Genomic DNA, 57671 nt, shown 5'->3' on the forward strand with positions numbered 1-57671 from the left:
AAGCAGGGCAAAGCTTATATGAAAATATAGCGCCCGATGCACTGAATTGGGAAAAACAATTACTGAGCACTTTAACCAACGAAGAATACGGAGTATTAGTGAGTATTTTTGAAAAGTTAAATAATAAATTAAAAGCATAAAAAAGCCCACAAAGTGGGCTTTTAAAAAATGTATTTGTTTACAATTCTAAATTAGAAAGTGTAACGAACACCTACACGCATTTGCCATAAAGACGCATCAGATTGTACTGATGTATTTGCGTTGTTTTTGTTAAAGTCTGAGTATACGTAGCGGCCTTCTTCATCAATTGATGTTGAAATCATGCTAGCGCCTACGAAAGGACCTTTCTTAAGTACGCCCCAATCATCGTTTAACAGATTTGTAAGGTTATCAATTACGAAGAATGCTTCACCTTTGTGACCTTCCATAAAACCTGGAAGCTCTTGTGTCACTTTAAAGTTAAACTTAACAAACCAATCAGAGTTCTCTGCGTTACGGCTAGTCGTTTGACCACGTTTTAAACCATTTGATGCAATAAATTCATTGAATTCATTGATATCAGCAGCACTCATGTCGTAAACAACGTTAGGATCGTTTTCTAGTGGAACATACAATAGCTGGCGGTTGCCATTCCAGTTTGAGTCACCGAATTTGCTATCACTGCCATCAAATGTGTAGCTGTAAGGTAAGCCTTTATATGCTTCACCGAATAGGTTAAAGCGAGTAGCAAATCCATCAACAAACTCATGACTATAACCAAGAGTCATAGTAAAACGATGTGGGATTTCGTAATCAGATGAAGCAACACCTGGGTTACCTGGATCTGTTAGCGCAATATTACCGTAGTTAGAACCTGCTGTAGAGCTAGTCATTGGGTTAACATCATCAGAATCTGTGTATGCATAACCAAAGTTTACGCTCACACCATTATCAAACATCTTGCTAACCGCTAATGAGATAACCGATGAATCACCGCTATCACCAGTTACATTTGTAAGAAGGTATTCCTCCTTGCGACCTTCAATTGACTCGTAGATAGGGCGACCGTCAAAAGTATTTTCGCCGCTATCTTGAAGAGCGATGTCACGCGTTAATGCAGCGTCTCTTTTCTTAGAGTATAAGTAATCAAGTGAAATAACATACTCGTTTTCAGTTGTGTATGTTGCACCAAGTGAATACTTCCATTCTGAAGGAATTTCGAAGTCTGGGTCAACAGCGTTTGTTGCTGAATCACCTGAGCCGATTACAGTATTACCAACCTCATCAAATAATTGCTGAGGAACTTCAAAACCTGGTTTACCAGCATTTACATTAGCTGTATTGAATAAATCAATTTTATTATCGTCATCGCGAAGTAATGTACCAATGTTTGTTATACCATCATTCGAATATGAATTTGATAACCAAACGTTAGGATTACCGCCTGAGAACAAGCCAACGCCTGCACGTACTTCAAGTGCGTCTGTAGCGTACCATTGGAAGCCTACACGAGGTTGAATTAAATCAATACCATCAAATGTACTTTGGTTGCTGTAGCCATAGCGATCAGTAAAGTTTTGATTTAAGTTAGGTGCATCATCACTGGTGTATTTATCATAACGTAGACCAAACGTGATGTTTGCATCTAAATCAGTGAACGAGTACTCGTCTTGCACGTAAAATGTATGTTGAGCGTATGAAAAGCTCGCAGCAGCATCATTTGGATCATTCGTACCTGCCGCATTATTGTAGTAGATACGGTCGGCAAGACCTGCCTCAAAATTATTTATTGAGTCAAAACGATATTCACCTTCAGTATGCTGAACGAATAAGTTAAATACATCTAACTCTTCGAACTCATAACCAGCAGTAATTGTATGTTGATCAAGGTAGTAAGTACCTGCAACTTTAAATGTAGTTGTATCGTAATCTAAGTCATTTGATTGACGTGAATCATCTGGACCAATATAAACTGTACCACCATCGTCGGTACGAATTTGCATTTCACCAAAGCTGCTTGCTGCATCTAGTGATTGTACTGTTGCATCAAGCTCAGATTTACCAATTCGAACTTCAGTAGAGAAGTCATCTGACCAATCAGAGTAAACAGATGCAATGATTGAAGTGAATTCTGCACTTTGGTCATAAAAGTGGTTAGATAGTGATACACGGCTAGAGCCAGTATCAGACTGTGAAACAGTATTACCATCGTTGTAGTTGTAGATTAAGTTTGCGCGGTGATCTTCGTTGATGTTCCAATCTAGTTTAACTAGTATTTTTTCATCTTCAACAGGCATACTTGAAGGCATACCACCGGCATCATAACCGTAAACAGATTGAGAAATGCTCTGAATTCGAGAAATATCATCAGCAGTTACACTACCGCTGCTTAAACCATCGTAGTTAAACTGTTGAACGCCTTCAAGTTTTTCATATGAAGTGAATAAAAATAGTTTATCTTCAATTAGTGGAAGACCTACGTTGAAGCCGTAACGTTTTTCAGTATAGTTACCGTTATCAACGTCATCACCTTCAATTTTATCACCCTTGAAAGAGTCGCTAGTGTAATCATAGAAAACAGCGCCATGAACATCATTGCCACCAGATTTGGTTACTGCGTTGATGTTACACGATGTAAAACCACCGTATTGAACGTCAAACGGTGCAAGTTCAGCTGAAACTTGTTCAATTGAATCAAAAGAGAAAGGGGCGCGAATAGTTGGGTAACCATTTGAGCTTAAGCCGAAGTTATCGTTCATACGAACGCCGTCTAGCGTTAAGCTGTTGTAGCGAGGGTTACCACCACCACAGTTAATTGAACCACGGCTATCATCGATTGTGATACGTGGGTCAATACGGATAATGTCTTTTAAATCACGGTTAATAGCTGGTGTATTTTCAAGATCAGTTAGCGTAAATGTAGACGCCGGACCAGTACCACCAGACATAGAGCTAATTGGCGCGCCAGAAACTACAATTTGTTCCATGCTTGATTGTGACTCAAGAGAAACGTTTACTGGGTAGTCGTTACCAATATTAAGAATAATGTTATTGAATTCTTGGTCTGCATATACATCAGAATCAACAATTACTTTATAAGGACCGCCAACACGTAGGCCTTTGGCTGTGAAATAACCAGCGTCATTTACTTCAGTTGTTTTTACTGATCCAGAAGGCACGTGTAAAATTGTTACTTTAGTGCCGGCTGCTGGGTTGCCATTAGGCCCCATTACTTGACCTTTAATTGCAGAGGTCGTTTCGTTAGCCATTGCAGCGCCACTTACACCAACACATGCTGCAATAGCAAGTGAAAGAGCTGTTTTGCGTAATTGAGTTTTCATTTAATTTTCCCGTGTAGTTAATAATTAAATTTTTATATTTTTATTTTAAATTTTGAAAAATAAACAGTCGAAGTTCATTTATTCAAAATCCGTTACTAGTGTACCTCATTTATTCGTTACAAATAAAATACAACTGCAATATATTTTTAATAAATAGTACTATTTTTGTCTATTTGAGTGTTTTTTTGAGCAATAACTCTATATCGGGGTATATATTACGCGGGCTTTATGACAAACATGTGAAATTATAGGGAGGAATATGAAAAAACCCATTACAAATTGCAATGGGTTTATTGTGATTTACAAATAACTTAACACGTTATTTGTATTGTTTTTAAGGCTTAAAATTTGTAGCTGATACCAACTTTAGCCTGCCAAGCTGATGACGATGAACTGATTTGCGAGTAATTACGCACATCCGCACCGCCAAAACTGTTGTCTATTTTATATCTGCCTTGATCATCAAGACCACCAAAGTCATAAATAGTTTGGTTAGAGTAACCTAAGCGCTTTTCTATACCCCAGTCACTGTTTAAAAGGTTTGCGAAGTTATCAATCATAAAGTAAACCTCACCACTGTGACCTTGTGCAAAGCCAGGTATTTCTTGCTTGATGCTTACATCCATGGTTGTTACCCAAGGCTGAGTTGCTGTGTTTTTACCTAAAATACCACCACGTTGAGATATACCAGCACGCTCTAATAACGGTTCTAACTCAGCCCAAGTCATTTTAGAATCAGCCCAATTTACATTCGGATCATCAGCACCTGTAGGAATATAAGGTAAGTAGGCACCATTAGAGAATAAAGAGCTTGTATCTCCTAAATCACCTTTTTTATACATATTCATAGTATAACTAAATGGGCGACCTGAACGACGCTCAAAATACACGTTAAATTTAGTAGCATATCCTTCAAAAATTTCAGTGTTATATGCTAAGTTAATTTTAAAGCTGTGCTCAACTTCGTAAAAGCCACGTGCTGCAATATCTTCATTACGATTTACTGTAATATTGTGCTTATAGTTACCTTCTGCCTGAGAGGCTGAACCTGCTGATGATTCTGTAACATCTTGGTGAGCATAGCTTGCCGATACAAACAGGCCATTGTCCCATTGTTTAGCAATACCCGTTGAAATAATAATTGAACGACCATCATCCGATGAATTAGTCATTTCTATGTCAACATTATCGCCACTGTAAATACTTTGATTGATAACACGTTCGCCGTCCGCTGCTAAGCCTACTGGGTTAATAGACGAATTATGCCATACCGCTTCATTCTCTTTTTTATGATAAGCAATCTCTGCTTGCCATTTAAAGCCATCACCTAATAGTTCAGAATCAAACTCATATTCAAAACCTATTTGAGTACGAATGCTTGAAGGCAATTTAAAGTCAGGGTCGATATACGCAACGCTACCAGCACCTTGCTCTAATGTATTTTTTATTTCATCAGGAACCTGAGTAATATCAGCTGTGTTATTTGCATAGTAATCATTAATTACATCGTTTTGTGCTGATACTAAAGTAATGCCATCACTTTGGAATGAATTGTTATACCAAACATTTGGAATGCCGCCTTGGAAACGACCAATACCACCATTAATAGTAAGCGCTTCTGTTACGTAGTACTTAAAGCCAACACGAGGAAGTATAATATCTAGGCCATCAAGATTTTCTTGGTTAGTAAAGCCATACGTATTAGCAAAGTTTTCATTTAGAGTTGGTTTATCATCAGATGATAAGCGCTCATAACGAATACCTGCTGTAACTTCTAAATCGTCACCTACATAAAAAGTATCTTCTATGTAAAGCGCTAGCTGGTTACGTCTTACATCATATGCTGTATCAGCTGAATCATTAGTGTAAGCATTTTGATAAGAGAAATCATAAGAACCAATTTCACGGTTTTCAAAATTTTCTAAGCTATCAAATTTCCACGTTCCAAGAGAGTTTTGAGCAAACAAGTTATATAAACGAAGTGACTCGTACTGAGCTCCAAAGTTTATTTCATGCTCATCCATTAAATACGTAGCGTCTAACGTAAAAGTTAGGTTTTGTGTTTCTGAACGGTTTGCATGGCGGTATTGATCTGTACCAAAGTTGTAAGAAGGACCATTTCGACCGTCTTCCTCAACAGTAATGCTTCCTAAGTTAGAGCGAGTTGCGCTATCAGAGGTAACATCTTTATACGACACACCAATTTCTGTTGAAAAGTTTTCAGTCCAATCAGAGTAAAGCTTAGATGAAAAGTTATTAAACTTAGTTACGTATGCATAAGTACTTGAAACTAAGGCTATATTATCACCGCCTGTGCTAGAGTTACGCTCATCTTGGTCGTCTTGCCATTGATAAGTGAAATCTAAACGATGGTCATCACTTGCGTTCCAGCTTAATTTAACAAGCAAGTTTTTGTTTGTATCTTCTGGCGCACCGGCTAATGAATCAGTTAAGCCGTATTCATTATTTAAAATAGAAATAAAACGATTATAGTTAGCTTCAGAAGTATTAAATTCATTTGAAGCACCAGAGCCGTCAAAGCCGTAATCTAGATCTAATTCACTTGACCATTCTGCATAGTTAACAAAGTAAAACAGTTCATCAGCAATAATCGCTCCACCAACGTTAAAACCAAATCTTTCTTCAGTTTTAATCGGCTCTACTTTATTTGTAGAGTAAGTTTTATGACCTAGCTCATCAAGATCGTCTTCTTGTACAATATTATCAACATCGCCAGCTATCTCAGGAGTAGATATTTCGTAAAAGCCAGAAAACTTGAACTCATTTGTACCAGATTTTGTTACTGCATTAATAGTACCGCCACCAAAGTTACCTTTAGAAGCCGAAAATGGCGATACATCAACAGAGACTTGTTCAATAGCATCAAGTGCTACAGGAGGCTGAGAAGTAGGGTAGCCACCAAAGTTCAAGCCAAAGTCATCATTTTGACCAATACCGTCAACTGTTAAACCGTTGGTACGAGGGTTACTACCTGCAAACGTTAGTTCACCATTACCATTAATACTGGCAAGTGGGTTTAAGCGCGCAATATCTTTAATGTCGCGATTAAAGCTTGGCATGTTCTCAATAGTATCAGAACCAAAAGAGCTGCTTGAGCCACCTGATTGTTGAACAATCTTATAACCAGACACTTCAATCTTTTCGATGTTTAGCGGAGCTAGCTGTGAGCTTAAACGGTAAGTTTCACCAAGGTTTAAGTAGATATTTTCAACCGTTGTGTCGTTAAACGTATCAGAATCGATGATCACCATGTAAGGACCACCTACACGTAAACCATTAGCGATAAACGTACCACTTTCGTTTGTAGTGAGCTCGCTAATAGTTCCCGTTGGTTGGTGAACTACTTTGATTTTAACGTTTGCAGCACTGCCACCTGAAGGCGTTGTGATTTTACCACGCATTGCAGATGAAGTATCAGCAGCCATTGCGCTTGTAGAAACACCTAGAGCTAAAATTACCGCTCCAGTTAATTTCGAAAGGCGAAGCTTAGTCATAATGTTGATTTCCCGTGTGTAGGTTATATAAATTTAATACAGTTTATTTGTCAGTCGTCATTTTCAGCGCCGTTTCTAACTCTTTTGCAGAAGGGTCAAATAAGGCATTTAGTAATCCAGCTAGTCGAATACCTGCTTGTTGTAAGCGCGTTTTTATAATCGGAGTGTTGTTATATATGTAGCTATAACCAATTTCATCGTTGGTATATTTATAAATTTTTGTTGCTAAATTATGAGATTCTTCAACCCAAGTTTTAGGTGAGCTTTGTAAATACTCAGCAATTAGTTCTTTATTGTTTGTATCAATAAATTGTGCAAATTCGGTGTAAGACAAGTTCTGGTTTTCGATTAACTTAGTATCCCAAAGGCTGTGAAGGTTTGTTTCTTCGTTAAAAAATGAAACCTTGATACGGTTACCACCTCTGTCTTCACCTCGACCCGCATGAAATGGTTGGTGACTGTCGCCCACCAAATGTACTAAAAAACGTAAACTGAACTGTTTAGCATCCAAGGTGCTATTTTTATCAGTGAGCGTTTGCATTGAATAGTGAATGCCTTCTAGGATATTACTTACAGATTCTTTGTTTTTAGTGTGATCGTGATTGAAGCTGAAAGATTTTCCTGGGGCTGCGTTAATGTAATGCCAACGAGATGATTTCTTTTGCCAAAAGTCGCCAGGAGCAGAGCGCATTTCATCAGGCCACGTTGATATTTGCGCAAGTGACTCACCATCAAGGTAGGGTTGTATTGCCGTTTTTGTTGTTTCGCTTATATGAGATTCTGCAATCTTCCCTACAATACGATGGCCATTTTGACCCCAAGCGTATGAGTTAGTGCTTGTGAATATTGCACTAATCAAAAGCACAGAAGATATCGAGTATTTTATATTGTTATGCATTAGAACTTCCTAAATGAATATTTCATGGGGTTGCTATAAGCTAATGCGGTCAATTGTCCTCACTTTTAATGTTGATAGGAAGGACTTATTAAAATTCATACTTTCTTATTCACTTGTGATTAAAATCAATAACTTATAATTAACAGGTAAAATTACTTGTTGTAATAAGTAAGTAAAGTTGTTCAAATACAATATATGATTTATTTTTGAGTGGCACTGCGTTGAATTTGAAAAATATCGTGTTACATAAAACGTTAATTGTTACATTTTTGTTTGTTTTATTGGTCGTTACGTGGGTTTGTGGACAAGTTAGTGTGTATAACGATGATTTGCATTTCCCAGTTATGATCGAAACCTCAACAGAGTGTCAAACAACAGCAACAAGTAATAAAAGCCAATTGATTGTTTTTACGCAATCAAAAAAAATAGCCAAGTTATTAACACAAAATTTGTGTTCTGATAACGTAGTGTCTAAGCAGTATGGCTCTGTAAAAGGATATTGGGGGTATAGAACGGCTGACAGCTTTGAGTTTGTTGGTAAAGGTATTGCTGATTTAATTTTGGCTAAAAATAATATTATGGCAGCCTTTAAAGCAGAGTCGACCTATAACTACCAGCCTGTTGTTGGCTTTTCTGACTACACGGCTTTTTTTATATCTTCTAAAGAAAAGCCTCGAATCACAAAACAATACTTTTTAGATAAGCGCATAGGTTTGCTTGATTATCCGACCAGCCGCTCAGGGCATATTTTACCAAAGCAGACGTTTAAAGAGTTGGATATAAATTTAGCTAATTTGAAAATCACTTATGCTAGCTCTCATAACGAATTACGTGATTTACTCGCCGACGGAAAAGTAGATATTATTGCCTCGTTTTGGAAAGAGAGCGACGAAAAACGTTTTTCTAAAAACTATATTACGCCATTGAGTAATAACATTTCAGGAACAAGATGGTACTTAAAAATGCAGCAAAACAATACTGATTTATTGTGTGCAGTGCAAGCAAATTTACTTGATATGTCTAAAGATCAAAGTTTGCATTACTATCAAAACGTACAGCCATTTTGGAGTTGCGGTACTAGTTCAGTAAACTTAAAAGAGGAAGTTAGTGATGAGTAAATATAAACAACTGCTTGTTTTATTTTGCTTGTTTTTAACTTTATCGTCTGTTTTTTATATTTCTGTAACTCAAAAAAACCAGCAAGTAACTAAACAAAAAATAACGCAGATAGAAAGGCAAATAGCACTAGATTTACCATTACTTGATTTACCAAATGAGCTGCTTAAGCATTCAGGTAATAAAGATGCAGTTAACAGCTATATCAAAATCTTAAATAGCTACATTAATATGAGTGGGCTTAAAGTTGTTGCTATTGCACCAAAAAGCGAAATGGCAACACCTATAAACTCAAGCCAAATAATACGTAATTTGAGCACAAATAACGGACTCGTATTAGTTGTTTTTAGTGTTAAACACATTCACTTTCCGCTGAGTCATTTTATTTATTATTTTATATTTTTGGTATTAAGTGTGTTGATTAGTTTTTGGGTAAAGTTTGCGTTTATTAAACAAAGCAATAAGCAGTTTAATAATGCAAAGCATCAATCAATTGTAGAGCCTACGCCGCTGATACTTATTGTTGATCTTAACGATAAAACATTATCTAGTAGTTGTAACCCAGAACAAAAAATATGTTTAGCCAATAAGCCATTGTGCTTTTATTTAGCACTTATAGAGTATTGTACAAATAACGATGATGTAGCACTTAGTCATAATAAAGATGTACCTGAGGAACTGCTAGAGCTTGCTAACAAGTATTTTTATAGGTTAGTCCAACTTGGTCACACAGTTAGAAAAAGACCAAACTTTAATAATAGTCTTGAAAAAACGTTGAGTGAAATACGTGCGGCACTAGATGAAGTACTTAACGAATGCCCTGAAGAGAAAGAATTATATTATCCACCAAAAGCGTATGGTGAGGGCTCTCGCTCTCGTTTGCATAGTTATGGGCTGGCAAATATTAGAAAAGGCAATATCGAAATAAGAGGAAAGTAGCTTGGCTACTTTCCTCTTATTATCTTTATTTACTTAGGAGCAAACTCAGCCGTTTTAAGAGGGCTGTTTTTTGATATAAAGTCTTGAAGGGCTTGGGCATCTGTTTCATCTGTACTAACAAACCCCTTTTTATTTGTAAGCGCAGGGTAGCCATCACCGCCTGATGCGTTATAGCTATTTAGACTCATTCTATACGTATTATGTTTATTAAAAGGCTGGCCATTAATAACCAGATTAACTAGCTGTCCATCTTTACGCTCAAACGATAGTTTATGGTATTGCAAATAAGCACCTGCATCCGGTGGGAAGCTCGTTACTGTATTTAAATAATCCCATAAATCACTGCCTTGCCAATCCATATAAGTAATGCGATTTTTAAAAGGATGTACTTTTAAAATATCTTTATAGCTTACTTCACCAGCATCAATTGAGCTGCGAATGCCACCACCACTTATCAGTCCAAAGTCTGCACCCACTACATCCATTTGCGCTTGAATAATTACGCGTGCAAGATTTGTTTGTTGATAGCGGACTTTGTTTCTGTCACCTTCTAAACGAGCATCTACTTCACCAATGGTACCTTCAATTTGTTTAGCGCCTTTAGCTTGGTATACCGCTAAATAAGATTCAAGTTTTGAGTCTGGTTTAATGTACTCGTTCGCTAATACTTCTTTAGTTGAGCCATCAGCTTGTACTTTATCTACATACAAATTAACTGGCATCAATTTGTAGTCTAGTAACGTTAATTTTCCATTTTCAAGTTTAAACTCAGCTTTACCCACATACTTACCCCATTCATGGGCTTGCATAATGTAAGTACCGTTTTGTTGGTCTGGTTTACAGGCAAGACCTGGTTTAAAGTTATCGTCATTTACATTTGTATCGCTCATACATACAGGTTCTTGAGAGTGGCCACCAATGATCATATCTAGCGTGTTTGCAGGAAGTGAGCGAGCAAGTGTTACATCACCGGGTGCGTTAATACCAAAGCTAGCATCAACATAATGACCCATATGAGTCAGGGCGATTGTAATGTCAGGATTGTACTTAGCTTTTATTTCTTTAGCTAGTTTTGCGGTAACGTCAACAGGGTCTTTAAACTCTAAGTGCCCAATATACTGAGGATTACCAATTTTAGCTGTGTCGGTTGTTGTTAATCCAATAACGGCAATAGTTAAGCCATTTTTTTTGAATATTTTATAGCTATCAAACGCGTGCTCGCCTGTCTCTTTTTCAAATATATTGGCTGATAAAAAAGGAAAGTTCACCCATTTTTGCTGTTGCTTTAAAACATCAATAGGGTTGTCGAATTCGTGATTACCCAATGCCATTGCATCGTAACCAATCAGCGACATTCCTTTAAAGTCAGGTTCTGCTTTTTGTAAGTCTGACTCAGGAATACCCGTATTAATATCACCACCAGAGAGTAGTAAAACGGCATGACCTTGTTTGTTCGCTTCAGCTCGAAGCGAATCAATAAGCGTTTTACGTGCAGCCATGCCGTATTCGCCTTTTTCATTGTGCCAAAAACGTCCATGGTTATCATTTGTATGTAGAACAGTTAAGTATTGAGTTGAGGGACTACTAGTTGATGATGAAGTGCAACCAAGTACACTAAGAATAATTGAGAATAAAATAATAATACGCATAAAATACCTATGGATTAAGGTCTACTTAATTTATTGAGCGGGTAGTTTAAACTAGTTTAATCCTAAAAAAACGTACTTATTTACATTTTATTTAGAAGGTGCAGTTAATTGATTTGTGGCAGCACGTTCACGACGCCTTAATTCGGTATTCGCATATTCCCGCTTGCTGTGATTAGTACCTATCATCCATGTTAAAAAGCTCGCCGGTAGTTTTGTGTATGGTTCACCTTTGTGTAAACCAAAGTCGCAAATCGTTTGTTTAGTGTGTGGCATTGTTAGATCCTGTTGTTTGTGTTTTTTTAAAGTAACAAAAAGTAGTCACGCTTTTTAGATGATTTATTTGTAAATAATTAAATTTATATAGCTAAAAAGCATATAAATAATGATGTATGTAATTAATTTGTTATCAACACGGTCTAATTTGTATCAACTCGCACTTTAGAATCGATTTTAATCGCCTATGGTATTAATGTGTTAACGTATTAACTACTTATCTAAAAAAATATAACAACAGGAATGTAACATGAAAAAACTTTTACTTGGCTCAGTACTCGCTGCAGCAAGTTTTACTAGCACCGCTACTATTGTCGAAATGAACACGAGCCAAGGTGTGATAGAAATTAATCTTTTTGATCAACAAACACCTAAAACAGTCGAAAATTTTTTAAGTTATGTTCAAGATGATTCATATAACGAAACAGTGATTCACCGCTCTGTCAGTAATTTCGTTATTCAAGGTGGTGGATTTACATTTTCTGATTCATTAGATGCGATTACGACAAAGCCTACTGTAATAAATGAGCCGGTTTTTTCTAATGTTAAGGGTACAATTGCTATGGCTAAATTATCAGGTGATGCTAATAGCGCGACAAGCCAGTGGTTTTTCAATATCACCGATAACAGTGCTGCACTTGATACGCAAAATGGTGGTTTTACTGTGTTCGGACAAATTACTGCAGCGAGTCAATCTACTTTAGATAAAATTGCAGCTTTGGTGCACTGTGGTGAAACTCCAGTTGTTGATATTACTGCTGAACAATGTTCAAGCAATGACGTAACGATTAGCAGTGCTAATTTAGTGACTATTCAAAGCGTAACTGTAATGGATGATGACCCGAATTCTTCAGCAGGGCTTACAGTCACTGCAAATACGTTAATTGACGCTGACACATCAACAGATTCAGGTAGTAGCTCTGGCGGCGGGTTAATTTGGCTTTTAGGTGCTTTTTTACTTGCGTTACCTCGTTTAAAACATGCTAAATAATTAAAATTAACGGTAATGTGGATGGCGTAAACCAGTCGTCCACATTACTATTATTAAACTTTGCTATTTAAAATAATACTCGCCAAACCATCGCAAGCCAAATTGAAAACACACAAATACAACCCAGTAAAAACACGTTAAAACGTGCGCGTACGTTATTTTTACCTAAATGAATAACACTATGCACAATTCGTGTTGCTACAAATAAACAGGCCAATATAGCCACAAGTGTACTGGCGCTATTTAGTTGTAGTGCAAGTAAACATCCCGCGTAAAAAAGTACAGGTATTTCAAACTGATTCGAAAAGTTCCTATCTGCAACCCTAATAGTGTCGCCAGCCTTATCTAACTGCATTGTTTTAAAATCCCTTAAATCTAGTTGTTTATTTTTAGCTGCTGCAAAGCGCCTTTTACCCATAATGAGCATAACAACCAGTGAAAGTGTAACTTGTGTGAACATGGCAAGTATGATGATTTTTTCCATTATTTTTCCTTATTATTATTTAGAGTTTGTGTATCTTTTGATATTGAATGATTTTTAATCTTGTAAGGTTTGCAGATTCCCAATCTAATATTCGATTATGAAGTCATTTTTCACAATGTGTTACACAAAATAGCGTTATTTTGTAGAAAGTTATTAATTGAAAATGTTAGTTTAGCTTAACTATATTGCTTTGAATTGGCGCACGCTATTTTGCGCAATACTTTTTAATGGAAAACAAAAATGAAAAAGATTATTGGTTTTAGTGCTATCGCACTTGCAGTTTTAAGTGGTTGTTCAAATACGGCTTCGGTTTCAGTGGCGCCTCAGGCCTCTTTACTATCAGATACGTTAGTCGTAAGTCCTAACGATAACCGCGAATATAAAACACTTAAGCTGGCAAACGACATTGAAGTTATTTTAGTGTCAGATCCAGGTGCTGAAAAATCAGCAGCGGCACTAAGCGTTGGTGTTGGTTTACTGCACGACCCGATGTCGCAGCAAGGTATGGCGCATTATTTAGAGCACATGCTGTTTTTAGGCACAGATCGTTACCCAGATACAAAAGGGTATTCTGATTTTATGACCAAAAATGGTGGCGCGCACAACGCGTATACGTGGCTCGATATTACCAATTACATGTTTAAAATTAATAACGACGCGTTTGATGAAGGGCTAGATCGTTTTGCCGATTTTTTCAAAGCGCCAAAGCTATACCCAGAATACACAGACAAAGAAAAAAATGCAGTGAACGCAGAGTGGTCAATGCGCCGCGAAATGGACTTTTTTGGACAATTTAAACTCGCGCGTAAAATGATGGGCGATCACCCAGCTAATCGCTTTTTAATTGGTAACCTAGAAACCCTTGGCGATAAAGAAAACAGTTCACTTCATAAAGAAACGGTTGATTTTTATAATAAATACTACTCTTCAAATATTATGAAAGTTGCGCTTATTTCTAATTTACCTATTGCTGAAATGGAGCTAAAAGCGCAAAAATACTTTGCTGACATAAAAAATAAAAATATCGAAAAACCAACAGTGACTGCAAAACTTGATTTTGATAACGCTGGCGGAAAACGCGTGTTTTATGCACCAAATGAAGATGTAAAACAGCTGCAACTTGATTTCACCATTGCTAATAATAATAGTGAATTTGCACTTAAACCAAACCGATTTGTAGCGTATTTACTAAGTAATGAAATGCCGGGCAGCCCAGCGCAACTTCTTCGTGATAAAGGGTGGGTATCTCAGCTTTCAGCTTCAGCTGCACCAAATCAATATGGCAACTACGGTTCGTTAAATGTAAATGTAGAGCTTACAGATGAAGGCATGAAAAATCGTGACGAAATAGTTGCAACTATCATGCAGTACATCGACCTAATTAAAAAAGAAGGCGTTGATAGCAAGTACTTCAACGAAATTCGTACTTCCCTTAATAACCAATTTAAGTTTTTAGAAAAAGGTGATGAATTTAATTATGTAAGCTCACTTACACAAAGTATGCAAGATTATCCGTTAAATCACGCTATTAATGCACCTTATTATTATGCAAAGTTTGACGCTGACGCTGTAAACAATGTACTTGAGCAGTTAAATGCCGATACCCTTCGTATTTGGTATGTATCGCAGCAAGAAGAGACTGACTCACAACTACACTTTTACGACGGTAAATACCGCATCAGTGACATTAGCGATGATGAAATTGCCAGCTGGAAAAAACCAAGCGAATTTAAGTTAGCACTACCAACAGTAAACAATTTATTGCCTGAAAATTTTGCAATAAAAACGCAAGCATTTAAAGAGCAAAAACACCCAGAACTTGCTTACGATAAAAATGGTGTAAAAGTATGGCGCCAAGCAAGTCAAAAATTTGCAGAGCAGCCAAAAGGGCTTGTCGAAGTTTATATAAATACTCAACCAGGTTTGAACGATATCAAAGCAGAAGTCCTTTATTCTGTTTGGGCTGATTTATATAATATTCAACAAAGTCAGTTAAGTACCGAAGCAGCAATCGCCGGTATGAGCGTAAGCTTAGCACCGAGTAATGGCCTTGTTTTATCTATGAGTGGTTTTACAGATAAGCAAGATGTATTGCTTAAACAAGCTTTAACCGGATTAAAAGCCGATGAAACAGCACAAGCATTTAGCCAAGCTGTAGATCGTTTTAAACGTAATTTACTAAACCAACAAAAGCAGTTTCCGTATGCACAAGCATTTGGCGAGTATTCAAAACTAACGCGTACAGGTGGCTTTGATACAGATGCGCTTATAAAAGCCGCTGACTCACTGAGTGTTGCCGACTTAGCACAATTAAAAACAGCTACGTTTGCACAAAACGATTTACGCGTATTTAGTTACGGTAACTACGATCAGCAAGATATTGACGCGATTGCACAAGAGTTAAGTGCAACATTACCAAGTAATCATAAGCGCAGTGAATTTGCACGAAGCAAAGCGTGGTTGCCACAACCGGGCGAAACGCTGGTACTGCAAAAAGATATTGATGTAGCCGATGTAGCGGTGGTTGATATGACCGTTCATCCTGTTGCGGGTTACAAACAAAAAGCAGAAGCAGCTGTATTACAAAGCCACTTTAGAACAGTTGCGTTTGATAAAATGCGTACTGAGGAGCAACTTGCATACGCAGTAGGTGCGTTAGCTCGCCCAATTGAAGATTACTCAGCAATTGGTTTGTATATCCAAACACCGGTTAAAGGACCAAAAGAAATACAAGCTCGTTTTGATAAGTTTAAAAAAGAATACGCAGTTGAACTCGATAACATGAGCGAAGAGACTTTTGAGCAGCTGAAAAACTCTACCCTTGTATCACTTAAAGAGCAGCCTAAAAACTTAAGTGACGAAATGAGCCCACTTATAAACGATTGGTACCGTGAAAACTTTACCTTTGATTCTAAGCAAAAGCTGATTGATGAAGTTGAAAAAGTAACGCTTGCAGATATAAAAGACTACTACAAGCAAACAATGCTTAACCCTAATGCTGCACGTTTAAATGTGCAATTACGCGGGACTAAGTTTATAGAAAGTGACTTTGCCGATTTACCAAATCAAACTAAAATCACAACGCTTGATGCCTATTACAATGGCATCAAGTTACAAAAGTAATACGCTCTGTTATATGTAAAGTGAAACCGGTGCAAATGTACTGGTTTTACTTTTATACACTAACTCTTCACTTCTAAAATCGTTATTTTTAATATTTATATTTTAATGGTTTAGCTAAAAGTTTATTATTTTTACTAGGGCGTGTTGACCTGTGTGGATTGAAATTTTTTCAATCTAGAGGCGATTAAATCGCGGCGCATGTTTGGTATTTATGCTTCGTTATCGCCTATTTATGGGGAATAAACACCATACGCTCTGCCTTGCTTAAAAACCAAACATATTGCTGGAAATTAAGCCACCAAAGATCACATGCCCTAATGCAAATTCTAATTTTTCCGTAAATAATACCAACCTGTGTAAATATTTTAACAATTTATCGAATTAAATCACTCTACAGTGTTGTTAAAAATTTTTATTTAGAACAACTAGATACAAAAATTTTTGCCTAGTTCTAGCGAAATTTTCTTATCGTTAAATAGACCCCATATATGATCAGATTGGTATAACCTGAACTCCGGTTAAAATATTTACTAACGTATTGAATTAAAGTGATATTTAAATTTATTTTCTCTAGCCAGCCTATTGCAAGTAAATTCAACGCAGTTAGCGTTGAAAATAGCTGAGCGAGATAGATTTATTATCCAGAGTTCAGGTTAAATAATAAGGAAAAGTTCGGTTTATCCATTTACTCATCAACAGTAACTTCTGCTAGCATGCGTCATCGGAACCTACCTTGAATATTCGTAAAATCCATAAGAAACTTGTTTTAACCTCCACAAGTTAACATTTGTTAACGAATAGTAATTTTGTATCTTATTTTTTAATTTAAATATTGGCTTGCAATTAGTACCTTAAGAAGGTAAATTGCCGTCCCCTTCAAACTATAAGCCTGCTTTTATTTTTTAATGTAGTTATAAAGTGCTGGTATTTTTTTGTGGGTAAGTAATTTAAATAAATTAATGAGAAAAAATAATGATTGGAAAATTTAAAATATTACCGCTTGCTGCGATAATGTTAACGGGTTCAATGCATGCAGATGCAGTTGTTATTAAAAACGCAGGCTTTGAAAGTGGCCTAACATATTGGACGATAATTGATGACGCACGTGCATCAATTATAAGTAATTCTGGTACGCAATCTCTGCAATTAATGGGCTCACCAGCGCGCGTACACCAATGGATTGACGTTGAAAAAAATACAGATTACATTCTTACAGGCTATGTAAATGGTTCTGGTAAGTTTGGTGTTAATAATGGTTATGATGTAGTAAAAAAAGTAGTGTTTGATGTGAGCAAATGGCGTAAAGCTGTTGTTCCATTTAATTCTAAGTCACGTTCTAGAATTCAAGTTTACACTAAATTTAATGACGAATTCCAGCATGGTTACTTTGATGATATACAAATAGTTAGAGCTGATTCTATACCTACAAACCCAACTGAACCAACTGAACCAACTCCTGTTCCAGAACAGTGTGGCGTGACTAAGTTAGAAGTTATCGAAGCTAGCGATGATGGTTCGTATAACAACAACTACTCACCAGAAAAAGCGATCGATGGATTTTTAACTAACTCTTCACGTTGGTCTTCAAAGGGCGACGGTAAGTGGATCCAGTTTGATTTAGGTGGCGAAACTACGATTGACAGTATTAAAACAGCGTGGTTATCAGGCGACAAGCGTACTGCTTACTTTGATATTGAAACGTCACTAGACGGTGAAAACTGGACTCCTGTAGTAACAGATGCTAAATCTCAAGGTGATGACTCGCTTAATAAAGATGATTTAGGCGATGTTTACGCTCGCTTTGTACGAGTTGTGGGTTACGGTAATAGCTCATCTGAAGACTCACAATGGAATAGCTTACTAGATGTAGAAGTATATGGTTGTGATGAACTTAAAGAAAGTCCAATTGAAACGCCTACTGAACCAACAGAACCAACAGAACCAACAGAGCCACCAGCTTCCTGCCCAATTACACGCTTAAGCGCTTCAGCTACTGATGATGGTTCATCAAGCGGTAATTATAAGCCAAGTCTTGCTGTAGATAATTCTTTGAAAGACTCTTCTCGTTGGTCTTCTAAAGGTAACGGTAAATGGTTACAGTTAGATTTAGGTGGCGAGACAACAATTGATTCAATTCAAACTGCTTGGTACTCAGCGGATAAGCGCACAGCTTATTTTGACATTGCTGCGTCATTAGATGGTGTTAACTGGGATTCAATTCTTACGGGTGGAGAGTCCAAAGGAAATGAACAGCTAAATGAGAATAATTTAGGCGACGTATATACTCGCTTTATTCGAGTTATAGGCCAAGGAAATAGCTCTTCTGAAGATTCTCAATGGAATAGCTTACTAGAAGCACAACTTTACGGTTGTGGTGAATTAGTAGATAGCCCAATTGAATTGCCAACAGAGCCTACGGAACCAACAGAGCCAACAGAGCCAACAGAGCCAACAGAGCCTACGGAACCAACAGATCCTGGTGAGTCAATTCCAGATTTAGTTATTCCTGAAAACATCACTAATGGTTCACTTTTTGATCTAGAGGGGAGTGACCCAAGAATTAACGACTCTACTTTAGTATTTCTTGCACTTGAAGAGCAAGTGACTACGCCTAACGGTAACGGTTGGCGTCATGAGTACAAAATCAAAGAAAGCAAACGTATTGCGATGACGGATACGTACGAAGAGTTCCAAGCAACTATTAAAGTTGACCTTTCTAAAGGTGGTAAAACAATCGTTGCGCAGCATCACGCAGGTGATACTGGTACGATTATGAAACTTTACGTTTCTGATACTGATGAGCCTGGTTTCTCTGATAGTAAAGCTGAAAACGGTATATTCGATGTGTACGTTCGAATTCTTAATAAGAGCGGTAAAGAAGAGAAAAAAGCCCTAGGTACTATTAAGACCGGTGATTCATTTACTTTCCACGTATTAAATGATTACGGTGTGGTAAAAGTATCTGCTTTTGGTAAGGACTTAGAAACTGAAGTTGAAGATGATTCAAAGTCATACTTCAAATTTGGTAACTACTTACAATCACAATACCCTGAAGGCACAGATAATTGTGGAAAACATGGTGATTCTTCAAGCTTTAAAAAGTGTTTTGAGAAAATTGGGATTACAACGTCTAAAATTACAATGACAGACGTAACATACGTTCGTAAAACAAAATAATTTTTACGAATAACGAATCTAAACCCGTATAGCGTTTGCTATACGGGTTTTTTTATATTTAAATTTATTAACTTAGCCATTTATTTATTTGTTAATTGCCTTGGCAGTGAGCCTCAGCCTTTAAAACTTATTAACCTAGCCGTTTATGTATTTGTTACTTATCTTTGTAGTGGTACAGTGATTTTGGCCACCCATTAAGAAAGAAATGTTATGCTAATAAGCATACAAATTTGGGTGAAAAAATGACGAAATTAAAACGCGCAACATATTCAGCGGCAATTAAATTAGAAACGGCTCAGCTTGTAGTAGACCAAGGTTATACGCAAGAAGACGCAGCAAAAGCGATGGGGGTGGGTAAATCAACCGTAAGTAAATGGGTTACTCAATTAAAGCTAGAACGCAATGGTCAGACACCCACAGCTTCACCAATGACGCCCGAACAAATTGAAATCCGCGAACTTAAAAAGCAAATCCAACGCATTGAATTAGAAAAGGATATATTAAAAAAGGCTACCGCTCTCTTGATGTCCGACTCCCTGAACAATTCTCGTTAATCGAGAAGTTAAATCAACGAGAGCGTTATCCAATTAGTCTGCTGTGTAGCGTATTCAATGTGCATCGCAGCAGCTATAAGTACTGGGCCATACGGGATACAACGCCGACACCTGAGCAAGTAAGGTTAGAGGCTGAAGTAAAAGCAATACATGCGATGAGTGGTGGTTCAGCAGGGGCACGGACAATCGCAGCGATAGCAACGAACAATGATTTTGAATTGAGCCGTTATCGTGCAGCTAAGCTAATGGTTAAATTAAAGCTCGAAAGCTGCCAAGTACCTCAACATTCATATAAACGTGGTGGTAATGAACACCTTGAAATCCCAAACCTGCTTGATAGACAGTTTGATGTTGTTGAGCCGGATACCGTGTGGTGCGGTGATGTGACGTATATTTGGACAGGCAATCGCTGGGCTTATTTAGCCGTGGTTATTGATTTATTTGCACGCAAAGTGGTTGGCTGGGCAATGTCGTTGTCACCAGATACTAATTTAACGCTAAAAGCGCTTGAACTCGCATATGAAAGCAGAGGGAAACCGACAGGACTCATGTTCCATTCAGACCAAGGTAGCCATTATACAAGTTTAAAATATCGCCAACGTTTATGGCGCTATAAAATAGCACAAAGTATGAGTAGACGTGGAAATTGTTGGGATAATGCGCCAATGGAGCGATTTTTTAGAAGCTTTAAGACGGAATGGATGCCAAAGATTGGATATGGAAACTTTATAGACGCTAAATATAGCGTAAGTGATTACATAAATGGATATTACAACAATGTTAGGCCGCATCATTATAATGCCGGTTTAGCGCCAAATGAATCTGAGGTTAGATATCAAGATTCTAAAACTGTGGCCAAAATTAGTTGACCACTACACTTCGCAGTGATCCTCAAGTTTTTTATATTGGTACGTGTAATCATGAAGGCATATCTAATCTACTTTATTTGGCTATCTGCTTAAAATGATATTATTTATTCATACGCTATTGTTTTAGTGAATAAAAAATTTATAGACAGCAGTGTTCAACCCTTTAAATTTGAGGCCGTGTTTTATGTATCAAAGTGATTTGTTTAATCTTATAAATAAATGATGCAACGGGGGAGGGTTTACAGAGATTTAGTTAAATAGAAGTGAATGATTACGCAGTGGATGATTGAATAGCGAAACATTCACATCAGTAATTTATACTGATGTGAATGTCGTTCTTATTGCGATGTCTTATAGTGAGTTTAAAAACGCCAACAAGGCTGAGCGTCTTGTATTACTCAGAGATTCATAAGCAATACGTGATTGCTCTGCTTCTCCACCGTGCCACATGATCGCCTCATTAATAGTACGTGCACGGCCATCATGAAGGTAGTTTGCGTCAGGTGTGCACACGTCGTCACCTTGATAACCTGTTGGATTAGTTACTCCTGCGGTTACACATGCGGATAAACCAAGGCCCCAAAGTGGTGCTGTGCGCCACTCTGCACCGGTTGCATTTCCGCCACCTAAGTTATCAGCTAGACCTTCACCCATATCATGGAGTAATAAGTCAGTAAATGGGCGAATAGTTTGACTGCGAAGCTCTGTGTGTACAGCAAATTCACTGGTTTTCATTGTGCTTCTATGACAGCTTTCACAACCCGTTTCGTTGAAGATCGTTTCACCTAATATTACACTTGAATCATCAAGATCGCGCTGTGCACGAACACCTAATAAAGAAACATATTTAACTAAATCATTTAGGTGTTCATCAGCAAGCTCACTGCCTGTATTATTTCCACAGGTTGTTTGCTCTGGCCCACAATCAGGAGTTGGCAATACCGATGTCATTACACCCATATCTGTATTTAATGCGCCAGCAACTTGATGCATAATACTTGTTGCATTACCTTTATAACCAAATCGTCCTAAACGCGTTTCGCCTGTTATAGGGTCAGTGGATAAACGAGCTTTGCCAGAGATGCCATCTCCATTAAGATCTGCTTCATCTTCACGTTCTAATATTGTCTCTTCACTTATTGCTTCGAGTAAGCCTAAACCGACTAGTTGTGGTGCTAAGCGAGCAGAAAAACGTGCAGGTCGACCTTTTGAGAACTCATAATTAGGTGAGCGCAAGCCATTATTTTCAGTCCATGAAGCAATTTTAACTGTACCTTCACCTAAAGCTGAATTAATACCAATATTGTTAGATTGTAAAATATATCCACGAAGAGGATCTGGTTGGCCATTTTCGTCTGCAATTGCAAACACCCATTTATCTAATGGTTCGCCTACATCAGCAACAGAGGCACGGCCATTTCGTTGATGGCAACCAGCACAAGATGCATTTACGTAGTTCGGCCCCGCTTTACCTGCGAGTTCAGCGAAAATACCATTTTCAACGCTTTCATCATGGCCACCTGTTTTAAAATTAGTGTGATGAACACGACGACCTTTAACAAATGTTTGACCATTAATATTCGATAAATTAGTTGCCATTTGCATAAAGTGATTGTCAGACTCCGCAGTATAATTGTATGGTAAAGTAGTACCGCCACCTAAACGGCCATGTTCTGCAATAGGGTATGAATCTTCGCGTTCTGATGTTGAATCTTCAAATTCACCCACTGTTTTCCATGGTACAAGACCTTCACCTATAATGTACAAATAGGTTGTGCCGTAATAATTTTCACGCCCCTCTGGTACACCGTCTAGAAACTGACTTACTTCAAATTCCATCCGTTGACCCACAGCCAATGGGATATTATCAGATGCTGACCAGTTTAAAGGGCGGTAACGATCAATAACTAAATGGTAACGGTATTGATCGCCATCATTACTTATTTTATTAAAGTTATGATCGTAACTGCCGTTATCTAATTCAACAACATTACCCCCTAAATTACCATGGTATTCAGCAACTGTATTTAAACCGCGATACCAAGCTCTAAGTTCTTTTGCGCCTAATTTCCATTCAGTAATAAAAGTAATTTCAATAGTTGAGCCTCCTTTAGCTACGTAGTCAGCAAGCTCAAACTGTGCTGTTCGATGCGTCCAATAGTGTGATAAATAATGATCGTAGGCTTGAAATTGGTCCTCTTTTGCATGACGATCGCGCCCACGATCGGCAAAGCGAGTCACTAATGCATCGCCTCTGTCGAATGATATGGCTTGCTCAAGTACCGTATTGGCATTAAATAAAGGAACAATACTCGTTAAATCTGTATTAAGAGGATTGTCAGCGCCGTTGTTGCTGCCATTGTCGCCGTTGTTGCTGCCATTGTCGCCGTTGTTGCTGCCATTGTCGCCGTTGTTGCTGCCATTGTCGCCGTTGTTGCTGCCATTGTCGCCGTTGCTACTGCTATCGTCGCCGTTATCGTCGCCACCGTTGTTAGTGAACGCAGTGCTACTAAATACTAAGTTAAACCAAGGTGACGTTTTTACTCTGTAATCACTGTCTAAATATGTAAAAGAGTAAATAATCTGATCGCCATCATTTAGCCCAGTAAGGCTTCTTGTGTTATTATTACCATTGTTGGCCATTCTGAAATTACGCTGTGTACCTTCATTGACAAAATAATGTACATCAGCCCAATCAGGTAAATTAACAACAAAATCTAGTGAACTTTGCGAGGTGATTTCAATATCTAAGATATTGGTTTGTATGATTTTACAACCAGCTTCATCGACAACCGAACCTGGTAGAGTATCGGTGCATTGATCTTGAGCATCAAGTACTCCATCATTATCACTATCAATAACTGTATCGATTATCTCTGGTTCTATAAGCGTCAACTCTAGCCAATTAAAGTTAAAACTTCCGCTTTGTGCTGTAATAGTTAATGTATGTTGCGATGCTTCTAGTTCTACTGTATTTAAAAACAATGTTTCATATTCATGCCAACCTTCAGTAGCAGTAACACCGGTTGCAATAGCTTCACCATCAATAGATAACGTAAAGCTACCCGTTATTGCAGAAGCAACGCGGGCATTGATATCGTATGTACCTGCACCTAAATTTAGTGTGTAATCAAGAAATTCTTCTGGTTCTATCCATCCAACATTGTAGCCAGCGCCTTGATCTGTTGTTGTTCGTATGTCAACAGCATCATCACGGTATTCACCACCAATATTTATCGGCGTCTTATCATAGTAGTTAGTGTAATCCTCAGCTTCAATGCGCACACTTTGTGCAGTTATTATGTGGCAGCCGTTATTATCAACATTGTTACCAGGCTGGGTATTAGGGCAAATATCATTAGTATCTAATACACCGTCATTATCAGCGTCATCTTGGTTAGAAGTTGTATTACCACCTAACCACACTATGTCATCTATCGCCATTTCAAAGGGGGCTTTGGGTAAATCATTATCAAGACTTGTAATATAAAAAAGGCCTTTTAATGATTGCAGTGCAATTAATTCACCACGCAATTCATTAACAGGAATATTCACTGTAGACCATTGACCATCTCGAATTAACCCATAATGTTCTTCATTAGCTGGAAATTCGATCCAATTTATATTTGTATATGTATCTTCAATACCGATTTTAAACGATACGTCTGCTGGTATTTTAATTTTAAAACTTAATACACCATCCTCTGAAAAGTTACTTAGATTTCTTACTTGGCGTGCTTGAACCCCTGCACCAAACCATTCATTTTCAGAGACATAATCCCACGAAATAACATTACCACCTTCAAATGGCGGTTCATCACCTGCAGTAATAGACTGCGTATTCCACACAAAAATGTCTGCATTTGTGCCTATTTCAAGTTGGTTGTTAGTTTCTGTTGTGTCTGTGTATATGCCAAAGCTGCCATTTTCTGGAACTGTTTGATCACCAATAAATACTTCCCCTTGGCCATCTAATTCATACACTCGAACGTAATCTACGTACATTTTTGCCGGTTTTATAGCGGTGACTTGGTTGTTGGTTATGGCATCGGTAAAATTACCACCGACAGCTAAGTTCAATAGTAAATAAAAGGGAGCTTGAAACTCACTCGACTCATCAGTGATAGTAAAAGGTGCATCGAACATATCAATTTCAACGCCGTTATCTTCAACAGTGAAGCGTATTTGCGAGTCGGTCCAGTAAGTGCGATATGTTACAAAGCGGTTTGTTAATGGCTCATTTGATACGTGCGCATTATCGTTTTGCCAAGCAATGCTTGCAGCACATGTTGGATTACCATCACTACAGGCATCGTCGGTGTAAAAAATTAAGTTAGAGCCAACGTAGCTATTAATATCAGCCCCAGGAAAGCCTGCATCCACGCGTGCTTGTGCTTTGTGGCCCATTTCCATCATGTCTATTTCGCCTTTGGCAGGCCAAGATTGGTTTGTAGTGCCAAGTAACCATGCTGCTGGCCATAATCCAATACCTACATCGGGTACCATCATGCGCACTTCGATCATGCCATATTTTACAGCAATTTTATTGCTAGTTTGTACTTTACCAGAAGTAAAGGCATAACCATTACTTGCTTCATCTCGAGCTTCTAAAATGAGAGCCTTATTTCCCGCTTCATTGGGTATGTTATCAATGTATGCATTACTTTTAGCATACCATTGGAGCTCTTGATTCCCCCAACCACAGAGACCTTGGTCACACCCGTCTCCAACATCAACTGTCCATATTTCATCATCTAATGTGTTGAAATTCTCCTCCCAGATTAGATTTCCAATGGCAGCATTTGCGTGTATTGTTGGGCACAGCAAAAGGATTGCTAATCCTGTGAGTAGTATTTTCTTTTTCATATGGTAGTTCCTGATATCTCTACTATTAAACAAATCATTAGTAAAAGTAGACGCAATAAATTTAAAAAAGCGCTGTCTTTTTGCTACAAAAATAGATAACTAACTCATTAAATTAAATGTGTTCGAAATTTAATTGTGAACAAAGTATTTTGCTTTTTGGTTTACCTGCTACTATTTAATGATTTTTTATTGGTACTATTGTATTGGTTTAAGTGGGTTTGTACGTGCTTATGGGTTGTTTTTGGTGTTGGTGAGGATGATATAAAATAGGTACAATTTTGTCATTATAAATTTAATACAAAAGAGCCTTACGATATATTTAATAAAAAAGTAAAAAAGGTGTTGCTAGAGCACCATCACGATCAGGCTAACGAAGTAAACTACGCACCAGAAGAAAAATTGAAGATATATTTTGAGGTTGATTAAAAATTCGATTGGCCAATTTTTTTAGCAATATCTAAATTGATGTTTAGCCATATTTTTTCAAGCGTTGATACCAAACCGTCATAGCCGTCATCATCAATAGGCACTATGTTTGAAAAATTATGAATACTTACAAGACGTCGTCCGGTTTCTGGATGTGTATAGTACAAGCGCCAGAGCCCCGAAATATCGGCGTTACCTTGCATATCGCCATTAAAGTGGTGAATCTCGTATTCAAGTTCATAAAATGTTTGTTGATCAAGTTCAGTAATGACTGGTAAGCCTTTTATTACCATCCAGTTAGGCATAGCATTAAAGAGTGTTTGCTGGGCTGTGGCAGTAAGCATTACATCCGGCGATTCGCCCCACAGGTTGTAATTTGCAGCATGAATTTGGTTGCTATCTATTTTCATAGCAATGCCCAAATTATTTAAAGCGCCTCTGAGTACAACAGTTTGTATTCTTAGTTGCGCATCTGTATCCGCAATGTTGCGAGACGAAGCGCCTATTGGCTGTTCAAACTGGTAATACTGTGTCGCAGTTTGTATTGATGAACTACAACCTGACAATAGTAATAATAAACTTGCAGTTAAAAATAACGATCTCATTATTGCTTCCTTGGTTTTGGATCTGCGGGTAATGATTTATCAAAAATTAGCATATTAGGTTGCTCGTTCAAACCACGAGTAAGCGGTTGTAACCCTTCACTTAAACGTTTAAATTCTTTTAATGTTTGCTGTATTTGATGATGAAGTTCAGAACCGGCTTGGTAACTGGCCATTGTTTTGTCGAATTGACGCATGGTTACTTCAAATTGCACCATACTTTTTGTCATTTTCTCAAAATTACGGTTAAAGTCACCCGGTAAATTTTGTGTGTCTTTTTGGCTCAGTAGCTCTCGCATTTCATTAGCAAGCGCTCGATAGTCAGTAAATGTCGCTTGCATTTGCGCTAAGCTATCTTCAATTTTTAAGTCATTAACTTTATTGAGTACATCAGATACTTGATCTGCCAATACGGTTATACCGCTGGAAATACTTGGAAAAACATCATATTGAACAAGTTTGCCTAAATGCGCTGCGGGTGCGTCGGGATATATATCAAAATCAACATACACCGCACCCGTTAATAAATTGCCGGGCTTTAATGAAGCGCGCATCCCACTTTCAATCCAGCCTTTTAAACTACCTTGCCAATATTCTTTAGCTGAAGCACTGTCATGATACAAACGTCCGTATTCTACTTTTATAAGTACCGGAACAGCCGTATTGTGGTTTCTAAAGTGAGCGGGCTTACCGTTAACAATTACATTAGCAGGGGCTTCTACAACAGTCCCTACACGCATACCTCTATATTCTACAGGCGCTCCTGTGCGCAACCCTCTAACGGATTGTTCAAATTCAATTAGGTAGTAATCAAAGTCGTAAAAGCGCTCTTCTAACGCTTCTTTATAGCTTTGGCTTAATGAAAAGCTATGCCCATCTTGTGCTATTTCACCCGGGGCCTGTTGCTCGGGTAACCCAACAGAAACACCGCCTTTTAAAAGTTTGCTTAAAGAGCCAGTATTTATATTAATACCGTCTGCAGAGAGGTCAATTTCAATACCCGCGTTCACCCAAAAAATAGAATTCATAGTGATGAGGTTTTGATAAGGTTCTTTAATAAAAACGCCATACTTCATTGCTTGGTTTTCCCAATCAAAAGTAGCGGTTTCTATTTGCCCTATTTTATAATTTTTGAAGAATATACCGGTGCTTACATCAAGTACTTCAGCGTTATAACTAAGGAGTTTAAAGCGACCGCCTTTAACGTCTTTACCGATAAGTGCGGGTTCATCTTGGAGCGTAAACCTTTCTTTTAGCTCTTTACTTTCTCCTGGAGAAAACTCTAAATAAACACCTGATAAAAGAGTACTCATACCACTAATGCCTGTTTCATCAATGCGAGGTTTAACGACCCAAATTTTTGCATCATCGGTTAATAAGTTATTGTAATTTTTATCTATTTGTGCACGAGCAATAACACTGTCTTGTGTGTCAGATAAACGAATATGATCGATTTGACCTATTTTTACACTGCGTACTTTTATTTCCGTTTTACCTGCAATGATACCTTCGGCTTGTGGCATTTCGATAAAAATAGTAGGGCCTTTATTTGCTTGATACTGATATAGCATCCACATGCCCACTAAAAGCGCAATTGCCGGAATGATCCAGATGGCGGAAATCTTCGGTTCTTTTGTTATTTCAGCAGTTTCGGTCATGCTTTATTCTCTGATATCTTATTTTTAGGTGAATCCCACAACAGTCGTGGGTCAAAGGCATGGGCAGCCATCATTTGGCATAATACCATAACTGTAAAAAATACAATGCCAAGACCTGGAGTTACCGACATTAAATTACCAAGCTGTACCAAGGCAACTAAAATAGCAACGACAAATACATCTATCATTGACCATTTTCCAATAAACTCAGTCAGTTGATAAATTCGAGTATAACTTTTTGTATGCCGATTTGCAGGCTTTGTAACCATAATACATAAAAAGCTCAGCACAAACGCTTTAGCAAGCGGTACAACCACACTGGCTAAAAATATAATGGCAGCAATGGGATAGGAACCACTCTTCCAAAGTGTAATTACACCACCAATTAATGTAGAGGGGGATTCATCACCTAAACTAGTGGTATGCATTATTGGTAAAACATTAGCAGGAATATAGCAAATAACAGAGGTTATTAACCATGCAGTTGCTTTTTGTACACTATAAGGGTTTCTGATGTGTGTTTTAGTGTGGCAACGCTGGCATATATCACCGGTGCATAGTTGGTGGCATACATGGCAGGCTTTAATATTTTCATCAATTGCGCGTTTTGCGTTATCAGCGCCTTCGAGTAATTTTACAGGCTTAATTTGAGCCCATAAACGCGGGCGATTTAAGTGAACAAGTGCTGCTATATATAAAATAACAAACCCTACATAAGCCCAAAAACTTGCCCCAAAGCTAATATCAGCCAGCGACATAATTTTAACCATACTGACCAGCACACCGATTAAAAATATTTCTGACATAATCCAAGGCTCTAACGCAAGGGTGAATTTCAATAACCGCCTTGCTATGCCTTCGGGCAATGTTTTTAATACCCCTAAGTGCAGAGGGATCAAAATAAGGAGTAAACCCATAGGCAGGGCAATAATACTAAGATCAATAAATAAGCCAAGTAGCTCACTATCATAATTAAACAAAATTCGAGCCGCGTCGGGCAGTGTAATAGTTTGAGTTATACCGCTACTACTAAATGAAATAAAAGGGTAAAACATACTGCTGAGCAGCATTAATAGTGCGCTAAAGCTTAGTGCAACTATGCGACTGTCGTGATTAACATCGGCTTCGCAAAGTTTATGGTGACAATGTGGGCATATCGCCATTTGTTTTGCGATTATGCGAGGTATGTCTATGATCAGATCGCAGCAGGGGCAGATAGTTTGCAATTTAATACCAGGCAAGAAGAATGTTTGTCCAATTTTGCAATATTTAATGCATTAATACAACGCGAACAGTGAATAAGCCTTTAAAAGCCAAACACTTTAATATTGTTTGGCTTTAGGGCTTTTAGTCAAATAACGCCACCGTTTGGCGTGTAAGGGCTATTAACTCCCCTGATTGTGACCAAATACAGCCATCTTCTAAACCATAACCATTTTTTGAATGATGAGTGATTGCTTCAAAGCCAAGCCATTCGCCAGGTGTTAAGTTTGGTTCTTGCACAAACTCTAAGTACCAAGACATGCTACTAGCTGGAGCGGGTTGTTTAAACATTTGTAATAACGTAGGTGGCCATGCATCTGTTAATGCAATAACGTGCGCTTCTGTTATTTGCTCTGGGGTGTGCTTAAAGCGCATCCAGCCCCCTAAGTGAGAAGTTTCTGCGCTGCTAAATGGCATAGCGCCTTGTTGTGGGCATAAATCAACATGCTGAAAAAACTCAGGCATCTGGTCTTTAACAAAAGGGAGTGTATAGCGCTCGTCTACCGGTTTTAACCCTAAAGATTTCGAAACGGGCACATTAACACCCGACTCTCTACTTTTAGCAAAACATGCTTGTACGATAACGCACACTTGTTCATTTTGAATGGCTTTGGCAAGTACCTGTGTACTGCTTTTACCTTGTCGTAATATTTCTACTGATAAAGAAAAGGGAGTATCGGCAAGCAATGGTCCTACAAAATTAGTGCTAAGAGAAAGTAGACGACGATCACTTGCAACCTTACCTCTGATTGCTTGATACAACAGTGCGGCTGATAGCCCACCAAAAGCAGTTCTGCCTTGGCACCAGTTTTCTGGAAATTGCATTGTGCTAGTTAATTGTTCGGTATTGTCTGAACTTCCAATTTTTGAAGCTTGGAGAAGTAATTGTTCAAAATGCATGAAGATGTCCTTTTAAAGTGCGATTTAATAAATTTATAACACAACCAAACTAGTCAGACCAGTAATTAAAAGCGCCTCTGGCGGTGTAAAAATCATCATTCCTTACAATTATTAGGGTTATTTTGTAAATAAATCATAAAAAATGAATTTTTTTTCATTTTTACAGTTGAAATAAGTTTGGCGCATCCCTATTTACTAAGTCATCGAACGTATTAACGAATATTGAAGTTGGAGAAGTTTCATGGGTAAAATTATTGGAATCGATTTAGGTACTACAAACTCTTGTGTTGCAGTACTTGATGGTGGCAAAGCACGTGTTATTGAAAACGCGGAAGGCGATCGCACAACCCCGTCTATTATTGCTTACACGCAAGACGGCGAAACATTAGTAGGTCAATCTGCTAAGCGTCAAGCGGTTACTAACCCGACAAACACATTATTTGCAATCAAGCGTTTAATTGGTCGTCGTTTTGAAGACGAAGAAGTACAACGCGATATCGGCATCATGCCGTTTAAAATCATTAAAGCAGATAACGGCGATGCATGGGTAGAAGCGGGCGGCGAAAAACGCGCTGCACCACAAATTTCTGCTGAAGTACTGAAAAAAATGAAGAAAACGGCTGAAGACTTTTTAGGTGAAGAAGTAACTGAAGCTGTAATCACAGTACCTGCATACTTTAACGATTCACAACGTCAAGCAACGAAAGATGCTGGTCGTATTGCGGGTCTTGAAGTTAAACGTATTATCAATGAGCCAACTGCTGCGGCACTGGCTTACGGTATGGATAAAAACCGTGGCGAAAACATCGTTGCAGTATATGACTTAGGTGGCGGTACTTTCGATTTATCAATCATTGAAATTGATGAAGTTGAAGGCGAGCACACTTTTGAAGTACTTGCTACAAACGGCGACACTCACTTAGGTGGTGAAGATTTCGATAACCGTGTAATCAACTACCTAGTAGCTGAATTCAAGAAAGATCAAGGCTTAGACTTAAAAGCTGATCCTCTTGCAATGCAACGTGTTAAAGAAGCTGCTGAAAAAGCAAAAATTGAACTTTCATCTGCACAATCTACTGAAGTAAATCTTCCGTATGTAACTGCTGATGCATCTGGTCCTAAGCACATGAACGTGAAACTAACACGTGCTAAGCTTGAATCACTAGTTGAAGATTTAGTAACTAAGTCTCTAGAGCCACTTAAACGTGCACTTGCTGATGCTGATTTATCAGTAAGCGACATCAACGATATTATTCTTGTTGGTGGCCAAACACGTATGCCTTTAGTACAAAAAACAGTTGCTGATTTCTTCGGTAAAGAACCACGTAAAGACGTAAACCCTGATGAAGCAGTTGCAGTAGGCGCAGCGATTCAAGGTGGTGTACTTGCTGGTGACGTTAAAGATGTACTATTACTAGACGTTTCTCCATTATCTCTAGGTATTGAGACAATGGGTTCAGTAATGACTGCATTAATTGAGAAAAACACGACGATTCCTACTAAGAAATCGCAAACATTCTCAACCGCTGAAGATAACCAATCTGCTGTAACAATTCACGTGTTACAAGGTGAGCGTAAACGTTCAAGCGACAATAAATCTCTAGGTCAATTTAACCTAGAAGGTATTCGCCCAGCACAACGTGGTACACCGCAAATCGAAGTAACATTCGATGTTGATGCCGATGGTATCTTACATGTATCTGCGAAAGATAAAGATACAGGTAAAGAGCAAAAAATCACAATTCAAGCATCTTCAGGCTTAAGCGATGAAGAAGTTGAAAAAATGGTTCGTGATGCAGAAGCACATGCTGAGGACGATAAAAAGTTTGAAGAACTTGTAGCTGCTCGTAACCAAGCTGATGCTTTAGTTCATGGTACTCGCAAGCAAATTGAAGAAGCTGGCGATGCATTACCAAATGAAGACAAAGAAGCGATTGAAGCGGCTGTTGTAGATTTAGAAGCGGCTATTAAGAGCGACAATAAAGAAGAGATTGAAGCTAAAACTCAAGCGCTTGCTGAAAAGTCTCAAAAACTGATGGAAATTGCACAAGCGAAAGCACAGCAAGGTTCAGCAGATGCAGGCGAGCAACAGCAATCAGCTAAGCAAGACGACGACGTTGTTGATGCAGAGTTCGAAGAAGTGAAAGACGACAAATAATTGTTGCTAACGCTTCTCGCTAGCCAAAAATACTTAACTCAGTTGAGTGTTTAGGTTAGGATGAACAATTGAGGCGCGCGAGCAATAGCTTGTCGCGCCTTTTGCATGTGTTTAAGGTTCAAATTCAATGATAAATCGATGCGATTTATCGGTTTATCCAGCAGCTTACGCTGCAAATAGAAAAGAGTAGTGTGATAGATATGTCAAAACGCGATTATTACGAAGCCCTCGGCGTAAGCAAAGATGCGAGTGAGCGAGACATAAAAAAGGCGTATAAACGCTTAGCGATGAAATATCATCCAGATCGTACCGCAGGCGATAAAGATCTCGAAACAAAGTTTAAAGAGGTTAAAGAAGCCTACGAAATTTTAACCGATGCGCAAAAACGCCAAATGTATGACCAACATGGTCATGCGGCATTTGAGCAAGGCGGCGGCGGTGGCCATGGTGGTTTCGGCGGCGGCCAAGGTGATTTCGGTGATGTATTTGGCGACGTATTTGGCGATATTTTTGGTGGTGGCGGTGGTCGACGTCAATCTCGTCAGCAACGTGGCTCTGACTTACGTTACAACATGGACTTAAGCTTAGAAGAAGCGGTTCGTGGTAAAGAAGTTGAAATTAAAGTACCAACATGGGTGGGTTGTGAGCCATGTGACGGCAGTGGTGCTAAAGCGGGTTCTAAACCTAAAACATGTACTACATGTCATGGTGCTGGCCAAGTGCAAATGCGGCAAGGTTTCTTTGCTGTGCAGCAAACATGTCCAACGTGTCAAGGACAAGGTCAGATTATTTCAGATCCTTGTAACAAGTGTCATGGTCAAGGCCGCGTAGAAAAAACCAAAACGCTTTCAGTTAAGATTCCAGCTGGCGTTGATACCGGTGACCGTATTCGCTTAACAGGTGAAGGCGAAGCCGGAATGCACGGCGCGCCATCTGGCGACTTGTACGTGCAAGTATCGGTTCGCGAGCATGAAATATTTGTACGTGAAGCGAATAACTTATATTGTGAAGTACCAATTAGCTTTACTACAGCAGGCCTTGGTGGCGAAATTCAGGTGCCGACACTTGATGGTCGTGCAAAACTTAAAATACCGTCTGAAACGCAAACGGGAAAAATGTTCCGTATGCGTGGCAAAGGTGTTAAGTCTGTACGCAGTGGTGCCCAAGGCGATCTAATTTGTAAAGTGGTAATCGAAACGCCAGTTAATTTGAACGAGCGTCAACGTGAATTACTGACTGAATTAGATGAAAGCATGGGCACAGATAGCTCTAAAAACCGTCCTAAAGAGCAAGGCTTTTTTGACGGTGTTAAAAAGTTTTTTGATGATTTAACTAAGTAAATTTAAATTATTATAAATAATGAAACGGCGCTTTTTAGCGTCGTTTTTTTTGCTTTAAATTTTATTTTTGTTACTGTTAATAAAAAATGATTAAGTATTATGACACCTGCAATCGATCTATTGAAAAAATCAAAAATCTCGTTTGATGTCTTAAGTTACGAGCACGACGCTAGCAATAGTCACTATGGGCTTGAAGCAGTTGAAAAGTTAAAGCTTAATAGCCATCAAGTATTTAAAACATTAGTGCTTGAAACACATGAAGGCGAATTAATTGTTGCAGTAACACCTGTTTCTCAACAAATTCATTTAAAGCAATTGGCAAAATTAGCCTCATCTAAAAAGGTGGCGATGGCGGCTGCACAAAAAGTACAAGCCAGTACGGGGTATATTTTAGGAGGGGTAAGTCCACTGGGACAAAAAAAACGCCTCGCTACCTACATTCATGGTAGTGCATCACAGTTTGAGCACGTATATGTAAGTGCAGGAAAACGCGGTTTAGAAGTGAAATTAATGACAACCGATCTTATTACATTAACTGGTGCAAAACTGGGGATATTTTAACTTTTTCTTTTTGATATTTACGGGGAGTCCATATAAGGCCCTAGTTTCCAGATTATGAGTTTGCCGCTTTAATAATTATTAACTACAGTCAAATAACCTCTCATGCATAAGTTATGGCAGTATATGAATTTTTCTGATGTTGATTATTTTGCGGTATTAATTGCCGCGCTCTCTTGCTTTATGCTTGGTGGCATTTGGTATTCAAATAGAATGTTTAAACAAGCTTGGCTTGAAAGTTGTGGTTTAACAGAGCTAGATTTGCAATCAGCAGATCCAAAATTAATTTTTGGAGGGAGCTTTTTATTATCTTTTATAGCCACTTTTTTGCTTGCATTGTTTCTAGGTGAAAACCCTAACGTTGGTGAAAGTGTAGGAACTGGATTTATTATCGGTGTATTTTGGGTTAGTAGTTCACTTGGGCTTAGTTATATTTTTGAGCAACGGCCGATGAAGCTGTTTTTAATTAATGGTAGTTTTCATATTTTACAATTTTCTTTAATGGGCCTAATTTTGGGTATTTGGCCTTAGTCTTGTTACACTTTAGGTATTACTTTGAATTAATGACTAATTATGGCTAAACCAAATAAAAAAGGGCCAACAAAAACGGTTGATATTTTTTGTTCTGCTTGTAAAACCCCCTTATTTAAGTATCGAAAGGGCGGTAAAGGAGCGCTTGTTAAATGTTTTATAGAACGTATTAGCCAAAATTTCACAAAAGAGCCCTGTATTTGCCCTAACTGTAATCGTCCTTTTGCAAGGCCTGCTGTGATAAGAGGGATACCCGCTTATAAAATTATTGGTGGTAAAGTTACATTTAAATAAGCATATTGCTTATACGGACATATGGCCTTGTTAGAATTTATCATCTTGATAGAATCGCTCGGTTTTGCTGTTTCAATGAATGAAAAAATACCCTCCCCACGGATCGGGCCAGTTTTTTGGGTTATTTAAAAATGGATAAAGGATAGTTTCGTGATAGCACTCTTATTTGACATCATAGGTATGACAGGCACTTTTTTAGTCGTTGGCTCATTCTTTTTACTGCAGCTAGGTAAAACATCTCCAACTAGCTTAATGTACAATATGATGAATTTAACAGGGGCCATTTTATTGTTGATCAGCCTTTGTTATAACTTTAACTTAGCCAGTTTTGTAATCGAAATATTCTGGATTGCAGCGTCATTAATTGGTTTATACAAATATGTTAAAAATCGAATAGCTGTAACTGCAAGCTAATTTAGCGAATAGATAATGCTCTATATCAATTTGCAATAATACGTTATCAATTTAAGGGATAAAGCCTGAGGCTAACAGAAGTCAAAATTTCTGATTTACAACGCCATGGATGCAGTAGATAAAACAATGCAGAAGTCATTGCTGGGAACAACGAAATAACGAATTTTTACCTTGTTATCGGCAATGTTTACTACCTCAAAATAGATAACTTAATGAAGTGAATTGGTATAATAAAAATCACCGTGAATATTTTTGTTTGCGGTGATTTTTTGTTTTTACTCGCTCTGATTTTTGTTAACAAAAGTTTATATCGCTATGGCTAATAAGCCGTTAAACTAGGTTCTTTAAATTCATCAGGTTATTTTGTGGGTCAGTATGTTTTCTCTTTCTAAAAGAATCATTATTACTTGTATATTACCCATATTTATTTTGTTGATATCATTTTTTCTCGGACGAACTCATGATATTGAGCAAGCAAACCTTCAGGCTGAACGCCAAGTTACTCAATTAAATAATTATATTGATACTGAACTTGCACGCTTTTCTGCGATCCCAGAGTTATTAACTTATAATGAGTTGATGATAAGTTTTGTATCAGGATCACCACAACATTATAGCGCAATTAATAATTATCTAGCTGATATTCAGCAAGCCAGCGGTGCGTCTGACATCTTTGTGTTGGATACGCAAGGTGATGTTATTGCAAGTAGTAATTGGCAGACTGATTACACTTTTTTGGGCAGTAACTATGCTTTTAGACCCTATTTTAAACGTGCTTTTACGGATGATAAAGTGGCCTATTTTGCACTTGGTATACGTTCAAATAAACGAGGCATATATTTTTCACAAGCAGTTTATAGTGATAATAAGGCCATTGGAGTAGTGGTTTTAAAAGTTAATGTAAGTAAGTTCGAAAATGATAGAGAGTTGCTAAACACGTCGAAGGGGAGCCATTTTTATTTACAACTTCCCGATCACGTTATTGCCATGTCTGATATTGAACAGTGGCGTTTGAATAGCTTTACTCAGCTCGGAATTACTGCAAAGCAGGAGATTAAATCTAGCCGTTCTTATCTGGATCATCAACCGATATACATAAAGCAGTATCAGTCTCAGAGCCAAGGTACGACGCAATTTAAAATTGATAAACAGCGATATGTTTCGTCCTCAATGAAACTCAATAACTTTAATGCCACAATGCATATTCTTGTCGATGTATCAAAGGTCGATAGCGCACAAATATCGCGCTTATTTTGGGTTATTATTATCTACAGTTTTATAATTATTATTGGGTATAGCTTATTAGCTCGTTTTGCTGGATATAAAAAATTACTTTATTCAAGGCATAGTCTTGAGCAAAAAGTAATAGAGCGTACCCAAACGCTTGAAAAGGTACAAACGGCTCTAGTGCAATCAGCTAAACTGGCTACTATAGGGCAGCTGAGTGCTGGTATAAATCATGAAATAAACCAACCTCTTAGTGCAATTAATACATACCTAGCAAGTGCTAAGCGGCTATTAGCAAAAGGTAATTACGAAGCCTTAAGTCAAAGTTTGGTTATTATTGAAGGGCTAGTCGAGCGAGTGCATAAGATTGTAGGGCAGCTGAAGCACTTTAGTAAACCATCAGGGATGCAATTAAGGCCATACCCGCTTGCTGCGCTTGTTAATAATGCATTAATGATTTCTAGCGCGCAGTTAAAGCAAGACAATGTGCAGGTAGAGCCCCCGCAATTTGATGAAGCAGTCATCGTCTGGGTTGATGCTCTTAAGTTTGAACAAGTGCTGGTTAATTTAATTACCAATGCCAGCCAAGCTATGAATGGTGCTGTTGAACGTAATTTGACCTTCAATTTGGAGTGTTTTGAAGAACGCGTTAAATTCTCTATTTTAGACACCGGTTCGGGTATTGAGCAACATGTATTTAGTCATTTATTTGAGCCCTTTTACAGCACTAAAGATAGCAAAGGTCTCGGTTTAGGGTTATCAATATCAAAACAGATTATTGATTCATTTAATGGCTCTTTAAGCGCACACAATAGATTGCAAGGCGGGGCTGAATTTATTATTAGTCTTTCAAGTAAGCAGGGGGATAAGCATGATTGATAGTTTGTTGTGTAAACACATTATAGTGATTGATGATGAAGCGATGATCAGAGATTCGCTAAAACAACTACTCACACTAGAAGGTTATACAGTAGAGTGTTTTAACGACGCAAGTACAGCTCTTAGTAAGCTTAGCCGACGGTATAATGGAATTGTGCTTAGCGATATTAATATGCCCACAATGAACGGTTTAACTTTACTCGAGCAAATCACAGCCTTTGACAGTGAGCTTCCTGTGATATTTTTAACCGGCTATGCCGACGTGTCTATTGCGGTAAAAGCGATGCAATTAGGGGCGTACGATTTATTCGAAAAACCGCTGAACGAACACCTACTTGATTGTATTGCCAGAGCTTGTGATAAGCGCAGTCTTGTTATGGAAAATCGCGCATTAAAAGTGGTTGTGCAAAAAGCATCTGCGCCGGGTGTACGTATATTGGGGGATACGCCCAAAATGCAACATATGATGCATTTATTAAATACAGTAATAGATACGCCAACAGATATAATGATTGAAGGCGAAACCGGCACAGGAAAAGAGCTCGTAGCACGCTATTTACATGATCAGAGTATTCGTTCGAGTTGTAACTTTGTGGCGATTAACTGTGGGGCTGTACCAGAGCAATTAATAGAAAGCGAACTGTTTGGCGCAGCAAGTGGAGCATACACGGGTGCTACGCAAAGCCGTAAAGGTAAGTTTGAATATGCACAAGGCGGTACGGTCTTTTTAGATGAAATAGAAAGTACCCCAATGTCGCTGCAAGTTAAATTACTGCGCGTATTAGAAGAGCGAAAAGTAACCCCTGTAGGCGATAATAAAGCCATCGATTTAAATATAAGGATTGTAGCTGCGACAAAAGTTGATTTACTTTCCTTGGTGGAGAAAGGCGAGTTTAGAGCTGATTTATATTACAGGTTGAGCTTAGTTAAAGTTAATATCCCGCCATTACGTGATCGCAAAGCCGATATATTACTTTTGTTTAAGCATTTTAGTTCCATTGCTGCAACGCGCTATCACAAGCCTCCAGCACCCCTGAACAGCGAAATACAACAGCGCTTAGTTGCTTATGATTGGCCTGGTAATGTAAGAGAGCTCAGAAACCAAGCCGAACGTGCGGTATTACTTGGCGCCGAACTTGCCTTTACCGAGGTGAATACGCAGCAGTTTGGTGGATTATCTCCTGATTTGAGCTTATCAGAAAAAGTGGCATTTTATGAGCAATCACTGATTGAATATGCGCTTGAGCAAAATCATGGAAGCATCAAAAATACCATGGAAACACTGCAAATTGCGCGTAAAACACTTTACGATAAAATGAGTAAATATAATCTCAATCGAGAGATGTTTACGGAATAGTTGTGCGGATTTAGTGACAACATGTATTTCTAAGTGTGCGGTTAACCGCACACGCCTGTGTAAATAATAACAGCAATTTTTTTTAAGGTTATGAAAAAAAAGGTTTTTATATCATTGGCAGTAAATTTGCCTTATTAGAGCCGACAATAAGTTGATTCTAATAATTAGGACGCACAATGATAAAAACAACACACCTATCTACTTTGCTTATACCCCTGAGTAGTTTAGCAATATTGCCCAGTATTACTTTAGCCGCTGATTATACCGTTTACGGTAAAGCAGAAGTTCAAATCGCAAATACCGACACTGGTATTATGCGCTACGGCAAAGAAGGTACGCAAATTGAAGCGCCTTTTTCTCGTATTGGTATAAAAGGTCAGCATAAATTAAATGAATACTTAAGTGCAGTTTTTAAATACGAAGTACAGGTGAAGGGCTTTGAAGAGGATGATACAGAAGAGCCCTTTACAGCACGTAATACTTATTTGGGTCTAAAAGGGGCGTTTGGTGAAATCGTTATAGGTAGAAACGATACGCGCTTTAAATACTCCGAAGGAAAATTAGATAACTTCAATGAAACCCAAGGTGATATGGCGCAGGTAATTGCTGGGCAAGATCGGCTTGGTGATACGCTTACATACACATCTCAATATTGGTCTAATGCTCAGTTTTCGTTTACCTATGCTCCAAAAGACGATAATAAAAATAACAAAGCAGGGTTTGCAGCGACGCTAATCTACGGTGACCGTAATTTAAATAATACACCTTATTACGTCTCATTAAGTAGGGTTGATTCTTTGAACAATATTACAGCTAGCCGAATCGTGGGCGTGTATAAATTTGAGAAATTACAGCTAGGTGCACTGTACCAACATTCGGAATCAGTTGATGAGACTAAGTCAGGCAACGGTTATGTATTAAGTGCAAGTTATACAATTGATAAATGGGTTCCAAAATTACAATTTGCTAAAGATGACTCTGCAATTCGTCAAGAGTCAAAAGCGATTCAGTGGAGTACTGGACTTGACTATGTCTTTGACAAGCAAACCACAGCGTATCTTTTGTATACCGATTTAGATCTCCAAGAAAATGCGGATAATAGTGTCGCACTTGGTCTCAAGTACAAATTTTAAGGGCAAATTATGACTCAGAAAATTATAAAAAACGAGCCAGTGAAAAATACATTAACGCAAAAAATTATATTATGGCTTGGCCCTGCTGTAATGCTATTAACGTGCTTGATAGACCCTCCTAGTGGTATGTCTGGTCTTGCATTTAAAACCGCAGGGTTAGCTTTTTGGATGGCATCGTGGTGGGTTAGTGAAGTTGTGCCAATACCTGCAACATCATTATTGCCACTTGTTATATCGCCGATTGCTGATATAGCACCTATAAAAAGTACCGCAGCGCCTTATGCGCACCCCTTAATATTTTTATTTTTAGGTGGTTTTTTGATCTCCATCGCGATGGAACGTTGGGGGCTACATAAACGGATCGCGTTAACGACGATGCTTTATGCGGGTAAAAAGCCGAGTTTACAGATTTTAGCCATGATGTTGGTGACAGCATTTTTATCTATGTGGATGTCAAATACTGCAACGACAGTAATGATGCTACCAATTGCACTTTCAATCATACACTTAGTGAGCGAATCAAACTCAGAGGATGATGGATTTGCTAAAGCACTTTTGTTATCTATTGCATATGGTGCGAGCATTGGAGGAATTGCAACACTAATAGGTACACCGCCGAATGCCTTAATGGCGGCCTATTTGTCAGAAAGCTATCAAATCGAAATAGGGTTTGGTCAATGGATGCTTGTTGGTGTTCCGTTAGCAATTGTTATGTTGATAGTATGTTGGGTTTGGCTCACAAAATTCAGCTACAAGGTTGATGAAAAAACAGAACATTTACACGACAGTAAATCTGTTTTTATAAAAGAAATGACGACCCTTGGTCCTTTGCAGCGTGCTGAAAAAGGGGTGTTTTATGTGTTTGTATTAGCCGCTCTTTGTTGGGTTTTTAGACCTTTACTCGCTGATTTTTCTGGACTTAAAATTTCAGATACAGCAATAGCAATAGCGGCTGCATTGTTATTATTTGTTTTACCAGCCAATAAAGGCAGTGATGAACGAATTTTAGATTGGGTGAGTGCATCGAAAGTACCATGGGGAGTACTATTATTATTTGGAGGAGGGTTATCACTCGCTTCGCAAATAAAATCATCTGGCTTAGCACAATACATTGCGCATTTAATTGAAGGTGCAAGCGCAGTACCTCTGGTTATGGCTGTATTAGTGGTTGTTGCGTTAATTACATTTTTAACCGAAATAACCAGTAACACGGCTACTGCCGCTGGTTTTTTACCTCTTTTAGGCCCTGTTGCGGAGAGTATTTTCGGATCGCCTTTAGTTTGGGTTATTCCAGCAGCTATTGCATGTAGCTGTGCGTTTATGATGCCAGTGGCAACACCACCAAATGCAATTGTTTTTGGCTCGGGAAAAATACAAATACGAGATATGATAAAAGCAGGGTTTATGCTTAATATTATTGCGATAATTTTAATTACATTAGTGACGATGACTATTGCAGCAAAAGTATTTAATTTTTAAACAAACTTAAACTTAGCTTATAGCTATCTCGATATGAGTCGTTTTGCCTATCATCTCAGTTCTGGGCAAAACGACTCTTAATGCTTACTTGTTTGGCTATTATAGCTAAATTAGTGTGATTGCTCGAAAAACAGTTCAGGGTTATTATCTGTAGTAACTTTGAAAATTGAGTAAACTACTTTGACCACTGACACTTCCAATACAGTTTCTTTAACCACACAGTTTGATGGGTTACAAGACGCCTTTCTAAGTACGCCTTATTTACCAATTAATAAACGTATTACGTTGCTAAAAAATCTCCGATTACGAATTGTTGAACTTGAAGAAGAGCTTGTAGATGCAGTTTCAAAAGATTTTGGCTACCGAACGGCATTTGACACTTTACTTGGCGACATTCTGCCTACAGTACAAACACTTGCGCATATAATAAAAAAATTGCCTAACTGGTCTAAACCAAGTAATCGTGCGGTAGGTTTAAGTTTATGGCCTTCAAAAGTCAGTGTAACTTATCAGCCTAAAGGGGTTGTTGGTGTTATTGCACCGTGGAATTACCCTATTCAATTAGCCATAGTGCCTGTTGTAACAGCCATTGCCGCAGGTAATAGAGTGATGTTAAAACTGAGCGAATTTACACCACACACAAATGTGGTACTTGAAAAATTATTTAGCGACGAAATACAAGAGCACTGCAAAGTAATTCAGGGCGGCAGTGAGGTTGCAAGTGAGTTTTCATCGTTGCCATTTGCTCACTTATTGTTTACGGGCTCAACTGCGGTGGGTAAATTGGTGATGGCCTCAGCGAGTCATAACTTAACACCAGTAACACTTGAACTTGGGGGGAAGTCACCCGTTATTATTACCGAGCAGGCTGATATTAAAAAAGCAGCGCAAACGTTACTATTTGGGAAAATGGCTAACGCTGGGCAAATATGTGTCGCACCCGATTATGTATTGGTACCACAAGGACTTGAGCATCAGCTCATTCAGCAATTATGTGAGCTTTATAAAAAGCATTTTAAAGAGGGTGTTGAAGGTAAAAACTTAACATCGATTATTAGCGATGCACATTACAAGCGTTTAACGGGTTATTTAGCGCAAGCACAAGAACTCGGTGCAACGATTGTAAAACCGCTTGAGCAAAACCAGCAAGATGCAGAAAAACACCGCATGGGGCTGCATATTGTTACACAGGTAAGCGATGAAATGCAGCTCATGCAGGATGAATTATTTGGCCCTATATTACCAATAATGAGTTATAACAAACTTGACGATGCTATTGATTACATTAAACAACATCACCATCCATTAGCACTTTATATTTTAGGGCAAGATAAACCAGCTCAAGACTATATTATTAAGCAAACACTCAGCGGTACAGTTGCTGTTAATGACACGCTAGTGCAAGTTACAGCAGATGATGTACCATTTGGTGGTGTTGGGCACTCAGGTATGGGGCATTACCATGGTAAAGAAGGATTTTTAACCTTTAGCCATGCTAAAAATACGCTAGTTTCAGGTTCATTTAATCCGCGAGTTGGTATGTTACTCAAGCAAAGTAACGTGCTTATAAAGCTTTTAAAGTGGCTTTATATTAAGTAGGTGTGGCTTCAGATGAAAAAAGCTGAACTATGGTAATAGTTCAGCTTTAGTGAATATAAAGATTAGAACAATCGGCCTTCACCTGCATATGTACCAGCTAAAATTTTGGTATAAATAGCGTCCGCTTTTTCTTTAGCTTCCTCAACTTCTTTAGGTAGCATTTTTCGTTCATCGAGCTTTCGGCTATGGCTTGCTTGCATATTACCGTTGTATTCAGCAATAGTATTCCAAATGTATGACTTTTCTAAGTCTTTTGGCATGCCTAAACCTTCAAAATACATGAGCGCTAAGTTAAATTGCGCTAGTGAGTAATTATTAGCGGCTGCTTTTTCGTACCATTTTTTTGCAAGTTCAAAATCGTGGCTAACGCCATCACCATTCGCGTACATAACACCAAGATTAAACTGCGCAGCGGGTAAATTTTTATTGGCTGCTTTTTCAAATAAGTTTAATGCCATTTGTTTATCTAACTTAACGCCTTTGCCTTCATCATATAACACCGCTAATGCAAACATAGAGTCTACATGGTTTTTCTTAACACCTTCTTGATAAAGTTGAGCGGCTTTACGGTAATCGCGAATTACACCGTAACCCCCTTCATATAACTTCGCGAGTTCATATATTCCAGGTGCATAACCTTTATCAGCAAGGTATTCAAACTCTTTCAGGGCTTCTTCAAAGTAACCTTCATTAGCTGCTTTAATGCCATCTTCGAGCCCTGCATGGGCAAAAGGGCTTGTAAGCAACACGCTAGCAAGTATTAAAGTTTTTAAATTAAACTGTGACATATTCATGTCTCCAATTAGTAATCGTTGCAATATGTATTAGTCAAACGTCATTTTATTACAAATTAATGCGCTAAATAGACTGTTGTAACGTTTAAATGTGAGTGCAAAAAGAAGTGTCTACTGTTATGTTTTACGCCAGCTTTTATATAAACGCAAGATACAGTGCTTCTAGTTTGGCTGAATATGTAATGTATAGCTCAAAACAGAGTTTTTTTGCATGAAGTAAATTTATAAGTGGTGTGTAAGATACAGATATTGCAGAAAATTTAAAGAAATAAAAAAAGCCCGTTAGGGCTTTTTTGAGTCATATCAACCGTCACTAATATGAGCAATGTAGCAAGTAATTGTGATCTTGAGTGCTGACTACTTGGGTCGAGTAAGTAGAAAACACGAAGCGGCACAGTCTTCTTAATTAAATATCAGCATCCTTGCTGTAACTTCTTCCTTAGGCACTGAGGTCGTTACACTATGTTTATGCGAACGATTATCACTTGTAATAGAATGCAAGTCAATAGTAAATGATAATTATTATCAAATGAATTTATTTAATAACAATATAAGTTAAAAAAGGAATGGGATGCTAAACAACACTAAAATGAAAAAATTCAAACATGTAGGCGTCGCTATTAGCATGTTGTTTTTATGCAGTTGCTCTGCCTCATTTACTTATAATAATTTAAGCTGGCTTTCATCGTTTTGGGTTGATGATTATGTTGATTTAAATAAACAACAAAACAAGCAACTAAAAAAAATTATCGAAACAACACAGCATTGGCATAGGTCAACGCAGTTACCAGCATACAAACAAGATATACAAAATATAAAAACCTTGTTTAACGAAGGTTTAAAACCCGTTCGGCTTAAAGAACACGTTGTTTTTGCAAAAAAACATTGGCGAAATTTACTTGAATTCGCTTATTTGCCTTTGGCTGAATTAGGTGAAAATTTAACGCCTTTACAGCGCAAAACATTCATAAATAATATTCAAGAAAAAATTGATGAAGAACGCGATGAACTTAACGAGCAAACATTTATAGCACGTAAAAAAGATCGTTTAGAAGAACAATTAGAATATTACGAGCAATGGCTCGGAAAACTTAATGCTGAGCAAAAAATACTAATTAAACTGACCAACGATAAACATCAGGACTCAAGTGAGCTGTGGCTCGAATACAAACAACAGCGTTTAAATGCTGCTAAGCAAGTATTTGAAAGTGAAAATTTAACGCAATCTGAGTTTATTGAGCAATTAAGCACGGTTATAAAAGAGCGTGAATTATATATGAGCCCAGAGCTGCTTAAAATTAATGATGAAAATCTTAGTTTATATGTAAATTTATTAAATGAGTTAAATACCACTTTAAGTGATAAACAACGCGAAAATGTAAATGAACGTTTTGATGAGCTAATCGACACATTGGATGATATTATTGAGGGCTAAAACATTAATAATCAATCACTTTGCTATAAAAGTGTTACATAAGGTTACGGCAAAGTAAGGTTGCTGTTCAATTTTTGTAGTTGTTTAAACGAATCTAAAAATTGTCACGTAAAGTGGCAGTAATCATCGGCACACACGATGATTTTTTAAGGTAAAAGTGTATGGTTACTGATTTAAAAAATATATTAAATAGCTGGGAGCCTCTCAAAGATAAACAAGAGTGGGTTTTAGCCACTTTGTATCAAATAGAAGGTTCTAGTTATCGTAAGCTAGGCGCAATGATGCTTATTTCGAGTTTAGGGCAGCGTTTAGGTATGCTCTCTGGTGGTTGCCTAGAGGCTGACATACAGCGACATGCTAAGCAAGTAATGAGCACGTTAACTAGTAAAACGATAAGTTACGATGCAACAGATGAAGATGATTTAACATTTCAGTTAGGTATTGGATGTGGCGGTATAGTGCATATTTTACTTCAGCCAATTCATAAGGCTAACGAGTATTTGCAGCTTAAACATATGAGAAAAGCACTTAACGACAATGTAGCGGGGCACTACCTTCAACAAGTGAACCCTATTATACCTAGTGGCTGTGGGGAATTTGCTCTAAACGCAGAGCAACAAGGTTTATCAATTAATCGAAAAGCTCAACTGATTGAAATTAATGATGCAACGTTTTTAGATATTTCTATTTACCCTGCGCCTCATATACTTATTGTAGGAGGTGGGGCAGACGCGGTGCCTGTTTATACACTTGCTAAACAACTTGGTTGGAGTGTAACCGTATGGGATACGCGTCCAGCAAATGCTAAAAGGCAGTACTTTACAAATGCTGATGCTATTTTACGTTCTAAGCCAAATCAATTACGTGAGTATTGTATAGAAAACAAAGTGGATGCCGCTGTTTTAATGGCCCACAGTGTTGAGCTTGATGCTAGTGTGCTTTGCGTACTCGCTGATATAGCATTTAAATACATAGGTTTACTTGGCCCTAAACATAGACGGGCGCAAGTGCTAACGCAGGCGAATACTTCGCTAGAGAAAGTAAAGTCACCTGTATTTGGTCCTGTAGGCTTAAATCTAGGCGGCGACTCACCAGAGAGCATTGCACTTTCACTCATTAGCGAAATACACGCCGTGTTTTCAAATAAAAATGCCACCTCATTGAGTTACTGGGGAAATGAAAAGTGTTAATCGCTAAGGTGATATTAGCGGCGGGGCAGTCATCACGGTTCAATGGTTGTAAGTTAACTGCCGATATTGGCGCAGGCCAAACGATGATTGAACGTGCGGTTGATGTTATACAAGCACTTGATAGCTCACCTGTATTTGTCGTCACGGGTGCATGGCATAAAGAAGTAAAAAACACGCTCGAAAATAATAAAAATATTAAGCTGATTGAAAATAAACAATGGGATAAAGGGTTAGGTGATTCTATTGCGACAGCCACAAAAGCTATTTTAAAAAATCAGCAGCCAGATGGTATTTTATTTATGCTTGCTGATCAGGTTGAGCTTACTACAGAACATTTGAGTGAATTAGTTGCAAATTTTAAAAAGCATCCTGCTCGTTGGTGTGCTAATTACGGCGAGCGTTTAGGCGTGCCTGCGATATTTCCTAACGTTGATCTATCGAAGCTTAGCGGCTTAACTACAGATAAAGGTGCGCAGCATCTACTGCGTTGCAATGATGAAGAAGTTAATACTGTTAATTTAAAATGTGCGAGTTTGGATATAGACACTGAAGCGCAACTCCATGAGTTTATAGAAAAACGCTGTAAAGCATTTTCACGACAAAAGTAATGAGTAAGGTCAGTAATTACATTTTTTTAATAGTTATAGCAACTCTTTAAGTTATACGTATAACTTAAAGAGTTGCTATAAAAGCTTAATCAAGGGGCAAGCTATGGTGACGTTTACAATTAATGGCAAGGTGATTGAATCACACGCGAGTGAAGATACACCGTTGTTATGGGTTATTCGTGATGAAATTGGACTAAAAGGGACAAAATTTGGTTGTGGTATTGGGATGTGTGGTGCGTGTACTGTGCACTTAGATGGACAAGCTACGCGTTCGTGCTTGTTACCTGTAGGCGCTATTGCGGGCAAAAAAATTACTACCATCGAAGGATTAAATAACGAACACCCACTGCAAAAGGCATGGGTTGACGAACAAGTCCCACAATGTGGTTACTGCCAATCGGGCCAGATAATGCAAGCAGCTACATTACTGGCAACGAACCCAAATCCCTCTGAAGACGAAATAGCCAACTATATGAACGGCAATTATTGCCGTTGTATGGCATACAAACGCATTAAAACAGCGATTCAACGAGCGGCTGATGAGTCACAAAGTGTTGTCAATATTTTTGATCCAAACGCACAAGACGCTTAACTGGAGCTAATAATGAAAAAATTATTTCAAAAAAATAGTGAAACCGTTAATTTAAACCGCCGTTCGTTCATGATTGGTACTGCAAGCGCAGGTTTGGTTATGGCGTTTGCTCCAGCATTTTTTTCGGGCTCGCTAAGCGCTAAAGAATCAATAGCTCAGCAAGCATTCTCTCCTACAATTTGGTGGACAATGAACACCGAAGGTGGCGTTGAAGTAAGCATTGCAAAGGCTGAAATGGGTCAACATATAGGCACTGCATTAGCGCGTATAGTTGCAGATGAGCTGGAATGTGATTGGGAAAAAGTATCAATTACGTATGTAGATACCCATGAAAAATGGGGTTATATGGTAACTGGCGGTTCGTGGTCGGTTTTTCAAAGCTTTAAACCACTATCCCAAGCAGGTGCCGCTGGTAGAATTGCGCTAATAGAAGCAGGCGCAAAAATGCTGGGTGTGGCTGTGGATACATGCCACGCTGAAAAAGGGTATATAATCTCTGGCGATAAATCTGTTAGTTATACTGATTTAGTTAAAAAAGGTGAGTTTAATCGTACTTTTACAAGTGAAGAAGTTGCTACTTTACCACTAAAACCTGCCAATAAACGTCATTTAACAGGGCTTAAACAAGATTTTAAAGCGCTTGATATACCAGCTAAAACCAATGGTACTGCTGTGTATGGTATTGACGTAGAAGTTGAGGGGATGCTCTATGCTCGTCCAGTAATTCCGCCAACACGGTTTGGCAGCAAAGTGATAAGTGTTGATGACACAGCAGCAAAAGCGATTAAAGGGTACAAAGGTTATGAGATTTTAACCGACCCGAGTAATACGGTAGAAGGGTGGGTTGTTGTACTTGCTGATAACTACCCCAGTGCCATTAAAGCGGTTGATGTACTAAAGGTTAAGTATAAAAAAGGTAACGCAGCAAACGTAACTGAGTCTGATATTCAAAAAGAGGGTATACGTTTGTGTGAGCAAACCGATTCAGGCACTTTATTTGTTGATGAAGGCAATATTAAGAAAACGCAAAGCGATGCCAAAGAATTACTTGAATCAATGTATACCACAGCGACCGCTAGCCATTACCAATTAGAGCCTTTAAATGCCCTTGCTCAGTATAAAGATGAAAATTGGATTATCCATACCGGTAATCAATGGCAGTCGCTAACACTACCTGCGATAGCTAAAGCACTTGAAGTAGCGCAAGAGAAAGTGATTATTCGCCCTTATTATTTAGGTGGTGGCTTTGGTCGTAGATTATTTGGTGATTGGACTGTACCCGCAGCCCTTACAGCTAAAGCAGTAGGCAAACCTGTAAAACTTGTATTTACTCGAGCTGATGACAGCTTATTTGACCAATCACGCTCAGCTTCTGTTGCAAAAATGACAGCATCGTTTGATAAAAACGGCGTTTTCACGGGCTTAGAACATGCTTTTGCTGCGGGTTGGCCAACCAAAGCAATGGCACCGGGGTTTTTATCCCTAGGTGTTGATGGAAAAGGCAAGTTTGACGCGTTTTCTGCATCGGGTGCCGATCATTGGTATAGCATGAACAGCCATCGCGCAAGAGCCATTAATAATGAGCTTGTACAAAGCACATTCATTCCAGGATGGTTACGCTCGGTTGGGCCAGGTTGGATTGCGTGGAGCCTTGAATCGTTCATTGACGAGGTTGCACACAAACAGGGGAAAGACCCTGTTGCTTTTCGCCTTGAAATGCTAGATGCAAAAGGCAAGCAAGCAGGTAAAGCACCAGAGAGTATCGGCGGGGCAGCACGCTTGCATAACGTACTTACAAAAGTATCTGAAAAAGTAGCCAATATTAAGTTAGGTGAAAGTGAAGGTATCGGCTTTTCAGCGAGTTCAGGGCAAGAACGTACAATGCCTGCATGGATTGCTACAGCGGCACATGTGCATGTAAATCGTGGTAATGGAAAAATTACCCTTAAAAAGCTGTATATTGTTGTTGATGCAGGTTTAATAGTTCATCCTGATGGCGCGTTAGCGCAATTAGAGGGGTCTGCACTTTGGGGAACGAGCCTTGCGTTGCATGAATCAAATACGTATCAAAACGGACAGGTTTCAGCGACCAACTTTAATACTTACTTACCACTTAGAATGAAAGATGTACCGGATATGGATATTGAATTTATACAAAGTGACGAGTTTCCGGTTGGTTTAGGTGAGCCGGGCGTTATTGGTATCGCCCCCGCGATTGGTAATGCTGTGTTTAATGCGGTTGGCGTTCGTTTACGAAACCTACCTATGAAACCAGATGAGCTTAAAAAGGGCTTGTCAATATAAAACAGTAAAAGCAGTATATGTGTAAGAGGTTTGTATTTTAATGCGACCTCTTTAACATGTAATAAATATACTTAAGTTATACCCAAGGTTTAGTTATGTTAGTCGATCCAGCAGGACGAGAATTTAGTTACTTACGTTTATCAATTACCGACGTGTGTAATTTTAAGTGTGTTTATTGTTTACCAAATGGTTATCAATGTGACCACGACCGAGACTTTCTTTCGCTTAATGAAATAAGTAATACAATTAAAGCATTTGCTCATCATGGTATTAAAAAGGTACGTATTACCGGCGGGGAGCCAACGCTTCGAAAAGACTTTATAGATGTCATCCGCGCAGCAAAAGACACAACTGGTATAAGTCAAATCGCCGCGACCACAAATGGTTTTTCTTTACAAAAAAACATTAATGATTGGGTAAATGCCGGCTTAAGTGCCATTAATGTGAGTATTGATAGCTTTGATCCACGTATGTTCAACTCAATTACAGGGCACGATAAATTTGCGTCTGTGATGCGTGGTATAGATGCAGCGGTTGATAGCGGTATTTCGTCAGTAAAAATAAATAGTGTACTGATGAGACAATATAACGCCTCAGAGCTAGACACCTTTTTAAGTTGGCTTAAACACCGACCTGTCACTATTCGTTTTATTGAATTGATGCAGACAAACGATAATAAAGATTTTTTTGATGCAAACCATCTCTCAGGTGAATCAATAAAAACCAAGTTATTGCAAAAAGGGTGGCAACGTATCATTCAAGGTGCTTCAGCGGGCCCCGCGCAAGAGTTTTCGCACCCAGATTATCAAGGTAATATTGGCTTAATAATGCCCTATAGCAACGACTTTTGTAGTACCTGCAATAGATTAAGGGTGTCTTCGTTAGGTAATTTACATTTGTGTTTATTCTCTGAAGAGGGCATCTCTCTAAGAGAGCATATGAACAGCGATTCAAACGAAGCGTTAATCGCATTGTTATCGCGCTATATTAAAACTAAAAAGCCATCCCACTTATTGCAACAAGGTAATACGGGTATTACGACTAATTTATCGATGTTGGGTGGCTAGCTGATTTTTAAGTATAAATAAGCCCGCAGCAATAAAGTGTTTTTTTATTACTATGGAAGGGCGATTTAATCGCAGCGTGAAGTTTGCGAATTTGGTAACAGTTTCTGCGTTACTTTCCTTGTTACATCTATGTATGCAACAAGGAATAAATCGCTCTTAGGATGAGCCAACTGGCTGCGCGTGTTTGGTATTTATGTTGCGGTATCGCCTATTGATGGGGAATAACCACACTACATAGGCTCTGCCTTCCCTAAAAACCAAACACACTGCTGCAAATTCACCCACCAAAGGTCAACACGCCCTAACTTAACTTACTAAAAACAGTACTAATACTCAGAATTTTATATTTGTAAAGCTTGTTATCTCTATTTTTCACGTTAAACTGGATTTTTATTTCATTATTAAGTTTTATGAATGGATATCGCAGCTCTTAATAGTACTAAAGTTCTGAGATGGAATGTACTTAGGTGGATGTGCTTCTGCTTTGGCAGCTTATCTGCAATCTTTTCTGCCTTTAATTTAACAGTAAACAACTTTTATACACTTGGTTATTTAGAAATATGTTTTTCTTTATATTGTTTGTACACTTTTATTCGCTTAGGTAAACAAGCTCTTCAAGTTTGGCAATCGATTGTAATGTGCGCGCTTATTACATTAATAGTGGTGTTTGGAACTTACATAGCAACGCCTAAAAATGGTGTATTCATTTGGTCATTTGCGCTCCCCATTTTATATTATCTTCTGCTTGGTAAATACCCAGGGGTAATTTTATCAGCGTCCTTACTTAGTCTGCAAAGTATTATCTTATTCGAAAAGTCGCCATTGCTCCCCTTTACCACATTTAATCTAAGCTTAAATTTATCACTCACGTACATAAGTATATGGGCAGTATCACATATTTTTGAAGTGAGTAGGGCACATTCTTCTAAACGATTAAAAAACTTAGCATTACTTGATCCATTAACAGGAGCAGGCAATCGACTTTCAATGAGCCATTATTTTGAAGTGGAACTACAAGATAAATCTCAACTTTTTTTGTTTTTATTAGATTTAGATTTTTTCAAACAAGTGAATGATAAATATGGTCACGATGTTGGCGATAAAGTACTCGTAGAAATTGCTGCATTGTTAAGAGTGACTCTCGCTAAAGGGTATGTATTTAGAGTCGGAGGCGAGGAGTTTGCACTTCTTAGCTCATTCAAAAACGCTGATGATGCGTTTGCCGCTGCAGAAAAGCTAAGATCGATAGTTGAAACCACTAATATAGACATCGACGGTAAAGTGATTAATTTAACCATCAGTATTGGGGTAACTGAATACAAAAATGGTCAAACTCTTCTTGAATTTGTGAACTTAGCAGATAAAGAACTCTATAAAGCAAAACGCCTTGGGCGCAATAAAGTATATGGTTAACGTATTGAAGAAAACTCTACTCAACTTAGTTTAATACATTTGTTCAAAGTTAGGAATGCCATTTTCCCAAATTGGTTTATCTTTTCCTAAGTACTCTCGGACCGCATCAAAAAACAATCGCGTTCGCACAGGTAAGTCACGATGTGGGTAAACAGCATACATAGCACTGTATTCCATCAATTTTATATCCGTTAAGAGCGGAATTAATTTACCATCTGTGATTTCATTGCCAATTATAAATGCGGGTGCTACAAAATAGGCCGTGCCTGAAATTGCTTTCATTAGGAGTACTTCCGCATCGTTTGCACGATATACGCTCTTTATTTTTTGCTCACAAGGCTCACCTTTACTATTGTAGTAATCGACTCCTTCAACCCTTATAGAATTGCTAGCATAGCTTGCTGCGGGCAAATCGGCTAAATCTTCCATTGTTTTAGGCATCCCATAAGTCTCTATAAACTCAGGTGCTGCGACAATCAATAGTCGGTTACGCGCAATTTTACGAGCAATAAGCGATGAATCTTTTGGCTCGCCAACTCTAAATGCTAAATCAAAGCCTTCGGACACAATATCAACGAGCCTATCATCTAAACGAAGTTCTACCTCAACCTGAGGAAAGCGTTTTTGAAAGTTATTCAGTACCGGTTGCAAGTAACGGCGTCCGATCAAGGTTGATGATGTGATTTTTAATACGCCTCGGGGCTCTAAATGGTAGTTTTCAGCCATGCGCACTGTTTCACCAAGCAGCTCTCTTAGCTCAGCGGCTTTTTTTATCATTTCTGCGCCTGCAGCAGTGAGTGAAAATGAGCGAGTCGTGCGATTAAGTAGCCTAACGCCGAGTTCGTCTTCTAAGCGACTAATTTGCTTAGAAATAACAGAACGGTCAATGTTGCGAATTTCAGCCGCTTTGGCAAAAGAGCCTTGTTCTACCACCTCAAGCAACATCAAAAGCCGACTTGTCGTATCCATTATTACATCCTAATTAATTTATTGATGCCATTTTGGCACTAATGAATTTAAAAATCTATGCTTTTTGTCCGCAAGTTTAATACGTACTATGCAACACTAATTATAAAAGGAGCGTCTTCATGAAAAAACATTTAATTGCTGCTGCACTCGCTGGCGCATTATTAACACTTGCGGGTTGTGCTGACGAAAGCACACCACCTTCAGCTCAGGCGCAACATCTTCAACCAATTGATGTTGCAACGGTACTTGTTAAACCAGTACAGAGTTGGCACACCTATACAACGCGTTTAGAGTCTCCTCAAGAAGTGGCATTAATGCCACGCGTGTCAGGTGTTATTGATCACATTGCATTTAATGAAGGCGACAATGTTAAAAAGGGCGACCTATTATTTAAGTTAGATGAGCGCCCATTTGCGGCTGTGGTAGCAAGCCTTGAAGCACAAATTAACAGTGCACAAGCTGCATTAGAACAAGCAAAAAGTGAAGCTAAACGCGCGGTACGTTTAACACAGCGTAAAGCAATCTCTACTGAGCAGGCTGAATCTCGTACATCTGTTTTACGCCAACGTGAAGCACAGCTTGTTGCTTTGCAAGCACAGCTTACATCAGCCGAACTAGATTTAGAATTTACGTCAATTGTATCGCCAATTGATGGTGTTATTTCGCGTGCAAACATTACTAGAGGTAATAATATTATTGCGGGTCAAAGTGTATTAACAAGCATTGTTTCTAACGAAAAAATGTATGCATACTTTGATATTGATGAACGCACTTGGAATAGTGCTTTTAGTAATGTAACAGCCGCTAGCCGCCAGCCTGTTGTTATGCAAAAAGTAGGGCAACACGACTTTGCATACAAAGGGTATATCAACTTTATTGATAACCAAATTAATGCCTCTACGGGTACTTTGCGTGTGCGCGCTGTATTTGACGAAGATAATAACCAACTTCGTTCAGGGTCATTTGCGCGTATTAAATTAGCGGCTAATTCAATTAGTGAACAAATTATTGTGCCAGACAGAGCAATCGGCACTGATTTAAAAAATCGCTTTGTATTAACCGTTGGCGAAAACAACGTATTGCAGTACAAATTAGTCACTGTGGGTGAGCGTTATGGTTCGCTTCGCGCAGTAACATCGGGTTTGTCTGAAGGTGATGTGATTGCCGTAAATGGTCCTGCTCGCGTAGGCCCTGGTATGCCAATTGCACCAAACACAGTGACAATAGACAGCAGTGATGTTGCATTCACACTCTCTAATGACGAATCACGCTTAGTGGCTAAGCAATAAGGTTTATTGATGAAATTTTCACACTTTTTTATTCAACGGCCGATATTTGCGGCTATGTTGTCTTTAGTTATTTTAATTGCAGGTGGCATTTCTTTATTTCAGCTACCGGTCAGTGAATATCCAGAAGTTGTTCCACCAACAGTAGTTGTAACAGCAAGTTACCCCGGTGCTAACCCAACGGTTATTGCTCAAACAGTGGCAACACCACTGGAGCAAGAAATAAACGGCACTGAAAACATGTTGTACATGTTTTCACAAGCAACCAGCGATGGGCGTATGACCCTAACGGTAACATTTGCATTGGGTACCGATTTAGACCGTGCTCAAGTACAAGTACAAAACCGTGTAAACAGTGCATTGCCGCGTTTGCCAGAAGAAGTACAACGTTTAGGCGTGGTAGCCGAAAAGTCATCACCGGATCTAACCATGGTGGTGCATTTATATTCGCCAGAAAAAACACACGATACCGCGTATTTATCTAACTATGCCGATTTGTATGTTAAAGACGAAATTGCACGACTACCTGGTGTAGGCGACATTCGCTTATTTGGTGCGGGTAAATACTCAATGCGGGTGTGGTTAAACCCAGATGCATTAGCAGCACGTGAGCTAACAGCAACCGATGTTGTAACTGCGCTTCGTTCGCAAAACCAACAAGTGGCCGCAGGTAGCTTAGGTGCTCAGCCGGTATCAAACGACAGCCAATTCCAAATACTATTAAATGTGAAAGGGCGTTTAAATAGTATTGAAGAGTTTGAACAAGTAATTATTAAAGTAGGCGATGAAGGTCAGTTAACACGTTTATCTGATATTGCACGTGTTGAATTAGGGCAAGATACTTACTCACTGCGCGCAGAGTTAGACACTCAACCAGCGCTCGCAATGCCTATATTTCAGCGCCCAGGTTCTAATGCTATTGAGCTTTCGGATCAAGTGCGCGAAACCATGGCGCGTTTATCAAAAGATTTTCCTGAAGGGGTTAAATACGACATTGTTTACGATCCTACTGTATTTGTACGCGGCTCGATTGACGCAGTAATTGCAACGTTACTTGAAGCCATTGTACTGGTTGTAATTGTAGTTATTGTATTTTTACAAACATGGCGTGCGTCTATTATCCCGCTTATTGCTGTGCCTATTTCACTTATTGGTACGTTTGCTGTTATGCAGTGGTTGGGTGTGTCGATTAATACCTTATCGTTATTTGGCTTAGTACTTGCCATCGGTATTGTTGTAGATGATGCGATTGTAGTTGTAGAAAACGTTGAGCGTAATATAGAGCAAGGTTTATCACCACTTGAAGCCACCCGCGTTGCTATGAACGAAGTAACCGGCCCTATTATTGCTATTGCATTGGTATTAAGTGCAGTATTTATTCCAACCGCCTTTATTACGGGTTTGTCTGGTCAGTTTTATAAGCAATTTGCACTTACAATTACAATTTCGACTATTATCTCAGCGTTTAATTCATTAACACTTTCACCTGCATTAGCAGCGCTGTTATTAAAATCGCACGATGCAAAACCAGATGCATTTACACGTTTACTAAATAAATTATTTGGTCGTTGGTTATTTAAACCATTCAACCGCATATTTGACCGTGGCGCAAAGGGCTACGAAAAATTGGTTAAAAAGCTAATTCGCCTAAGCCTAATTGCTATGGTGGCCTATGTTGCACTGGTTGGCGGTACAATTAAACTGTTTGATACCGTACCTGGTGGCTTTATTCCACAACAAGATAAGCAATACTTAGTGGCGATTGCTCAGTTACCAGACGCAGCAAGCCTTGACCGCACTGAAGATGTATTAAGACAAATGCAGCAAATTGCCTTAGATGTTCCGGGTGTTGCGCATACGGTTGCTTTTCCTGGTTTGTCGGTAAATGGTTTTACCAATAGCCCTAACAGCGGTATTGTTTTTACACCTTTAGATGCGTTTGAAGACCGCGCCGATCCAAGTAAATCTGCAATGGCTATTGCCGCGCAGCTAAACCAACGGTTTGCCGCAATTGATGAAGCATTTGTCGCGGTATTCCCACCACCGCCAATTCAAGGTTTAGGCACAACAGGTGGCTTTAAGTTGCAAATTGAAGACCGATCAAACAAAGGATTCGAAGCGTTATTTAATAGCCTGCAAACGGTTATTGGTAAAGCACAGCAAGATCCTGCGTTAATGGGGCTTTACTCAAGTTTTCGTATTCAAGTACCACAAATGGATATAGATGTAGACCGCGAACAAGCACTAATTCAGGGTATTCCACTTGATGAAGTATTTAATGCATTACAAATTTACTTGGGTTCGGTGTATGTAAATGACTTTAACTTGTTTGGTCGTACGTACCAGGTAAATGCGCAAGCAGATGCTGATTACCGTTTAGACCCTGACCAAATCCTTAATTTAAAAGTAAGAAACCGCGCG

40 protein-coding genes (2 of these 40 running past the window's edge) are annotated in these 57671 nt (G+C 38.5%); 27 read left to right on the plus strand and 13 right to left on the minus strand.

Going from position 1 to position 57671, the window contains the following annotated elements; translation table 11 throughout:
- A protein-coding gene (locus LOS73_RS06165) for a MarR family winged helix-turn-helix transcriptional regulator (RefSeq protein ID WP_007375548.1) crosses the window boundary here: on the plus strand, nt 1-140 show its final stretch. Its footprint begins 292 nt before the window's first position; only the last 140 of its 432 coding nucleotides appear in the window; its start codon lies beyond the left edge, outside the window; its stop codon occupies nt 138-140.
- Nucleotides 141-191: 51 nt separating this feature from the next.
- Here the strand turns inward: LOS73_RS06165 and LOS73_RS06170 are convergent, their stop codons facing one another.
- The 3 genes from LOS73_RS06170 to LOS73_RS06180 all read right to left on the minus strand — a co-directional run bounded on the left by LOS73_RS06170 (nt 192) and on the right by LOS73_RS06180 (nt 7733).
- Nucleotides 192-3320 carry a TonB-dependent receptor gene (locus LOS73_RS06170; protein ID WP_007375547.1) on the minus strand — a complete coding sequence of 1043 codons (3129 nt, stop codon included), beginning with the start codon at nt 3318-3320 and terminating at the stop codon, nt 192-194.
- 341 nt (nt 3321-3661) lie between these two features.
- Nucleotides 3662-6835, minus strand: a complete 3174-nt coding sequence (locus LOS73_RS06175; protein ID WP_033029807.1) for a TonB-dependent receptor — start codon at nt 6833-6835, stop codon at nt 3662-3664.
- A 43-nt stretch (nt 6836-6878) separates the two neighbouring features.
- The gene (locus LOS73_RS06180) at nt 6879-7733 is read right to left on the minus strand and encodes a S1/P1 nuclease (RefSeq protein ID WP_033029809.1); all 855 of its coding nucleotides are present in this window, start codon (nt 7731-7733) and stop codon (nt 6879-6881) included.
- A 221-nt stretch (nt 7734-7954) separates the two neighbouring features.
- Here LOS73_RS06180 and LOS73_RS06185 point away from each other — a divergent pair, with 221 nt between their 5' ends.
- Nucleotides 7955-8851 carry a type 2 periplasmic-binding domain-containing protein gene (locus LOS73_RS06185; protein ID WP_188085299.1) on the plus strand — a complete coding sequence of 299 codons (897 nt, stop codon included), beginning with the start codon at nt 7955-7957 and terminating at the stop codon, nt 8849-8851.
- Entirely contained in the window at nt 8844-9788 is a 945-nt protein-coding gene (locus LOS73_RS06190) for a hypothetical protein (protein WP_007375543.1), read from the plus strand. Before LOS73_RS06185 ends, LOS73_RS06190 begins: the two co-directional genes overlap by 8 nt.
- Before the next feature lie 29 nt (nt 9789-9817).
- Here the strand turns inward: LOS73_RS06190 and ushA are convergent, their stop codons facing one another.
- Complete coding sequence (gene ushA / locus LOS73_RS06195; RefSeq protein WP_457934676.1) at nt 9818-11437, minus strand: bifunctional UDP-sugar hydrolase/5'-nucleotidase UshA; 1620 nt, start codon at nt 11435-11437, stop codon at nt 9818-9820.
- A gap of 87 nt (nt 11438-11524) precedes the next feature.
- Nucleotides 11525-11710 (minus strand): hypothetical protein, encoded by a 186-nt coding sequence (locus LOS73_RS06200; protein ID WP_007375541.1) that lies wholly within the window; start codon nt 11708-11710, stop codon nt 11525-11527.
- Between the two features lie 250 nt (nt 11711-11960).
- Here LOS73_RS06200 and LOS73_RS06205 point away from each other — a divergent pair, with 250 nt between their 5' ends.
- Nucleotides 11961-12701 (plus strand): peptidylprolyl isomerase, encoded by a 741-nt coding sequence (locus LOS73_RS06205; protein ID WP_033038151.1) that lies wholly within the window; start codon nt 11961-11963, stop codon nt 12699-12701.
- Between the two features lie 67 nt (nt 12702-12768).
- On the opposite strand, the gene LOS73_RS06210 is transcribed toward LOS73_RS06205, so the two are convergent.
- Nucleotides 12769-13185, minus strand: coding sequence for an MAPEG family protein (locus LOS73_RS06210; RefSeq protein WP_033038149.1), 417 nt, complete (start codon nt 13183-13185; stop codon nt 12769-12771).
- A 240-nt stretch (nt 13186-13425) separates the two neighbouring features.
- Between LOS73_RS06210 and LOS73_RS06215 the strand changes: the two genes are divergently transcribed.
- From LOS73_RS06215 to LOS73_RS06225, 3 genes are all read left to right on the plus strand, one after another.
- Complete coding sequence (locus LOS73_RS06215) at nt 13426-16308, plus strand: insulinase family protein (RefSeq protein WP_457934677.1); 2883 nt, start codon at nt 13426-13428, stop codon at nt 16306-16308.
- A 972-nt stretch (nt 16309-17280) separates the two neighbouring features.
- Nucleotides 17281-19485: a discoidin domain-containing protein gene (locus tag LOS73_RS06220; protein WP_457934678.1), complete on the plus strand. Its 2205-nt coding sequence runs from the start codon at nt 17281-17283 to the stop codon at nt 19483-19485.
- A 242-nt stretch (nt 19486-19727) separates the two neighbouring features.
- Nucleotides 19728-20908 (plus strand): IS3 family transposase gene (locus LOS73_RS06225; RefSeq protein ID WP_457934053.1). Its coding sequence is split into 2 segments (ribosomal slippage): nt 19728-19986 and nt 19986-20908, totalling 1182 coding nucleotides; the frame shifts between segments, so codons are not numbered across the junction.
- Between the two features lie 351 nt (nt 20909-21259).
- Here LOS73_RS06225 and LOS73_RS06230 read toward each other — a convergent pair.
- From LOS73_RS06230 to LOS73_RS06250, 5 genes are all read right to left on the minus strand, one after another.
- Nucleotides 21260-25774 carry a di-heme oxidoredictase family protein gene (locus LOS73_RS06230; RefSeq protein WP_457934679.1) on the minus strand — a complete coding sequence of 1505 codons (4515 nt, stop codon included), beginning with the start codon at nt 25772-25774 and terminating at the stop codon, nt 21260-21262.
- A gap of 422 nt (nt 25775-26196) precedes the next feature.
- On the minus strand, nt 26197-26805 hold the full coding sequence (locus tag LOS73_RS06235) for a PqiC family protein (protein ID WP_007375535.1): 609 nt from the start codon (nt 26803-26805) through the stop codon (nt 26197-26199).
- Complete coding sequence (gene pqiB / locus LOS73_RS06240) at nt 26805-28460, minus strand: intermembrane transport protein PqiB (RefSeq protein ID WP_007375534.1); 1656 nt, start codon at nt 28458-28460, stop codon at nt 26805-26807. Before pqiB ends, LOS73_RS06235 begins: the two co-directional genes overlap by 1 nt.
- Nucleotides 28457-29623, minus strand: a complete 1167-nt coding sequence (locus LOS73_RS06245; RefSeq protein WP_007375533.1) for a paraquat-inducible protein A — start codon at nt 29621-29623, stop codon at nt 28457-28459. Before LOS73_RS06245 ends, pqiB begins: the two co-directional genes overlap by 4 nt.
- A 184-nt stretch (nt 29624-29807) precedes the next feature.
- Nucleotides 29808-30623: a thioesterase family protein gene (locus LOS73_RS06250; protein ID WP_033038145.1), complete on the minus strand. Its 816-nt coding sequence runs from the start codon at nt 30621-30623 to the stop codon at nt 29808-29810.
- A 241-nt stretch (nt 30624-30864) separates the two neighbouring features.
- On the opposite strand from LOS73_RS06250, the gene dnaK reads away from it, so the two are divergent.
- The 11 genes from dnaK (at nt 30865) to LOS73_RS06305 (ending at nt 43592) form a co-directional block, all read left to right on the plus strand.
- Nucleotides 30865-32781: a molecular chaperone DnaK gene (dnaK, locus tag LOS73_RS06255; protein ID WP_007375531.1), complete on the plus strand. Its 1917-nt coding sequence runs from the start codon at nt 30865-30867 to the stop codon at nt 32779-32781.
- Between the two features lie 200 nt (nt 32782-32981).
- Nucleotides 32982-34121 carry a molecular chaperone DnaJ gene (gene dnaJ / locus LOS73_RS06260; protein ID WP_007375530.1) on the plus strand — a complete coding sequence of 380 codons (1140 nt, stop codon included), beginning with the start codon at nt 32982-32984 and terminating at the stop codon, nt 34119-34121.
- A gap of 99 nt (nt 34122-34220) precedes the next feature.
- The gene (ybaK, locus tag LOS73_RS06265) at nt 34221-34682 is read left to right on the plus strand and encodes a Cys-tRNA(Pro) deacylase (protein ID WP_033029845.1); all 462 of its coding nucleotides are present in this window, start codon (nt 34221-34223) and stop codon (nt 34680-34682) included.
- 123 nt (nt 34683-34805) lie between these two features.
- Entirely contained in the window at nt 34806-35210 is a 405-nt protein-coding gene (locus LOS73_RS06270; RefSeq protein WP_007375528.1) for a DUF1761 domain-containing protein, read from the plus strand.
- A gap of 42 nt (nt 35211-35252) precedes the next feature.
- Complete coding sequence (locus LOS73_RS06275; protein WP_007375527.1) at nt 35253-35504, plus strand: hypothetical protein; 252 nt, start codon at nt 35253-35255, stop codon at nt 35502-35504.
- 150 nt (nt 35505-35654) lie between these two features.
- The gene (locus tag LOS73_RS06280; protein ID WP_457934680.1) at nt 35655-35918 is read left to right on the plus strand and encodes a CBU_0592 family membrane protein; all 264 of its coding nucleotides are present in this window, start codon (nt 35655-35657) and stop codon (nt 35916-35918) included.
- A 375-nt stretch (nt 35919-36293) separates the two neighbouring features.
- Entirely contained in the window at nt 36294-38024 is a 1731-nt protein-coding gene (locus LOS73_RS06285; RefSeq protein WP_457934681.1) for a sensor histidine kinase, read from the plus strand.
- Nucleotides 38017-39381 carry a sigma-54-dependent transcriptional regulator gene (locus LOS73_RS06290; RefSeq protein WP_457934682.1) on the plus strand — a complete coding sequence of 455 codons (1365 nt, stop codon included), beginning with the start codon at nt 38017-38019 and terminating at the stop codon, nt 39379-39381. The genes LOS73_RS06285 and LOS73_RS06290 overlap by 8 nt, the downstream gene beginning before the upstream one ends.
- A gap of 176 nt (nt 39382-39557) precedes the next feature.
- Nucleotides 39558-40514, plus strand: coding sequence for a porin (locus LOS73_RS06295; RefSeq protein WP_457934683.1), 957 nt, complete (start codon nt 39558-39560; stop codon nt 40512-40514).
- Between the two features lie 9 nt (nt 40515-40523).
- Nucleotides 40524-41993 carry an SLC13 family permease gene (locus LOS73_RS06300; RefSeq protein WP_457934684.1) on the plus strand — a complete coding sequence of 490 codons (1470 nt, stop codon included), beginning with the start codon at nt 40524-40526 and terminating at the stop codon, nt 41991-41993.
- Between the two features lie 180 nt (nt 41994-42173).
- Nucleotides 42174-43592 (plus strand): coniferyl aldehyde dehydrogenase, encoded by a 1419-nt coding sequence (locus LOS73_RS06305; RefSeq protein ID WP_457934685.1) that lies wholly within the window; start codon nt 42174-42176, stop codon nt 43590-43592.
- 62 nt (nt 43593-43654) lie between these two features.
- On the opposite strand, the gene LOS73_RS06310 is transcribed toward LOS73_RS06305, so the two are convergent.
- A complete protein-coding gene (locus tag LOS73_RS06310; RefSeq protein ID WP_007375520.1) occupies nt 43655-44380 on the minus strand; it encodes a tetratricopeptide repeat protein in 726 nt (241 codons plus the stop codon).
- A gap of 577 nt (nt 44381-44957) precedes the next feature.
- On the opposite strand from LOS73_RS06310, the gene LOS73_RS06315 reads away from it, so the two are divergent.
- From LOS73_RS06315 to LOS73_RS06345, 7 genes are all read left to right on the plus strand, one after another.
- Nucleotides 44958-45821, plus strand: coding sequence for a DUF6279 family lipoprotein (locus LOS73_RS06315; RefSeq protein WP_007375518.1), 864 nt, complete (start codon nt 44958-44960; stop codon nt 45819-45821).
- Nucleotides 45822-45982: 161 nt separating this feature from the next.
- On the plus strand, nt 45983-47011 hold the full coding sequence (locus LOS73_RS06320) for an XdhC family protein (RefSeq protein ID WP_457934686.1): 1029 nt from the start codon (nt 45983-45985) through the stop codon (nt 47009-47011).
- Nucleotides 47005-47619, plus strand: coding sequence for a nucleotidyltransferase family protein (locus LOS73_RS06325; protein ID WP_033038140.1), 615 nt, complete (start codon nt 47005-47007; stop codon nt 47617-47619). Before LOS73_RS06320 ends, LOS73_RS06325 begins: the two co-directional genes overlap by 7 nt.
- A gap of 103 nt (nt 47620-47722) precedes the next feature.
- Nucleotides 47723-48211, plus strand: coding sequence for a (2Fe-2S)-binding protein (locus LOS73_RS06330; protein ID WP_007375515.1), 489 nt, complete (start codon nt 47723-47725; stop codon nt 48209-48211).
- Between the two features lie 12 nt (nt 48212-48223).
- The gene (locus LOS73_RS06335; RefSeq protein WP_457934687.1) at nt 48224-50515 is read left to right on the plus strand and encodes a molybdopterin cofactor-binding domain-containing protein; all 2292 of its coding nucleotides are present in this window, start codon (nt 48224-48226) and stop codon (nt 50513-50515) included.
- Nucleotides 50516-50610: 95 nt separating this feature from the next.
- Nucleotides 50611-51582: a GTP 3',8-cyclase MoaA gene (gene moaA / locus LOS73_RS06340; RefSeq protein ID WP_007375513.1), complete on the plus strand. Its 972-nt coding sequence runs from the start codon at nt 50611-50613 to the stop codon at nt 51580-51582.
- 414 nt (nt 51583-51996) lie between these two features.
- Nucleotides 51997-52995 carry a GGDEF domain-containing protein gene (locus LOS73_RS06345; RefSeq protein ID WP_033015114.1) on the plus strand — a complete coding sequence of 333 codons (999 nt, stop codon included), beginning with the start codon at nt 51997-51999 and terminating at the stop codon, nt 52993-52995.
- Between the two features lie 30 nt (nt 52996-53025).
- On the opposite strand, the gene LOS73_RS06350 is transcribed toward LOS73_RS06345, so the two are convergent.
- Nucleotides 53026-53964, minus strand: a complete 939-nt coding sequence (locus tag LOS73_RS06350) for a LysR family transcriptional regulator (protein ID WP_008134313.1) — start codon at nt 53962-53964, stop codon at nt 53026-53028.
- A 119-nt stretch (nt 53965-54083) separates the two neighbouring features.
- Between LOS73_RS06350 and LOS73_RS06355 the strand changes: the two genes are divergently transcribed.
- Together LOS73_RS06355 and LOS73_RS06360 are read left to right on the plus strand one after the other, a co-directional pair.
- Entirely contained in the window at nt 54084-55253 is a 1170-nt protein-coding gene (locus LOS73_RS06355) for an efflux RND transporter periplasmic adaptor subunit (RefSeq protein WP_457934688.1), read from the plus strand.
- 9 nt (nt 55254-55262) lie between these two features.
- A protein-coding gene (locus LOS73_RS06360) for an efflux RND transporter permease subunit (RefSeq protein ID WP_007375508.1) crosses the window boundary here: on the plus strand, nt 55263-57671 show its 5' portion. 744 nt of this gene lie beyond the right edge of the window; the window shows 2409 of its 3153 coding nt (coding positions 1-2409); the start codon lies at nt 55263-55265; its stop codon lies beyond the right edge, outside the window.

Source organism: Pseudoalteromonas sp. SCSIO 43210 (genome assembly GCF_054133285.1).

Excerpts from the sequence above, each read along its gene's own strand:
- LOS73_RS06300 (WP_457934684.1), top strand. The coding sequence starts at position 40,524 with ATGACTCAGAAAATTATAAAAAACGAGCCAGTGAAAAATACATTAACG.
- LOS73_RS06250 (WP_033038145.1), bottom strand. The coding sequence starts at position 30,623 with ATGCATTTTGAACAATTACTTCTCCAAGCTTCAAAAATTGGAAGTTCA.
- dnaK (WP_007375531.1), top strand. The coding sequence starts at position 30,865 with ATGGGTAAAATTATTGGAATCGATTTAGGTACTACAAACTCTTGTGTT.
- LOS73_RS06275 (WP_007375527.1), top strand. The coding sequence starts at position 35,253 with ATGGCTAAACCAAATAAAAAAGGGCCAACAAAAACGGTTGATATTTTT.
- LOS73_RS06190 (WP_007375543.1), top strand. The coding sequence starts at position 8,844 with ATGAGTAAATATAAACAACTGCTTGTTTTATTTTGCTTGTTTTTAACT.
- LOS73_RS06355 (WP_457934688.1), top strand. The coding sequence starts at position 54,084 with ATGAAAAAACATTTAATTGCTGCTGCACTCGCTGGCGCATTATTAACA.
- ybaK (WP_033029845.1), top strand. The coding sequence starts at position 34,221 with ATGACACCTGCAATCGATCTATTGAAAAAATCAAAAATCTCGTTTGAT.
- LOS73_RS06175 (WP_033029807.1), bottom strand. The coding sequence starts at position 6,835 with ATGACTAAGCTTCGCCTTTCGAAATTAACTGGAGCGGTAATTTTAGCT.
- LOS73_RS06290 (WP_457934682.1), top strand. The coding sequence starts at position 38,017 with ATGATTGATAGTTTGTTGTGTAAACACATTATAGTGATTGATGATGAA.
- pqiB (WP_007375534.1), bottom strand. The coding sequence starts at position 28,460 with ATGACCGAAACTGCTGAAATAACAAAAGAACCGAAGATTTCCGCCATC.
- LOS73_RS06215 (WP_457934677.1), top strand. The coding sequence starts at position 13,426 with ATGAAAAAGATTATTGGTTTTAGTGCTATCGCACTTGCAGTTTTAAGT.
- LOS73_RS06270 (WP_007375528.1), top strand. The coding sequence starts at position 34,806 with ATGAATTTTTCTGATGTTGATTATTTTGCGGTATTAATTGCCGCGCTC.
- LOS73_RS06295 (WP_457934683.1), top strand. The coding sequence starts at position 39,558 with ATGATAAAAACAACACACCTATCTACTTTGCTTATACCCCTGAGTAGT.
- moaA (WP_007375513.1), top strand. The coding sequence starts at position 50,611 with ATGTTAGTCGATCCAGCAGGACGAGAATTTAGTTACTTACGTTTATCA.
- LOS73_RS06230 (WP_457934679.1), bottom strand. The coding sequence starts at position 25,774 with ATGAAAAAGAAAATACTACTCACAGGATTAGCAATCCTTTTGCTGTGC.
- dnaJ (WP_007375530.1), top strand. The coding sequence starts at position 32,982 with ATGTCAAAACGCGATTATTACGAAGCCCTCGGCGTAAGCAAAGATGCG.
- LOS73_RS06345 (WP_033015114.1), top strand. The coding sequence starts at position 51,997 with ATGGATATCGCAGCTCTTAATAGTACTAAAGTTCTGAGATGGAATGTA.
- LOS73_RS06350 (WP_008134313.1), bottom strand. The coding sequence starts at position 53,964 with ATGGATACGACAAGTCGGCTTTTGATGTTGCTTGAGGTGGTAGAACAA.
- LOS73_RS06330 (WP_007375515.1), top strand. The coding sequence starts at position 47,723 with ATGGTGACGTTTACAATTAATGGCAAGGTGATTGAATCACACGCGAGT.
- LOS73_RS06180 (WP_033029809.1), bottom strand. The coding sequence starts at position 7,733 with ATGCATAACAATATAAAATACTCGATATCTTCTGTGCTTTTGATTAGT.
- LOS73_RS06245 (WP_007375533.1), bottom strand. The coding sequence starts at position 29,623 with ATGGCGATATGCCCACATTGTCACCATAAACTTTGCGAAGCCGATGTT.
- LOS73_RS06170 (WP_007375547.1), bottom strand. The coding sequence starts at position 3,320 with ATGAAAACTCAATTACGCAAAACAGCTCTTTCACTTGCTATTGCAGCA.
- LOS73_RS06235 (WP_007375535.1), bottom strand. The coding sequence starts at position 26,805 with ATGAGATCGTTATTTTTAACTGCAAGTTTATTATTACTATTGTCAGGT.
- LOS73_RS06205 (WP_033038151.1), top strand. The coding sequence starts at position 11,961 with ATGAAAAAACTTTTACTTGGCTCAGTACTCGCTGCAGCAAGTTTTACT.
- ushA (WP_457934676.1), bottom strand. The coding sequence starts at position 11,437 with ATGCGTATTATTATTTTATTCTCAATTATTCTTAGTGTACTTGGTTGC.
- LOS73_RS06200 (WP_007375541.1), bottom strand. The coding sequence starts at position 11,710 with ATGCCACACACTAAACAAACGATTTGCGACTTTGGTTTACACAAAGGT.
- LOS73_RS06285 (WP_457934681.1), top strand. The coding sequence starts at position 36,294 with ATGTTTTCTCTTTCTAAAAGAATCATTATTACTTGTATATTACCCATA.
- LOS73_RS06210 (WP_033038149.1), bottom strand. The coding sequence starts at position 13,185 with ATGGAAAAAATCATCATACTTGCCATGTTCACACAAGTTACACTTTCA.
- LOS73_RS06310 (WP_007375520.1), bottom strand. The coding sequence starts at position 44,380 with ATGTCACAGTTTAATTTAAAAACTTTAATACTTGCTAGCGTGTTGCTT.
- LOS73_RS06315 (WP_007375518.1), top strand. The coding sequence starts at position 44,958 with ATGCTAAACAACACTAAAATGAAAAAATTCAAACATGTAGGCGTCGCT.
- LOS73_RS06320 (WP_457934686.1), top strand. The coding sequence starts at position 45,983 with ATGGTTACTGATTTAAAAAATATATTAAATAGCTGGGAGCCTCTCAAA.
- LOS73_RS06335 (WP_457934687.1), top strand. The coding sequence starts at position 48,224 with ATGAAAAAATTATTTCAAAAAAATAGTGAAACCGTTAATTTAAACCGC.
- LOS73_RS06220 (WP_457934678.1), top strand. The coding sequence starts at position 17,281 with ATGATTGGAAAATTTAAAATATTACCGCTTGCTGCGATAATGTTAACG.